The 56590-nt window shown below is 60.1% G+C and carries 43 protein-coding genes, 1 tRNA gene and 23 pseudogenes (1 of these 67 cut by a window edge); 38 read left to right on the top strand and 29 right to left on the bottom strand.

The features are described from left to right. Nucleotides 1-86: 86 nt before the first annotated feature. Nucleotides 87-984: pseudogene (locus ACW4PC_RS02600) on the bottom strand (LysR family transcriptional regulator). A 122-nt stretch (nucleotides 985-1106) separates the two neighbouring features. Between ACW4PC_RS02600 and ACW4PC_RS02595 the strand changes: the two are divergent. The 6 genes and pseudogenes from ACW4PC_RS02595 to ACW4PC_RS02570 all read left to right on the top strand — a co-directional run bounded on the left by ACW4PC_RS02595 (nucleotide 1107) and on the right by ACW4PC_RS02570 (nucleotide 6292). Then, nucleotides 1107-2296: pseudogene (locus ACW4PC_RS02595) on the top strand (MFS transporter). After that, nucleotides 2293-2763, top strand: a complete 471-nt coding sequence (locus tag ACW4PC_RS02590) for a cyclophilin-like fold protein (RefSeq protein ID WP_455872727.1) — start codon at nucleotides 2293-2295, stop codon at nucleotides 2761-2763. Before ACW4PC_RS02595 ends, ACW4PC_RS02590 begins: the two are co-directional and overlap by 4 nt. A gap of 19 nt (nucleotides 2764-2782) precedes the next feature. Next, nucleotides 2783-3803, top strand: a pseudogene (locus ACW4PC_RS02585) (zinc-dependent alcohol dehydrogenase family protein). Between the two features lie 153 nt (nucleotides 3804-3956). Further along, a complete protein-coding gene (locus ACW4PC_RS02580) occupies nucleotides 3957-5018 on the top strand; it encodes an alpha/beta hydrolase (protein WP_455872726.1) in 1062 nt (353 codons plus the stop codon). A 76-nt stretch (nucleotides 5019-5094) separates the two neighbouring features. Continuing rightward, nucleotides 5095-5652 carry a hypothetical protein gene (locus ACW4PC_RS02575; RefSeq protein WP_455872725.1) on the top strand — a complete coding sequence of 186 codons (558 nt, stop codon included), beginning with the start codon at nucleotides 5095-5097 and terminating at the stop codon, nucleotides 5650-5652. 154 nt (nucleotides 5653-5806) lie between these two features. Beyond that, on the top strand, nucleotides 5807-6292 hold the full coding sequence (locus ACW4PC_RS02570) for a hypothetical protein (protein ID WP_455872724.1): 486 nt from the start codon (nucleotides 5807-5809) through the stop codon (nucleotides 6290-6292). A 284-nt stretch (nucleotides 6293-6576) separates the two neighbouring features. Here the strand turns inward: ACW4PC_RS02570 and ACW4PC_RS02565 are convergent. Both ACW4PC_RS02565 and ACW4PC_RS02560 read right to left on the bottom strand, forming a co-directional pair. After that, a pseudogene (locus tag ACW4PC_RS02565) lies at nucleotides 6577-7868 on the bottom strand (O-acetylhomoserine aminocarboxypropyltransferase). Between the two features lie 69 nt (nucleotides 7869-7937). Then, nucleotides 7938-8403, bottom strand: a pseudogene (locus tag ACW4PC_RS02560) (CoA-binding protein). A 60-nt stretch (nucleotides 8404-8463) separates the two neighbouring features. Here ACW4PC_RS02560 and ACW4PC_RS02555 point away from each other — a divergent pair. Both ACW4PC_RS02555 and ACW4PC_RS02550 read left to right on the top strand, forming a co-directional pair. Further along, nucleotides 8464-8826: pseudogene (locus tag ACW4PC_RS02555) on the top strand (hypothetical protein). A gap of 478 nt (nucleotides 8827-9304) precedes the next feature. Further along, nucleotides 9305-10141 (top strand): EamA family transporter, encoded by an 837-nt coding sequence (locus ACW4PC_RS02550; protein ID WP_455872723.1) that lies wholly within the window; start codon nucleotides 9305-9307, stop codon nucleotides 10139-10141. 276 nt (nucleotides 10142-10417) lie between these two features. On the opposite strand, the pseudogene ACW4PC_RS02545 reads toward ACW4PC_RS02550, so the two are convergent. After that, a pseudogene (locus ACW4PC_RS02545) lies at nucleotides 10418-11249 on the bottom strand (enoyl-CoA hydratase). Nucleotides 11250-11322: 73 nt separating this feature from the next. On the opposite strand from ACW4PC_RS02545, the gene ACW4PC_RS02540 reads away from it, so the two are divergent. From ACW4PC_RS02540 to rpsI, 3 genes and pseudogenes are all read left to right on the top strand, one after another. Next, complete coding sequence (locus ACW4PC_RS02540) at nucleotides 11323-11748, top strand: PaaI family thioesterase (RefSeq protein WP_039844541.1); 426 nt, start codon at nucleotides 11323-11325, stop codon at nucleotides 11746-11748. Nucleotides 11749-11977: 229 nt separating this feature from the next. Beyond that, nucleotides 11978-12442: a 50S ribosomal protein L13 gene (rplM, locus tag ACW4PC_RS02535; protein WP_022714788.1), complete on the top strand. Its 465-nt coding sequence runs from the start codon at nucleotides 11978-11980 to the stop codon at nucleotides 12440-12442. A 2-nt stretch (nucleotides 12443-12444) separates the two neighbouring features. After that, nucleotides 12445-12913, top strand: a pseudogene (rpsI, locus tag ACW4PC_RS02530) (30S ribosomal protein S9). A 64-nt stretch (nucleotides 12914-12977) separates the two neighbouring features. On the opposite strand, the pseudogene ACW4PC_RS02525 reads toward rpsI, so the two are convergent. Beyond that, nucleotides 12978-13445 (bottom strand): annotated as a pseudogene (locus ACW4PC_RS02525) (Lrp/AsnC family transcriptional regulator). Between the two features lie 159 nt (nucleotides 13446-13604). Between ACW4PC_RS02525 and ACW4PC_RS02520 the strand changes: the two are divergent. The 7 genes and pseudogenes from ACW4PC_RS02520 to ACW4PC_RS02490 all read left to right on the top strand — a co-directional run bounded on the left by ACW4PC_RS02520 (nucleotide 13605) and on the right by ACW4PC_RS02490 (nucleotide 17343). Further along, the gene (locus ACW4PC_RS02520; protein ID WP_455872722.1) at nucleotides 13605-13778 is read left to right on the top strand and encodes a hypothetical protein; all 174 of its coding nucleotides are present in this window, start codon (nucleotides 13605-13607) and stop codon (nucleotides 13776-13778) included. Continuing rightward, nucleotides 13714-13986, top strand: a pseudogene (locus ACW4PC_RS02515) (phenylalanine 4-monooxygenase); the annotation flags it as partial. The gene ACW4PC_RS02520 and the pseudogene ACW4PC_RS02515, both read left to right, overlap by 65 nt. 124 nt (nucleotides 13987-14110) lie before the next feature. Next, nucleotides 14111-14482, top strand: a complete 372-nt coding sequence (locus tag ACW4PC_RS02510; RefSeq protein ID WP_455872721.1) for a hypothetical protein — start codon at nucleotides 14111-14113, stop codon at nucleotides 14480-14482. A gap of 106 nt (nucleotides 14483-14588) precedes the next feature. After that, nucleotides 14589-15154: pseudogene (locus ACW4PC_RS02505) on the top strand (arginase family protein). Next, nucleotides 15054-15467 (top strand): arginase family protein, encoded by a 414-nt coding sequence (locus tag ACW4PC_RS02500; protein WP_455872940.1) that lies wholly within the window; start codon nucleotides 15054-15056, stop codon nucleotides 15465-15467. Before ACW4PC_RS02505 ends, ACW4PC_RS02500 begins: the two are co-directional and overlap by 101 nt. A gap of 81 nt (nucleotides 15468-15548) precedes the next feature. Beyond that, a pseudogene (gene argC, locus ACW4PC_RS02495) lies at nucleotides 15549-16506 on the top strand (N-acetyl-gamma-glutamyl-phosphate reductase); the annotation flags it as partial. Beyond that, nucleotides 16498-17343: pseudogene (locus tag ACW4PC_RS02490) on the top strand (sulfite exporter TauE/SafE family protein). The pseudogenes argC and ACW4PC_RS02490, both read left to right, overlap by 9 nt. 174 nt (nucleotides 17344-17517) lie before the next feature. Here the strand turns inward: ACW4PC_RS02490 and ACW4PC_RS02485 are convergent. Beyond that, a pseudogene (locus ACW4PC_RS02485) lies at nucleotides 17518-18480 on the bottom strand (COX15/CtaA family protein); the annotation flags it as partial. 111 nt (nucleotides 18481-18591) lie between these two features. Between ACW4PC_RS02485 and ACW4PC_RS02480 the strand changes: the two are divergent. After that, a pseudogene (locus ACW4PC_RS02480) lies at nucleotides 18592-18802 on the top strand (DUF2842 domain-containing protein). Between the two features lie 123 nt (nucleotides 18803-18925). Beyond that, nucleotides 18926-20150 (top strand): annotated as a pseudogene (locus tag ACW4PC_RS02475) (GNAT family N-acetyltransferase). Here ACW4PC_RS02475 and ACW4PC_RS02470 read toward each other — a convergent pair. Next, a pseudogene (locus ACW4PC_RS02470) lies at nucleotides 20151-22292 on the bottom strand (GumC family protein). Between the two features lie 193 nt (nucleotides 22293-22485). Here ACW4PC_RS02470 and ACW4PC_RS02465 point away from each other — a divergent pair. The 6 genes and pseudogenes from ACW4PC_RS02465 to ACW4PC_RS02440 all read left to right on the top strand — a co-directional run bounded on the left by ACW4PC_RS02465 (nucleotide 22486) and on the right by ACW4PC_RS02440 (nucleotide 27645). Next, nucleotides 22486-23061: a polysaccharide biosynthesis/export family protein gene (locus tag ACW4PC_RS02465; protein WP_022714777.1), complete on the top strand. Its 576-nt coding sequence runs from the start codon at nucleotides 22486-22488 to the stop codon at nucleotides 23059-23061. A gap of 6 nt (nucleotides 23062-23067) precedes the next feature. Then, the gene (locus tag ACW4PC_RS02460; protein ID WP_455872720.1) at nucleotides 23068-24249 is read left to right on the top strand and encodes a glycosyltransferase family 4 protein; all 1182 of its coding nucleotides are present in this window, start codon (nucleotides 23068-23070) and stop codon (nucleotides 24247-24249) included. A gap of 46 nt (nucleotides 24250-24295) precedes the next feature. Further along, a complete protein-coding gene (locus ACW4PC_RS02455; RefSeq protein WP_455872719.1) occupies nucleotides 24296-25846 on the top strand; it encodes an undecaprenyl-phosphate glucose phosphotransferase in 1551 nt (516 codons plus the stop codon). Continuing rightward, nucleotides 25843-27131 (top strand): annotated as a pseudogene (locus ACW4PC_RS02450) (O-antigen ligase family protein). Before ACW4PC_RS02455 ends, ACW4PC_RS02450 begins: the two are co-directional and overlap by 4 nt. Next, on the top strand, nucleotides 27128-27421 hold the full coding sequence (locus tag ACW4PC_RS02445) for a helix-turn-helix domain-containing protein (RefSeq protein WP_455872718.1): 294 nt from the start codon (nucleotides 27128-27130) through the stop codon (nucleotides 27419-27421). The pseudogene ACW4PC_RS02450 and the gene ACW4PC_RS02445 overlap by 4 nt, the downstream one beginning before the upstream one ends. Before the next feature lie 74 nt (nucleotides 27422-27495). Then, nucleotides 27496-27645 (top strand): hypothetical protein, encoded by a 150-nt coding sequence (locus tag ACW4PC_RS02440; RefSeq protein ID WP_455872717.1) that lies wholly within the window; start codon nucleotides 27496-27498, stop codon nucleotides 27643-27645. Nucleotides 27646-27648: 3 nt separating this feature from the next. On the opposite strand, the gene ACW4PC_RS02435 is transcribed toward ACW4PC_RS02440, so the two are convergent. Continuing rightward, the gene (locus ACW4PC_RS02435) at nucleotides 27649-27861 is read right to left on the bottom strand and encodes a hypothetical protein (protein WP_455872716.1); all 213 of its coding nucleotides are present in this window, start codon (nucleotides 27859-27861) and stop codon (nucleotides 27649-27651) included. A gap of 318 nt (nucleotides 27862-28179) precedes the next feature. On the opposite strand from ACW4PC_RS02435, the gene ACW4PC_RS02430 reads away from it, so the two are divergent. Next, nucleotides 28180-28443, top strand: a complete 264-nt coding sequence (locus ACW4PC_RS02430; protein ID WP_074067353.1) for a hypothetical protein — start codon at nucleotides 28180-28182, stop codon at nucleotides 28441-28443. 918 nt (nucleotides 28444-29361) lie between these two features. Here the strand turns inward: ACW4PC_RS02430 and ACW4PC_RS02425 are convergent. Continuing rightward, nucleotides 29362-29435 (bottom strand) — tRNA-Pro (locus ACW4PC_RS02425). 243 nt (nucleotides 29436-29678) lie between these two features. Continuing rightward, nucleotides 29679-30296, bottom strand: a pseudogene (locus ACW4PC_RS02420) (HAD family hydrolase); the annotation flags it as partial. A gap of 253 nt (nucleotides 30297-30549) precedes the next feature. On the opposite strand from ACW4PC_RS02420, the gene ACW4PC_RS02415 reads away from it, so the two are divergent. After that, nucleotides 30550-30864: a DUF1236 domain-containing protein gene (locus ACW4PC_RS02415; protein WP_455872715.1), complete on the top strand. Its 315-nt coding sequence runs from the start codon at nucleotides 30550-30552 to the stop codon at nucleotides 30862-30864. 358 nt (nucleotides 30865-31222) lie between these two features. Here the strand turns inward: ACW4PC_RS02415 and ACW4PC_RS02410 are convergent, their stop codons facing one another. The 6 genes and pseudogenes from ACW4PC_RS02410 to ACW4PC_RS02385 all read right to left on the bottom strand — a co-directional run bounded on the left by ACW4PC_RS02410 (nucleotide 31223) and on the right by ACW4PC_RS02385 (nucleotide 35687). Next, nucleotides 31223-31759, bottom strand: coding sequence for a MerR family transcriptional regulator (locus ACW4PC_RS02410; RefSeq protein ID WP_455872714.1), 537 nt, complete (start codon nucleotides 31757-31759; stop codon nucleotides 31223-31225). 181 nt (nucleotides 31760-31940) lie between these two features. Then, the gene (locus ACW4PC_RS02405; protein ID WP_022714764.1) at nucleotides 31941-32279 is read right to left on the bottom strand and encodes an integration host factor subunit alpha; all 339 of its coding nucleotides are present in this window, start codon (nucleotides 32277-32279) and stop codon (nucleotides 31941-31943) included. Nucleotides 32280-32390: 111 nt separating this feature from the next. Beyond that, the gene (locus ACW4PC_RS02400) at nucleotides 32391-33362 is read right to left on the bottom strand and encodes a beta-ketoacyl-ACP synthase III (RefSeq protein ID WP_074067343.1); all 972 of its coding nucleotides are present in this window, start codon (nucleotides 33360-33362) and stop codon (nucleotides 32391-32393) included. 19 nt (nucleotides 33363-33381) lie between these two features. Next, complete coding sequence (gene plsX, locus ACW4PC_RS02395) at nucleotides 33382-34428, bottom strand: phosphate acyltransferase PlsX (RefSeq protein ID WP_455872713.1); 1047 nt, start codon at nucleotides 34426-34428, stop codon at nucleotides 33382-33384. A 105-nt stretch (nucleotides 34429-34533) separates the two neighbouring features. Further along, nucleotides 34534-35087, bottom strand: a pseudogene (locus tag ACW4PC_RS02390) (YceD family protein). A gap of 10 nt (nucleotides 35088-35097) precedes the next feature. Next, nucleotides 35098-35687: pseudogene (locus ACW4PC_RS02385) on the bottom strand (ubiquinol-cytochrome C chaperone family protein). Nucleotides 35688-35876: 189 nt separating this feature from the next. On the opposite strand from ACW4PC_RS02385, the gene ACW4PC_RS02380 reads away from it, so the two are divergent. Continuing rightward, nucleotides 35877-36401 carry an outer membrane protein assembly factor BamE gene (locus tag ACW4PC_RS02380; RefSeq protein WP_455872712.1) on the top strand — a complete coding sequence of 175 codons (525 nt, stop codon included), beginning with the start codon at nucleotides 35877-35879 and terminating at the stop codon, nucleotides 36399-36401. Between the two features lie 55 nt (nucleotides 36402-36456). On the opposite strand, the gene ACW4PC_RS02375 is transcribed toward ACW4PC_RS02380, so the two are convergent. The 3 genes from ACW4PC_RS02375 to ribH all read right to left on the bottom strand — a co-directional run bounded on the left by ACW4PC_RS02375 (nucleotide 36457) and on the right by ribH (nucleotide 39730). Next, the gene (locus ACW4PC_RS02375) at nucleotides 36457-38592 is read right to left on the bottom strand and encodes a sodium-translocating pyrophosphatase (RefSeq protein WP_455872711.1); all 2136 of its coding nucleotides are present in this window, start codon (nucleotides 38590-38592) and stop codon (nucleotides 36457-36459) included. A gap of 197 nt (nucleotides 38593-38789) precedes the next feature. Beyond that, nucleotides 38790-39272 carry a transcription antitermination factor NusB gene (nusB, locus tag ACW4PC_RS02370; protein WP_455872710.1) on the bottom strand — a complete coding sequence of 161 codons (483 nt, stop codon included), beginning with the start codon at nucleotides 39270-39272 and terminating at the stop codon, nucleotides 38790-38792. Beyond that, the gene (ribH, locus tag ACW4PC_RS02365) at nucleotides 39269-39730 is read right to left on the bottom strand and encodes a 6,7-dimethyl-8-ribityllumazine synthase (protein ID WP_455872709.1); all 462 of its coding nucleotides are present in this window, start codon (nucleotides 39728-39730) and stop codon (nucleotides 39269-39271) included. The genes nusB and ribH overlap by 4 nt, the downstream gene beginning before the upstream one ends. 321 nt (nucleotides 39731-40051) lie before the next feature. On the opposite strand from ribH, the gene ACW4PC_RS02360 reads away from it, so the two are divergent. The 3 genes from ACW4PC_RS02360 to ACW4PC_RS02350 all read left to right on the top strand — a co-directional run bounded on the left by ACW4PC_RS02360 (nucleotide 40052) and on the right by ACW4PC_RS02350 (nucleotide 41582). Further along, a complete protein-coding gene (locus tag ACW4PC_RS02360) occupies nucleotides 40052-40411 on the top strand; it encodes a hypothetical protein (RefSeq protein ID WP_455872708.1) in 360 nt (119 codons plus the stop codon). A gap of 113 nt (nucleotides 40412-40524) precedes the next feature. Next, complete coding sequence (locus ACW4PC_RS02355; protein ID WP_455872707.1) at nucleotides 40525-41019, top strand: cupin domain-containing protein; 495 nt, start codon at nucleotides 40525-40527, stop codon at nucleotides 41017-41019. A gap of 29 nt (nucleotides 41020-41048) precedes the next feature. Beyond that, complete coding sequence (locus tag ACW4PC_RS02350) at nucleotides 41049-41582, top strand: GNAT family N-acetyltransferase (protein ID WP_455872939.1); 534 nt, start codon at nucleotides 41049-41051, stop codon at nucleotides 41580-41582. Here ACW4PC_RS02350 and ACW4PC_RS02345 read toward each other — a convergent pair. From ACW4PC_RS02345 to ACW4PC_RS02315, 7 genes are all read right to left on the bottom strand, one after another. Next, nucleotides 41545-42165 carry a riboflavin synthase gene (locus ACW4PC_RS02345; RefSeq protein ID WP_455872706.1) on the bottom strand — a complete coding sequence of 207 codons (621 nt, stop codon included), beginning with the start codon at nucleotides 42163-42165 and terminating at the stop codon, nucleotides 41545-41547. The genes ACW4PC_RS02350 and ACW4PC_RS02345 overlap by 38 nt on opposite strands. Next, entirely contained in the window at nucleotides 42165-43421 is a 1257-nt protein-coding gene (ribD, locus tag ACW4PC_RS02340) for a bifunctional diaminohydroxyphosphoribosylaminopyrimidine deaminase/5-amino-6-(5-phosphoribosylamino)uracil reductase RibD (RefSeq protein ID WP_455872705.1), read from the bottom strand. The genes ACW4PC_RS02345 and ribD overlap by 1 nt, the downstream gene beginning before the upstream one ends. A 3-nt stretch (nucleotides 43422-43424) precedes the next feature. Next, nucleotides 43425-43901 carry a transcriptional regulator NrdR gene (gene nrdR / locus ACW4PC_RS02335; protein ID WP_022714748.1) on the bottom strand — a complete coding sequence of 159 codons (477 nt, stop codon included), beginning with the start codon at nucleotides 43899-43901 and terminating at the stop codon, nucleotides 43425-43427. Between the two features lie 9 nt (nucleotides 43902-43910). Further along, complete coding sequence (gene glyA / locus ACW4PC_RS02330) at nucleotides 43911-45209, bottom strand: serine hydroxymethyltransferase (protein ID WP_074067314.1); 1299 nt, start codon at nucleotides 45207-45209, stop codon at nucleotides 43911-43913. A gap of 326 nt (nucleotides 45210-45535) precedes the next feature. Next, nucleotides 45536-46837 (bottom strand): L,D-transpeptidase family protein, encoded by a 1302-nt coding sequence (locus tag ACW4PC_RS02325; protein WP_455872704.1) that lies wholly within the window; start codon nucleotides 46835-46837, stop codon nucleotides 45536-45538. A gap of 463 nt (nucleotides 46838-47300) precedes the next feature. Continuing rightward, nucleotides 47301-47816, bottom strand: a complete 516-nt coding sequence (ldtR, locus tag ACW4PC_RS02320; RefSeq protein ID WP_022714744.1) for a transcriptional regulator LdtR — start codon at nucleotides 47814-47816, stop codon at nucleotides 47301-47303. A gap of 131 nt (nucleotides 47817-47947) precedes the next feature. Further along, nucleotides 47948-48385, bottom strand: coding sequence for a DUF6163 family protein (locus tag ACW4PC_RS02315; protein WP_283071359.1), 438 nt, complete (start codon nucleotides 48383-48385; stop codon nucleotides 47948-47950). 132 nt (nucleotides 48386-48517) lie between these two features. Here ACW4PC_RS02315 and hemB point away from each other — a divergent pair, with 132 nt between their 5' ends. The 5 genes and pseudogenes from hemB to ACW4PC_RS02290 all read left to right on the top strand — a co-directional run. Continuing rightward, a complete protein-coding gene (gene hemB, locus ACW4PC_RS02310) occupies nucleotides 48518-49531 on the top strand; it encodes a porphobilinogen synthase (RefSeq protein WP_455872703.1) in 1014 nt (337 codons plus the stop codon). 71 nt (nucleotides 49532-49602) lie between these two features. Next, nucleotides 49603-50061, top strand: a complete 459-nt coding sequence (locus ACW4PC_RS02305; protein ID WP_455872702.1) for an RDD family protein — start codon at nucleotides 49603-49605, stop codon at nucleotides 50059-50061. Nucleotides 50062-50229: 168 nt separating this feature from the next. Then, the gene (locus tag ACW4PC_RS02300; RefSeq protein WP_455872701.1) at nucleotides 50230-51006 is read left to right on the top strand and encodes an arginyltransferase; all 777 of its coding nucleotides are present in this window, start codon (nucleotides 50230-50232) and stop codon (nucleotides 51004-51006) included. Next, nucleotides 51007-51889: pseudogene (locus ACW4PC_RS02295) on the top strand (DMT family transporter). It abuts the gene before it with no gap. Next, a pseudogene (locus tag ACW4PC_RS02290) lies at nucleotides 51850-51951 on the top strand (hypothetical protein); the annotation flags it as partial. The pseudogenes ACW4PC_RS02295 and ACW4PC_RS02290, both read left to right, overlap by 40 nt. Before the next feature lie 169 nt (nucleotides 51952-52120). Here the strand turns inward: ACW4PC_RS02290 and ACW4PC_RS02285 are convergent. Together ACW4PC_RS02285 and parC are read right to left on the bottom strand one after the other, a co-directional pair. Continuing rightward, complete coding sequence (locus ACW4PC_RS02285; protein WP_092583127.1) at nucleotides 52121-52576, bottom strand: SRPBCC family protein; 456 nt, start codon at nucleotides 52574-52576, stop codon at nucleotides 52121-52123. Nucleotides 52577-52730: 154 nt separating this feature from the next. Continuing rightward, entirely contained in the window at nucleotides 52731-54986 is a 2256-nt protein-coding gene (gene parC, locus ACW4PC_RS02280) for a DNA topoisomerase IV subunit A (RefSeq protein WP_455872700.1), read from the bottom strand. A 222-nt stretch (nucleotides 54987-55208) separates the two neighbouring features. Here parC and ACW4PC_RS02275 point away from each other — a divergent pair, with 222 nt between their 5' ends. Beyond that, nucleotides 55209-56396: a hypothetical protein gene (locus ACW4PC_RS02275; protein WP_455872699.1), complete on the top strand. Its 1188-nt coding sequence runs from the start codon at nucleotides 55209-55211 to the stop codon at nucleotides 56394-56396. A 61-nt stretch (nucleotides 56397-56457) separates the two neighbouring features. Here ACW4PC_RS02275 and aspS read toward each other — a convergent pair whose 3' ends face one another. Beyond that, nucleotides 56458-56590, bottom strand: partial view of an aspartate--tRNA ligase gene (gene aspS, locus ACW4PC_RS02270; RefSeq protein ID WP_028739574.1) — the 3' end only. The gene runs 1658 nt beyond the window's last position; 133 of the gene's 1791 nt are visible here — the last part of the coding sequence; its start codon lies beyond the right edge, outside the window — the gene reads right to left on this strand; it ends in the stop codon at nucleotides 56458-56460.

Genomic DNA, 56590 nt, shown 5'->3' with positions numbered 1-56590 from the left:
GAAGCGGCGCTTACAGCTTTGGGCCCAAGCGCAGCCAGTGGTGATTGTTGGCAATGCGCCGATAGCAGCCATGTCGCACTATCAATTCACTCCGCCCGGAACCGCAGCGCGTTCATTATCAGCGAGAAGGCCGCTGAGTTCTGACGTCGGCTGGGATAGTAGAGGTAGTAGCCCGTGAACATCGGGCACCAGTCGTCGAGAACCTGGACTAGCTGTCCTTCGGCGATCTGGCGTTCCACGAGGTTTTCCGGGACATAGGCGATACCGTAGCCCGCCGCAGCTGCCTCGGCTTGGGCCATTGAACTGTTCAGCGTGATCTGCCCATCGACGCGAACGCGAAGTTCGCGGCCGTCCTTCCCGAACTCCCATGCATCAGAGACCGCCAGACCGGGATTGCCTTGTATTGATGCAGACATGGCTCACGAGGTCCTGGGGAACTTCAGGAACCGGATGGTTCGCGAAATACGAGGGTGCTGCGACCGCAACGAGACGCCAATCCGGACCGATACGCACGGCGATCATATCCTTGTCGAGGCTCTCGCCCAATCGAACGCCCGCATCGAAACGCTCTTCGACAATGTCCCTGAACCCGTTGTCAATGTTGAGCTCAAGCTTGATATCCGGATAGTCCAGAAGAAGCGGCCGCAGTTTCGGCCACACGACACTCTCCAAGGCGTGGTCCGAAAGAGTGATCCTGACCGCGCCGGCCGGTTTGTCGCGAGCCGACATCAGGTCTTCGAGTTCCCCTTCAAGTTCCCGAAGACGTGGGACGAACGCGTTGAGCAAACGCTCCCCGGCATCGGTCGGCGACACCTTTCGCGTTGTCCGGGTCAGCAATCCAAGTCCCAGCCGACCCTCTAGCTGTTTGATCGTATGGCTCAACGTGGACTGAGACGTCCCGAGCTTTGCCGCAGCCTTGGTGAAACTTCGTTCCTCCGCCACTGCGATGAACGACAGCATGTCGTTGAGGTCCTGACGCTCCAAAACGCCGCTCCCGTTCATATTGCACATCGATAAGTCCTTTCGAATTATGGCATCTAATCATTGGAATGACCACCGCGTATGTTTCAATCGTCAGGAACCAATGATGAGGATGACTCGAACCGATGGCATTGACTTGCGACCAACAGCCCGTCCGCATAACAGGAGCCTGGGGTGCAGTTTTTTCGATGGCGCTGGCCGCGTTTGTCCTCATCGCCTCCGAATTCATGCCCGTGAGCCTGCTCCCACTGGTGGCCCACGATCTCGCGATCACCGAGGGGCAAACGGGACAAGCGATCTCGATCTCCGGCCTGTTCGCCGTGCTGACCAGCCTTGTCGTCGTGCACTTCACCCGTCGGATCGACCGCCGTCTCGTCGCGAGCGGCTTCACATCCTTGCTCGTGGTGTCGGGCGTGATCGTTGCTTTCGCACCCAATTATCCCGTGCTCATGCTCGGACGGGTCCTTCTCGGCATCGCCATCGGTGGCTTCTGGTCGATGTCGACGTCGATCGTCATGCGCTTGGTATCGGAAAGCGAGGTCCCGAAGGCACTCGCCTGGATCAATGGCGGCAACGCGCTGGCGGCCACAATCTCTGCACCTCTGGGCAGCCTGCTCGGAGCCTACATCGGCTGGCGCAGCGCATTCTTCCTGGTCGTTCCCATCGCCCTGCTCGCCTTGCTCTGGCAGTGGATAAGCCTCCCGCCAATGCCACCGCGGGGTAAGAAATCAGGCGGCAACGTGCTGCGGCTTCTCGCCCGCCGCCAGGTCTTGCTCGGTATGGCTTCGACAATGTTCCTGTTCATGGGCCAGTTCGCGCTGTTCACCTATCTGCGACCCTATCTCGAAACCGCGGGCGGCTTCACGATCGAGGCTATCTCGCTTGCTGCTTCTGCTGATGGGCTTCGCGGGCGTGCTCGGGACGGTGGCAATTGGGAGAGCTTTGCGGACGCGCCTGTTCAGCCTCCTCATCGGCATCCCAGCCGTCATGGCGCTGCTTGCGATCGGCCTGGTCGCGTTCACCTCGACATCTACTGGTGGCGGTTTTGCTGGCTGCCTGGGGGTTCTTCGGCACCGCCGCCCCTGTCGGCTGGGGCACCTGGGTCAGCAGGCACATCTCTGATGACGCCGAAGCCGGCGGCGGCCTGAGCGTGGCCGTCATCCAGCTCGGCATCGCGGCGGGAGCAGCGGGTGGCGGATATCTGTTCGATACGATCGGCTGGTGGGGTCCGTTCGCCTTGGCAACGATCATTCTCGCGGCTTCGTCCACTCTCGCCCTCGCCGCCTCGCTCAACGCACGGAGGATCGCTGTATGACATCGCTTCAACTGCATCGCCGCACGGTGTTGGTCGGCAGCCTCGCTACCATCATGTTCCCGCCGATGGCATTCGGCCAGCAGGGCCGCGACCCCGCCAATCAGGAGCCCACGAATATGAAAGTCCGCTTCCTTTTCGACAGGCACACCGTCAATGCGACACTCTACGACAATCCCTCGGCACGGGACTTCGCGTCGATGCTGCCGCTCGACCTCAAGATCGAGGACTATTCCACCAACGAGAAGATCGCCTATCTGCCGCGAAAGCTGACGGAAGAAGGCAGCGGTCCATTCGGGAACGAGCAGCCAGGCGACGTCTGCTATTACGCCCCCTGGGGCGACGTGATCCTCTTCTACGCATCCTATCGCTATTCCAGCGGTTTGATCCGCCTGGGGCGCGTCGATGGCGGGATTGAGCCAATGCTGACCCGCGGCGAGTTTCCCCTGCGCATCGAGCGCGCCGAATAACCAAGGGAGGACACGGAACATGCGTGCAACCGTTCTCTATAGCCCCGGCGACATCAGGTGCGTCGCGAAAATCGAAGAACCCAAGATCATCGAGCCGACGGATGCGATTATCGAGCTTCTCGGCATCCTGCATTTGCGGTTCGGACCTTTGGCCATATCGCGGCCTTCAGCCCGTCAACCAACCCGCTCATATGGGTCACGAATATTGTGGTGTCGTTGTTGAGGTCGGGTCAGCTGTTACGACCGTCAAGCCCGGTGAGTTCGTCGTCGGCTCGTTCGTGCTTTCCTGCGGCAAGTGCCCCAATTGCCTTGGAGGTTGGCCGTCGTCCTGCGTCAATCGTCAGTTCATGTCCGGAGGGCAAGCGCCAGTGGCGCGTATCCCCAACGCCGATGGCACGCTGGTGGCGACCGCGGAGCTGCCGCCCGAAGAACTGATACCGAGCCTACTCGCCGCCTCTGACGTGCTCGGCACCGGATGGTATGCGGCCGATGCGGCACGTGTCCAGCCCGGCTGCACGGCCGTTGTCGTCGGCGACGGTGCGGTTGGTCTCATGGGCGTTCTGGCGGCCAAGCAGATGGATGCCGAAAGGATCATCGCAATGAGCCGGCACAAGCCGCGTCAGGAACTGGCCTTGGAATATGGCGCGACGCATATCGTCACCGAGCGCGGCGATGAAGGCGCGGCCAAGATTCGTGAACTGACGAACGGCATCGGTGCGGACTCGGTCCTGGAATGCGTTGGCACGCAGGAATCGATGATGCAGGCTATCAATGCAGCGCGACCGGGCGGCTCGATCGGCTTCGTCGGAGTTCCGCATGGCGTGTCACTTGACGGGCCGATGCTGTTCTTCGCCCAAAAGAACCTGCTCGGCGGTCCCGCTCCCGTCCGCCGCTACCTGCCACAGTTCTTCGATCTGATCCTGAGCCGCAAGATCAATCCCGGCAAGGTGTTCGACCTCGAAGTTCCGTTGGAAGACGTCGCCGAAGGCTACAAGGCCATGGACGAGCGGCGCGCGATCAAGACCCTGTTACGCTTTTAGCGGCTTTCTGTAGCCGGCCGGGCACAAGCTCGTTCGGCTGCCCATACCCAAGACCTGGATCACTGATGTGGATGCCCAGCTTCCGCAGTCGTGCCTTCGTGGCCGTCTTCAACTCAACACATACAGCCAACGACCATCCTAAGGAGAAACTCAATGACCGAACACGATGAAGTTCGCCGTACTTTTTTGAAGCTGACCGGAGTTGGCGTCGCCGCATTGGGCGTCGCGACCGCCGTTGGAGCACCCGCCATTGCTCAGGACAGTGCAGAGTGGGACAAGACCTTCCCAAGAAGCGAAGCCGTCGACCACGAGAAGGTCACGTTCAAGAACCGCTACGGCATTACCCTGTCTGGCAACATCTACCTCCCGAAGAACCGTGGTGACCGTCGCCTTCCTGCGATCGCCGTAGGTGGCCCCTTTGGCGCGGTCAAGGAGCAGTCCTCCGGTCTCTACGCGCAGACAATGGCCGAGCGCGGCTTCATTACGCTCGCCTTCGATCCCTCCTACACAGGCGAAAGTGGTGGTGAACCGCGCAATGTCGCCTCGCCGGACATCAACACGGAAGATTTCAGCGCGGCGGTGGACTATATCGGTCTGCGCCCCGAAGTCGATCGTGAGCGCATCGGTGTCATCGGCATCTGCGGCTGGGGCGGTATGGCTCTGAACGCCGTCGCCGCTGACAAGCGCGTCAAGGCCGTGGTTGCCAGCACGATGTACGACATGACCCGCGTGATGTCGAAGGGCTACAACGACACCGTTACGTTGGAGCAGCGCACACAGGCACTTGAGCAGATGAGCCGTCAGCGCTGGGCTGACGCGGAAAATGGCACCCCTGCCTATCAGCCAGCTTACAACGTGCTGAAGGGGGGCGAAGCGCAGTTTCTTGTCGACTACCACGACTATTACAGCACCCCGCGCGGCTACCACAAGCGAGCGGTGAACTCCGGTAACGCATGGACGCAGACAACCCCACTCTCTTTTATGAACATGCCGATCTTGTCCTACATCGCGGAGATTTCTCCGCGCCCGATTCTATTCGTCCACGGTGAAAAGGCTCACTCTCTCTATTTCGCCAAGACGGCCTTCGAAGCGGCGGCCGAACCGAAGGAACTGATGGTCATCCCCGGCGCGAGCCACACGGACCTCTACGACAAGACGGATGTAATTCCCTTCGACAAGCTTGCCCAGTTCTTCAACCAGCACCTCACGGCGTAATGCCACCGGGTCGGCCGACGTTCGGACGGACGGCCGCCTCTCCAACTCAGCGGTCCAAGCCGTGAAGGGTAAAAAAATGACGAGTATAGTTCAGTTCAAGTCGAAGGGTCTTCGGGCACTCCAGCGGCTAACCAATGTCGGCCTGTCGGTCGCGGTCATCCTGGGAGCCGTGCTGATGCCTTTGTCTCCTGCATCGGCCCATCACGGGTGGCCTGGCTTCGATACCGATCGATTGGTCTACATCGCGGGAACGGTTTCATCGGACGGCGTCTGGGGCAACCCGCACTCGCAGTTCGATGTGACCCTGGACAGCAATCTCCCGGCCGACACGCCCGAGCTGGCCATACCCGAGCAGTTGAGCGGTCCCGAGGATAGTGTCCGGGTCAATGCCGCTCTCTCGTACAAGGGGACCCACAAGGAGCTTGAGGTAATCATCGCGCCACCAGCATGGTCCGGCAGGTGGGGTCTTGGCCGTGCTTTGAAGGTCGGCGAGCGTTTCCAGGCAGTCGGCTACATCAACCGAACGGATGACGGTCTGTTTCGTCCCGTTGTGTTCTGGTACGGCGACGATGCCGTGCCTGTGAACCAGGTACTCGGCAACGAACTTCCGGTACGGGCACCGCTGCCGGAATAGCCTGCCGCAGCCCAGGAATCCTCCTACTTGGAAAAATTCGCTTGGGAATTCCGAAAGGTCGGCGATGTCGACCTTTCGGAAACAGTCTCGAAGATTGGCCTGGGAACACGCTTCTCCGAGCCATGCATCTTCCATGTTTGCACGGAGTACTTGATTGCTCAACTCATTGCTGATGCTGTTGCAGGGCTCGGCGCTGGGCGACATGGTGCGAAACGCCCAGTACCTCTATCCCGTACTCGAAGCCATCCACATTCTTGGCATCGCCCTTCTTGTCGGCCCCGCCTTCGCCTTCGACCTCCGCCTCTTGGGTGTCGCAAACCGCATTGTGTCCGTCACCACTGCCGCGCGCCATCTGCTGCCCGTTTCGCATGTGGGCCTCGCCATCGCCTTCGCGACCGGCATCGCCCTTCTCAGCGCGCAGGCGACCGTGGTCGCCAATACTGTTGCTGCGCCGTGGAAGTTCGGTCTGCTGATCCTCGCTGGCTTGAACGTCCCGATATTCCACTACGGTGTCTACCGTCGAGTCGACGAGTGGGCGGACGCCGCGGTGACACCGATCGCTGCTCGCGCAGCAGCAATCGTGTCAATGGCAGCGTGGATCGGTGTGATACTTGCGGGGCGACTTCTCGCCTATACCTGAACGAAGGCCGCTTTGGGCCGAAGCGGACATTGGTAGCATTTACTGCACAGTTCGAAAATTCAGGCGCGATCGGTCAGCGAGCGGCTCGGAAAACTCTGTCGCTAGGCAACTGAGACGTAGCTGGATCATCCGCCGTCAACCGTCCAGATAGAGCTACGAAATCCCCCCCCAATAACTCACATGCAGGGGATTTCTGTTTGTTTTCCTCAGGTTACGACCACAATCTAAGACCGAAGGCTATCAGAGGTATGCGCAGAAAAATCAGACGTTTGTGATGAACAACATCAGATCTTCGAAAGCGACTGTTCAAGGTCGGCGATGATGTCCTCGACGTCCTCGATGCCGATCGAGAGGCGGACGACATCCGGACCGGCGCCGGCGGCGGTCTTGCTGTTCGTCGGTCAGCTGGCGGTGGGTGGTCGAGGCCGGGTGGATGACCAGAGAGCGCGTGTCGCCGATATTGGCGAGGTGGGAGAAGAGCTCCAGGCCCTCTACCAGGGCCTTGCCCGCCTCGTAGCCGCCCTTGACGCCGAAGGTGAAGACCGAGCCTGCACCCTTCGGCGAATAGCGCTGCTGCAGGGTGTGGTTCGGATCGTCTTCGAGGCCCGAATAATTCACCCAGGCGACCTTGCTCGTGCGCTCTTCAGCCACTCTGGCGACCGCTATGCGCATTGTCGCTGTGGCGCTGCATCCTGAGCGGCAGCGTCTCGATGCCGGTGAGGATCAGGAAGGCGTTAAAGGGCGAGATGGCCGGGCCGAGGTCGCGCAGGCCGAGCACGCGGGCGGCGATCGCGAAGGCGAAATTACCGAAGGTCGAATGCAGCACCATGCCGTTATATTCCGGGCGCGGGGTCGGACAGCATCGGATAGTTGCCGGACTTTGACCAGTCGAAGGTGCCGCCATCGACGATGATGCCGCCCATGGAATTGCCATGGCCGCCAAGGAACTTCGTCAGTGAATGCACGACGATGTCGGCGCCATGCTCGATCGGCCGGATGAGGTAAGGCGTCGCCATCGTGTTGTCGACGATCAGCGGCAAGCCATGCCTGTGGCCCACTTCGGCAATCGCCGCGATGTCGACGAACGTGCCGCCGGGATTGGCGAGGCTTTCGATGAAGATCGCTCGCGTCTTCTCATCGATCTGCCTTTCAAAGCTTGCCGGATCGAGGGAATCGGCCCAGCGCACCTGCCAGCCGAAATTCCCGAAGGCATTGCCGAACTGATTGACCGAGCCGCCGTAGAGCTGCCTGGCCGCGACGAAATTCTCGCCCGGACCGCATGATCGTATGAAAGACGATCACCTGCGCCGCGTGACCCGAAGCCACGGCAAGCGCTGCCGTGCCGCCTTCAAGGGCTGCCACGCGCTCCTCCAGCACCGCCTGCGTGGGGTTCATGATGCGCGTATAGATATTGCCGAAGGCCTGCAGGCCAAAGCAGCGAGGCCGCGTGATCGGAATCGTCAAAGACGAAGGCTGTCGTCTGATAGATCGGCGTTATGCGCGCGCCCGTCGCCGGATCCGGCTGCGCACCGGCATGGATTGCCAGCGTGTTGAAACCCGGATCGCTCGTCGCCATGTCGTCCTCCCGTCGCTATCGATGGCGGGAGCATCGACTACGATCCGCAAATGTTAATCGCTTTGCGTTTCAACCACCGGGCGTCTGGAGAAAAATCCGTGCACTCACGCAGCAAGGCGCGGGCATTTCGATTGCCGGGCAGCGGTCCATCACAACTTTTATGCCAGCTTCCTCCGCCTTCGCTGCGGCAGCATCATCGCGCACGCCGAGCTGCGACCAAATCACCTTCGGCCGCAAGGGAAGAGCCAGAGCCTCATCAACGACGCCATGGAGATATTCCGAGGCGCGGAACACATCGACCATGTCGACCGGCACCGGGATATCGGCAAGCCGGGCATAGACGAGCTGGCCCTGGATCTGCTTGCCCGCCTGCCCGGGGTTGACGGGAATGACATTGTAGCCGCGCGACAGGAGATAGCCCATCACGCCGTTGCTCGGCCGGGCCGGATTGGGCGACGCCCCGGTCGAGCGCGATCGTCTTCACGGAGCTCAAAATTCCGGCAATGTAATCGTCCGGATAACGGTCGTGATTCATCAGCTTTCCTCCAGTCGACATTATTTGCAGAGAGTTGAAACTGACAGTTCCTTCGGGCGTATATATAGGCATCCGGGTTCCCAAGGAGGAACAACCCATGAAAAACTCGCTCTCGCCGCAGCAATTTTCCTTGCGGCCACGCCATCGCTGGCGATACTCGCGCTACAATCCGATGTCCATGACCTGCCAAAGTGCGCGCGCCGCAATCCACAATCAAGGCGCCGTCGATCTTTCCGCTGGACCTCGCCGCGCGGCCTTCCGCTTTACGATCGCTACGTCCGCAATAGTCGGTACTGCGACGCTAACGAATATGCGGAGTGGAAGAACATACCGACCAGAGACGACCGGTCCTGCCCGGTCCTCAACTGCCAGAGTATCGACAATCTTGACGGGATGTTCTTCATACCAAACCACTCCCTGTAGCAGGCGTTCGGGGACGCGAAAACGATTTCGCAAGAGCCGGAAACACGCAGCTTCCGGCCTTTGTATATCAGAAGCGGTCCGAATTGCTACTTGGGTTTGCATCAAAATGGATATAGCAAAATTATAGAACAATCTCTATATTACAGAAGTATAAATCGAGAATGGACTAAGCGGAGAAACATTATCATCTATTAAACTTCTTTTGTATTCGTTTTGTTCCTTTTTCGTTCTTGCGTATCTATTAGAAACACCTCATAGTTGAGTGTGCGCAGCCAAAAATAAACGTGTTTCGAGCGCGCGCACTACGCCCCGATGGTGCTGCCCGTTAGCGCCGGAACCGAGCATGACGATTCCCATTTTCAAGCAGGAGACCAGCCACCGGTTGCAAAATCCGCTCGCAAGATTGATTTTCGCGTGAACACGGCCCATACCCATTCTCCCCAGATAGCCTTCCCTTTGTCCCATTCCGGTCCGCATCGTGCCCCTCGACGTCATTCTGCTCGTTCTCTTCGGTGCATTCCTGCATGCGACATGGAACGCGATCATCAAGGCGGGGACCAACAAGTCACTGGACGCGGCGCTTGTTTCGGCCGGCGGGGCAGTGGCGGCGCTGCCGTTCCTGCCCTTTCTGCCGCTGCCGCAGCCAACGGCCTGGCCCTTCATCGGCGCGTCGGCCGTCCTGCAATTTGCGTATTTTCAATTGGTCGCGGCCGCTTACCGCGCAGGCGATATCGGCCTCGTCTATCCGCTGATGCGCGGCTGTGCGCCGCTCATCATCACCGCCACAAGCGGCTTCGTGTTGAACGAAAGCCTTTCGGGCGGCGCGCTCATCGGCACGATGACGATCTGCGCCGGCATTCTGACCCTTGCCTTGGAGGCGCGGCGCGGCAGCAAACATGCCATCATGCTCGCGCTCGTCAACGCCTGCGTCATCGCTACCTATACCTATGTCGACGGCATCGGCGCACGCGTCTCCGGCAATGCGGTGTCCTATACGCTGTGGATGGCGCTGCTGCCGCCGGTGCTGCTCTTTGCATGGGCGATCTCGCGCCGCGGCCTTCTCGCAGTCGCGGTTCATGTCCGCTACAATTGGTGGCGCGGTCTGATTGGCGGCACCGGTTCGATCGCCTCCTATGGCTTCGCCCTCTGGGCCATGACCAAGGCGCCCGTCGCCACCGTCGCCGCGCTGCGGGAAACGTCGATCCTCTTTGCGCTCATCATTTCGGTGCTGGTCCTGAAGGAGAAAGCCAGCCCATGGCGTTATCTCGCAGGCGTGATCATCGCGAGCGGCGGACTGATCCTGAAGCTCGGGTAAGAACTACGCGGCAGATTGCGCTGGAATAACCACCTTTGATATTCGCTCGCCCTTCTCACGTTCTGCAACAGCCAGATCGCATTCGTTTCCCGTCTTCGAAGCGAAAGCACCGACGCCATGGGCCATTGATTGTCATTGCCCACTGACCTTTCCGATCGCCGCTCAACCTATGCAGTCCAACAGAATTTAGCGGGCGTAAATCGTCCAGCGATTTCGCATAGTGAGCACGGCTCGGCTTTTGGCCTTGTCTACTCGTCCCGTAGAATGTCGAGCGCGCTACTCGCCGGTCCAACTCGGCACCCGTTTTGCAAGAAACGCGCCGATGCCCTCTTCCGCGTCTGCAGTCAGCATGTTGTCGACCATCACCTGGGCTGCATGGCTGTATGCCTCTTCTGTCGGCATTTCGAGCTGGTGGTAGAAGGCCTCCTTGCCGATCTTCAGCGTCAAGGGTGATTTCGAAGCGATGACGGAAGCGTATTTGCTCACGACCTGCGTCAGATACTGCTTGGGTACGATCCGGTTGACGAGGCCGAAGTCCTTGGCGGTCGAAGCATCGATCGTTTCGCCGGTCAGCAGCATTTCCATCGCCTGCTTCCGGTGCGCGGCGCGCGTAACGGCGACCATTGGCGTCGAGCAGAACAGCCCGATATTGACGCCGGGTGTGCAGAAGGTCGCGGTGTCGGTACAGATCGCAAGGTCGCAGGAGACGACGAGCTGGCAGCCGGCTGCGGTCGCAAGCCCGTCGATCTGCGCGATCACCGGTTTCGGCAGGCGGGTGATCTCCAGCATGAGATCGGCTGCAAGCGCAAATGTCTCCTCGAAGAAGGCCACCCCGCCATCGGCATCGGCACGATGCTCCGTCGATCTCCTTGAGATCGTGCCCCGCAGAGAACACATCGCCGGTCGAGGCGATGACCACTACGCGGACTTCGCCGTCTTCAGCGGCTTTCTGAAGCTCGCCCATCAACAGTTCCATCACCGCGATCGAAAGCACGTTCGCCGGCGGGTTATTGAGCGTGAGCCGCAGCACGCCATCGGCAAGCGAGCGGATAACGAGGACGCTCCCATCCTCGTTTGCGCCCTTCCGGAAGGATACGACTTCGGCCATGGTCTAACTCCCTACATTGCGATTTCGTGCTAACAGTTCTGTCACAAGCTATCGGCAATTTCGAGGAGAAGCGATGCAGCCGGTCATGACGATCGAGGAGGTCCACCAGTTTCTGGAGACCGATTTCCCGCAGATCCACACGGACGGGCGCGTCTTTACCGTGACGGACATTACGCCCGGCAGTGTCTCCACGCGGTTCGATCCATCAAAAAGGCATCTGCGCCCTGGCGGCACCGTGTCCGGTCCTGCCCTCTTCACGCTGGCGGACGTCACCGCCTATGCAGCGGTGCTTGCCCATATCGGCCCGGTTGCACTTGCCGTCACGACCAGCCTCAACATCAATTTCCTGCGCCTGCCGAAGCCGCAGCCGACAACCTGCACCTGCCGGATCCTCAAGCTCGGAAAGCGGCTCGCCGTTATCGACGCCGCCATCTTTCAGGAAAATCCGGCCGAATTGGTGGCCCATGCGACGGCAACTTATTCAATTCCACCGCGATAAAATTACGGTATCATATTACCACATAACCAACGTATTGATTTTGTTTAGTATTTTTTACAGTTGCACAGACAGGTGATATTGACCGTTAAGGCCTTTCCCTCTATACACCGCGCCAGAAACGCAGCCTTTCCGGGCTGCTTTCTTTTTGGCGCGCTTCCGGGTGCGTCAAACCAAGCAACAAGAAACGCCCTTGGCCCTCGGGCTCAGGGATCCAAAAGAGAGAATTACTATGGCAACCTTCTCCCAGAAGCCTGCAGAGGTGGAGAAGAAGTGGGTGATCATCGACGCCGAAGGGCTTGTCGTTGGCCGCCTCGCTTCCCTCATCGCCATGCGTCTGCGCGGCAAGCACAAGGCAACCTTCACGCCTCACGTTGACGACGGCGACAACGTTATCGTCATCAATGCCGACAAGGTCGTTTTCACCGGCAAGAAGTATTCCGACAAGGTCTACTACTGGCACACCGGTTATGCCGGCGGCATCAAGGAGCGCACCGCTCGCCAGATCATCGAAGGCCGCTTCCCTGAGCGCGTCCTCGAGAAGGCCGTTGAGCGCATGGTCCCGCGTGGTCCGCTCGGCCGTCGCCAGATGAAGAACCTCCGCGTCTACTCCGGTTCCAACCATCCCCATGAAGCACAGCAGCCGACCGTCCTCGACGTCGCCAAGCTGAACAAGAAGAACGTAAGGAGCGCCTGATAATGGCTGACCTCTCTTCCCTGAAGGACCTCGGCACGTCGTCGGAAGCAGCTGCTCCGGTTCACGTCCGCAAGGTCGAACTCGCTTGGCCGCTCCTATGCGACCGGCAAGCGTAAGGATGCCGTAGCCCGTGTTTGGCTCAAGGCCGGCTCTGGCAAGATCACCGTCAACGGCAAGGACTTCACGGCATACTTCGCCCGTCCGGTCCTGCAGATGATCCTGCGCCAGCCGATCGTCGCTGCAGCCCGCGACGGCCAGTTCGACATCGTTGCAACGGTTGCAGGCGGCGGTCTTTCCGGCCAGGCCGGTGCCGTTCGTCATGGTCTCTCGAAGGCCCTCACCTACTTCGAGCCGGGCCTTCGCGGCGTGCTCAAGAAGGGCGGCTTCCTGACCCGCGACAGCCGCGTCGTCGAGCGTAAGAAGTACGGCAAGGCCAAGGCCCGCCGTTCGTTCCAGTTCTCGAAGCGCTAATCGCTCCAGAATACGGATTTTGCAAAGGCCGGGTCTTTCCCGGCCTTTTCTTTTGCAACCGGCCTCAGATCGGCAGCTCTGTCGTAGAACTTCAGTTCGCGCAGCACGAAGCTCGAAACCACAGTGCGCACATGTGGATTGCGCATCAGGTAGCGTGTCATGAAGGCCTCGTAGGCTTTCGACGTCGCGCGCCCTGATCTTCAGCATGTAGTCGAACGTCACCCGATAGCGCATAGCATTCCATGATCTCAGGCCGGTCGCAGCACTGCGGCGGCAAAGGCTTCGATCGCCTCTTCGTGGTGGTCCTCCAAGCGTTACATGGGCGATGATGCAGAGCTTGAGATCGAGCTTTGCCGGATCGAGGAGCGCCACACGCTTGCGAATGACGCCTTCCGTCTCGAGTTCCTGCATCTTGCGCCAGGCCGGTGCTTTGCGACATGCCGGCCTTTTCCGCCAGCTCGGCGAGCGACAGACTGCTGCCGGCCTGCACAAGCTGCAGGAGCTTGCGAGCCGCCTTCAAATTTTCTTTCATTCTTTCCCCTCATCTCACGGAATATTCTGCCACGATTATCCAACCATAGTCCGGCAATGCAAGAAATGTTTACCCGCATTCCCAGGGATCATAATGGTGACATGACAGCCGGAGGTCGGAATCGCCCGGCTCATTGGATCAGAGGACGGGAGGCCGCTCATGACCAAGGAAAGCACCTACACGGCCAACCTACCCGGACGCGAACGGCATCGTATCACTACACCGCTGAAGAAGACGCGAATCTGGGGCGAGCTCTATCGAGCGCCAGATGACGCTGCTCGCCGACAAGGCCTGCCGGGAATATCTGGACGGCGTCAAAGACCCTCGGGCTGAAGCCAGAAAAGGTTCCGCAGCTTCGTCGACGTCAATCGGCGTCTTGAACGAGACCACCGGCTTCGGCGTCGAAGGCGTCCCTGCCCTCATTCCGCCGTCGCGCTTCTATGAACTTGCTGTCGCAGGGCAAATTTCCGCTGGCGACCTTCATCCGCGCCGCCGCGAGCATATCGATTATATCGAGGAGCCGGACCTCTTCCACGAGGTCTTCGGCCATTGCCCGCTGCTGACCAACCAGAGCTACGCCAATTTCGTCCGCCGCTTCGGCGAGAACGGCCGTCCGCCTCGGCAAGGGCTATTCCTGGCACCTGTTCCGGATCTTCTGGTTCACTGTGGAATTCGGCCTCATCAACACGCCGCAGGGACGCCGCTGCTTCGGCGCCGGCATCGTCTCCTCGCCCAGCGAGGCGCGGGCGGCAATGGAAGGCAAGGCATGCGAATTCCGGCCGTTCGACCTGATGACAGCGCTGAGAACGCCCTACCGGATCGATATCGTCCAGCCGATCTACTACGTCATCGACAGCTTTGCGCAATTGGAAGTCGATCATCGAGGAAGATATCGGTGCCGCGATCAACGAGGCCAAGGCTCTCGGCGACTTCCCGCCGGCATTCGAAGCCAAGGCGTCCTGACCGACACGGAATTCGTTTCGCTTCGGGGCTTGCCTTCGTCGGCCGTGATTGTCCAACGTCCCGCCAACATGTGATGGACGGGACGACCATGGCCAGAGAAGTCGATCGATCACGCTATTATGGCGACCAGCCTCACATCGCTCGGCCACTGACCCGACCTTTGCCGGCGCGCTCTCCTTCATGCGGCGTCGGTTCACCAAGAGCTCTGACAGGCGCCGACGCCGTCGTCTGGGGCATTCCCTTCGATGCGGCAACCTCCAACCGGCCCGGCGAACACGCTTCGGGCCGCAGGCGATCCGCCGCGCCTCGGCGATCTTCGACAACGATCCGCAATATCCCTTCAATCGCGATCTCTTCGCCGAAATGGCGGTGATCGACTACGGCGACTGCCTGCTCGACTACGGCAATCACCAGGAGACGCCGGCGGCGATCGAGCGGAGGCCGCAAACGATCCTGAAAGCGGCGCCTTCCTGCTCACGCTTGGCGGCGATCACTATCGTCACACTGGCCGCTCCTCAAGGCGCATGCCGCCAGTGCACGGTCCGCTGGCGCTGGTGCAGTTCGACGCGCATCAGGATACCTGGCTCGACGATAACCGGCGGCATCGATCACGGCTCCTTCGTCGCACGCGCGGCTCGCGACGGCATCGATCGACCCGGACCGCTCCATCCAGATCGGCATCCGCACCCACGCGCCGGAGGATTTCGGCATTCGCATCCTCTACGGCCATCAGGTCGAGGAAATGAGTGCCGGCTGAGATCGCCTACGGCAATCGTCTCGCACACCGAGGACGCTGCGGCCTATCTCACCTTCGATATCGACTGCCTCGATCCGGCCTATGCGCCAGGCACCGGCACGCCAGTAGCGGGCGGGCCGTCGAGCGCCAAGATCCTTTCGGTCTCTGCAGCGCCTGCAGCACGCTCGATATCCGCGGCGCAGACGTGGTCGAGGTCGCGCCGGCCTTATGATCACGCCGATATCACCGCCATTGCAGGCGGCGACGGTCGCGATGTATATGCTCGGGCTCCGCGCCGAGAGGCGACGCAGCGGCGACGCTAGCGCCTGTTATCAAACTGATTCAACTTCATGGCACACTGATTCCGGAAGCAATCCGAACTCATTGGAAGCGCAGGATTAATCATGGCACCGAAAATCTTCATCGATGGCGAACACGGCACAACGGGTCTGCAGATCCGCACGCCGCATGGCCGGCCGCTCGCGATGTCGAGCTTCTGTCCATTCCGGAAGCCGAGCGCCGCAATGCCGCGATGCGCGAGGACCTGCTGAACAGCGCCGATGTCGCCATCCTCTGCCTGCCCGACGACGCCTCGAAGGCAGGCCGTCGCAGATGCTCGACGGCGAACAACAATGTGCGCGATCATCGACACCTCGACCGCCTATCCGCGTCGATCGCCGGACTGGGCCTATGGCTTTGCCGAAATGGACAAGGAGCAGGCCGGCAAGATCACGCGACGCCCGTTTCGTCGCAAATCCCGGCTGCTACCCGACCGGCGCCATCGGCCTCATCCGGCCGCTGCGCGCAGGCAGGCATCCTGCCGGACGGCTATCCGGTCACGGTCAATGCCGTCTCCGGCTATACCGGCGGCGGCAAGCAGATGATCGCGCAGATGGAAGACCCGAGCCGCGACGGATCACATCGACTGCGCCGCATTTCCTCTACGGCCTGCCGCTGACAGCACAAGCATGTGCCGGAGATGCAGACCCATGGCCTGCTCGACCGCGCGCCGATCTTCTCGCCCGTCGGTCGGCACGCTTCGCCGCAGGGCATGATCGTTCAGGTGCCGCTGTATCATCGATCGATCTGAACGCGCGACGCAACGCTCGAAAGCATCCACGCGGCGCTCGACTGCCCACTATGCCGGCCAGTCGATCGTGGAGGTCGTGCCCGCTGGAAGAAAGTGCGAAAATTGCCCCGCGTCGATGCTGTCGAACTTGCCGGCAAGGACACGATGAAGCTCTTCGTGTTCGGCACGCCGGGCGCCAGGTCAGGTCGACCTTCGTCGGCTGCTGCTTCGACAATCTTGGCAAGGGCGCCTACGGGTGGCGGCGGTCCAAGAACATCGACCTGATGCTCGCCTGCGTAAACCTTCCGGAGCCGCGAGGACATGTCCGGATCGACACGCTTTCGGCCGGCGTTGCTGAATGGTTTTCCGCTGCGCTGCCAGATCACGGCATCTATGCGCTAATCTTCTTTGCCTTCATTGCCGGAGCTCTGCGCGCGGCTTTTCGGGCTTCGGGCCTGGCGCTGATCTTCGTTCCGCTTGGCGGTGCGATTGTCGGCCCGAAGCTGCCGTTTCTCCCGTTTTGCTTCTCATCGACGGGCTTGCGACACTCGGGATGATCCCGCCTGCCTGGCGCAGCGCCAACCGGCGTGAAGTCTTCGCGATGGCGATCGGCGCGGCTCTCGGCGTTCCCGCGGGCACAGTTGCGCTGGCGCTGACGGATACATTGACGCTCCGACTTGCAGATCATTGCCGCCGTGGCTGTGTCGCTGCTGGCGCTCCTCGTGTCCGGCTGGCGCTATCACGGCGAGCCGCGCGCGCCGCTCAGCGCCGGGGTCGGCCTTATCGCCGGTCTTTTCAGCGGCGCGGCAACAGCTCTGGCGGCCCGCCGGTCGTTGCCGATTGGCTCGGCGGCAAGAGCGAGTTCACCCGCGTCCGGGGCAAACGTCGACCCGCTACTTCTCGATCTCCACCTGCTTCAGCGCAATCAGCTATTATGCCGGAGGGCTTTTCGTGCAGGCCGTCTTTGCTCTCGACGCTCGTCATCCTGCCAGGCTATGCGCTCGGCCTCTATGGCGGCTCGAAGCTGTTCGGCTTGGCGAAGGAGAGCACGTTCCGCCTGATCTGCTATCCGCTCGATCGCCGCGGCCGCCATCATCGGCATGCCAGCGCTCGACGGGATTTTGCGGTAGACGTCCTTGCACGCAGCCCCTCCTGCTCAGTCCCTTTCCGCACGCATCGTGTCGTGGCGCAAACGACACCGTAGAAGCCGCGCCAGTTGGCGACGGCGAAGCCCAGAGACGATCCAGGGCGCCTGCCTGATGTAAAAGACCCCAATGAAGCGGGACCTGCAGAAGGAGCGTGGCGATGCCGATTGCGGCCTGCAACGTGACGAGCGCGAAGAGAACGACAGCGCGGCGGGCGTGGGTGGTTTGGGGAGCTGCGCGCAGCGCGACCACCATATCGACGAACGCGAGCGCGAAGAGCACGTAGGCGCCGGTGCGATGGATGAATTGAACGGTCTTCGGGACTACGAAGAAATTGATCCAGGCCGGCTTTTGGATGAGAAGATCGGAGGGGATGATCGCGCCGTCCATCAGCGGCCAGGTATTGTACGCGAAGCCGGCGTACGATACCGGCCGCCAGCGCGCCGAGATAGATCTGGAAGAGCGCGAAAATGGCAATTATCGCCGCCCATGCCGCGAGCTTTCGGTAGGCGCGGTGTCGTTCGAATGCGGGGAAAGGCCGCGCATGATCCACATGCAGGCGGCGAAAATCAGGCATGCCATGACGAGGTGCGCCGCGAGGCGATACTGGCTGACGTCCGTCCGCACCGAAAGACCGGACGAGACCATCCACCAGCCGATAAAACCCTGCAGGCCCCCGAGCGCCAGGATGCCGGCGAGCGGCCAGCGCAGCCGCCGTTCGACCATGCCCGTGCAGCCAGAAAAAGACAAGCGGCAGAGCCGAAGATGACGCCGATCCCGCGGGCAATCAGCCGGTGCGCCCATTCCGCACCAGAAGATGGTCTTGAAATCCTCCACGGTCATGTCGCTGTTTAGCTGCTGGAATTCGGGAATGCGTTGGTAGAGTTTGAATTCTTCCTCCCATTCAGCGGCAGTGAGCGGCGGTATGACGCCGTGGATCGGCTTCCATTCCGTGATCGAAAGGCCGGAATTGGTAAGACGCGTCGCGCCGCCGACGAGCACGAGACAGACGAGCGCCAGGAGCACGATACCCAGCCAGATGCGCAGTGCGCGGCGGTTCCGGTCCAACCTGCGGACCTCGCTCAAGATCGTCTGTTGCGTGGTCAAGTTCGCGACGGCCATGATTGTTCCTTCTTTCCGGCAGTTGATTTGCCCCAACGGCTCATGCAAAACAAGCCCCGAACCTTGCGGCATGCCGTCGCGTGGGTCCACATAACTTTGGAAAGAGAATTCATGCCCGTCCGCGTGCGCAAATTCATCGGCACGATCCTCATCGTCGTTCTCGTGCTTCTTTATGCGCTTTTGGCGAACACGATTGCCGTCGCGACACTTGGGGAATCGGTCGTGGTGGGTCCACCTCCTCTATTTCTCGGTGACGGGCCTTGTCTGGGTCCTGCCGGCGATGCTGATCATCAAATGGATGGCCGGTCCGCGGCAGAAGTGAACGCCGTTAACGCCGGAATAACCGTGATGCGCGGAAAAGACGGTCTGCCCTCTTGCATTTAAGCCAAATGAAGGCGCTCGCCCTTTATGCTTCCGGCCAAGCCATCTTGACCGGAGAAGACCCGTGCAGACGCAAAAGCTCGATGCCCATCAACGACCGCTCGACGAAGCGGCGAAAGCCGCGGCAGGCATTGCGAACACTCGCTCGCTGAGCGCGGAACTCGATGTCACGGTCTTCGACACGATGGCGCCGCTGGAAAGGGATTGGCGTGCCTTGGAGCTCGACGATCTAACGTCTCTCCATCAGGGCTATGACTGGTGCCATAGCTGGGTCGGCGCCTATCGGCGGCCGCTCGCCATTTTGCGGGGCGTCTGCGGGCCAGAAACGGCCTTTATCCTGCCGGTCGAAATCGAGCGCTCCCATGGCGTGCGGATCGCGAAATTCATCGGCGCCAATCACAGCAACATCAATACCGGACTTTTCACGGAGCATTTTCTCCGCCGCGCCGTTGACCTCGACGCGCACTCTTTCGCCGAGAGCCTTCGTCACGCCCTTCGCGGCAAGGCCGATCTGCTGCTCTTGCAGAACATCCCGCTGGAATGGCGCGGTCAGAAGAGCCCGCTCGGTCTGTTGCCATTGGTGCAGAACCAGAACCACGCCTATCAGCTGCCGCTGCTTGAAAATTTCGAGGCGACGCTCAGGCAATTGAACTCCAAGAGCCGGCGGAAGAAGTTCCGGGTGCAGTCGAAACGGCTCGAAGCCATCGGCGGCTTCGACTATGTCGCTGGCGGGACGGCCGGCGACCAGCACGCCTTTCTTGACCGGTTCTTCGCTCAGAAGGCCGAGCGCTTCAAGGCACTCGGGCTGCCCGACGTGTTTGCCGACGCCGAAACGCGGACATTTCTCCATGGCCTGATCGATATCCGCGAGGGCGACGACTTCGGGCTTGAGATGCATGCGATCCGCCTCAAGGGCGAAAACGAAGAGCATATCGCTGCGCTATCCGGTATATCGCGCAAGGGCGATCACGTGATCTGCCAGTTCAGTTCGATCGACGAAAGCATTGCGGCGGATGCAAGCCCGGGCGAATTCCTCTTTTGGCAGATGATTTCCAAATTGCACGGGAAGGGCGTCACCCTCTTCGATTTCGGGCTCGGCGATCAGGTCTACAAACGTTCTTGGGCACCGATCGAAACGGAATCATCACGATGTAGTGCTGCCGGTGTCCTTCGTCGGAAGGATCGCCGGGCTTGCGCACCGGGCCATCACGCGGAGCAAGGCCCACATCAAGGCTCGGCCTGGCCTCTATAAATTCGCGCAGCGCGCTCGTTCAAAGATCGGCGTCTGATCACGCCGCGCGGCGCGGGAGGTCCTCTGCAATTGTCTCGTCGCCGGACATCAGCACGACGCGCTGATAGCCCGCCTTTTCGAATTCCGTCATCGCGAAGACGAACTCCTCTTCGATCACGTCCGGCATCGAAAGGATGATCTCGACATCCTTGCTGCGCGTCAGGCGGGAGACGCCGGCAACATCGGCTGCGCCGCACTCGACAATCACGAGATCATAGGCTGAGGACAATGCGTCGAGCAGCAGCGAAAGCCGGTCTGCGCCGCGCATCGCCTGACGGATGTCGCTGATGCCCTGCGGGATAGAATCGAGCATCTCAGCAACGGTCGCCATGCGATCGTTTCGCCGAAAGCGGCAGCGCCGCAGAGCAGATCGGTGACGCCCGGCGCATTCGGGTCGTCGCCCATCAACTCGGTCGGATAGCCGGAGCCGGTCATGTCGACCAGAACCACGCGCTGACCGACGTCGGCAAGTGCGCGGGCCAGCGAAACAGTCGCCGCGGAGCCATCGTCGCCAGTCGGCGATATCGCGACAGCGAGCGTTGCCCGGCTGCTCGTGAGATAATGGGCGACAGAGCTGATCGAGAATTCGCTTTCTTCTTCCAAAGGTGCAGGCGCCTCCTGCGCCGGCTCTTCTTCCACCGGTGCCGAAAGCATGCTGGGCTTGACCTCGCGCCTGGCTTTCGGCGCGGCGGCGGCCTGCGCTTTTTCTTCTGTCGGCGCAGCAGGCTCGACGCTGCCGTCGACCGGACGCAGTGCCCGGCCGCTGAAGAGTTCGGCGAGCATGATGACGATCGCACTCATGACCAACGTCGCGACGGCAGCGACGACAACGATCGGCACGACCTTCGGGAAGTACGGATCGACAGGCTCGATGGCGCGCGAGACGATGCGCGCATCCGCCGGGCTCGAATTGCTGTCGGCGCGGGAAGCGGCTTCCCGGTAGCGAGCGAGGTAGGTTTCGAGCAGCTGGCGCTGGGCGTTCGCCTCGCGCTGCAGGGCATTGAGGCCGACCTCGTCTTCGCCCGCCTGGGCGCTGTTTGCCCGCAACGTGCCGGACTGGCGCTCGAGTTCGGCAGCACGAAGGCCGGCGACCTTCGCCTCGCTCTCTACGCTGGCCAGGATCTTTTGCGTTTCCTGGCGGATCTGCGTCTTGATGTCTGCAAGCTGCGCCCGCAAGCTCTTCAACTTCGGATGGTTATTGAGCAGCGACGTGCTGAGATCGGAAATCTGCGACTGGAGGCCCGAACTCAGTGGCCTTCAGCCGCTGCATGGACTGCGAGGACATGATGTCCGGCAACGTATCCGAGGCCTCACCGGAGGCGAGGGCGTTGCGGACGGACTGGGCGCGCGCCTCGGCATTCGCCTTTTCGCCGCGTACGCGGGTCAGCTCAACAGAGATATCGTTCAGCTGCTGCTGCGGAAAGTTGCTGCCTCCGTTCGTCGGCAGGAGACCGTGCTTGGCGCGGTATTCGGCAACCTTCTGCTCGGCGTCGTTTACCTTCTTGCGAAGGTTCTCGATTTCCGGCTCGAGCCAACGGGTGGCCTCCGAGTTCGTATCGAGTTTGGCGCCGCTCTGCGTCGCGAGATAGACATTCGCCATGGCATTCGGAATGCGCGCGGCAATCTTCGGATCCTTCGACGTGAAGGTGATGCCGATGACGCGCGAACCGGGAACCTGGTAGACCTGAAGGCGCTCGATGAACGCATCGATCACGCGCTCTTCAGGCGGATTTTCAAGCGGGTTCTTCTTGATATGCAGTGCCACAAGGATGTCGCTCAGCGCAGAGCCGTTGACGGCATCGTCGAATTCAGGCAGCTCATAGAGCTTCTCGCTGTTGATGACCTGCTTGATGATATCGGCGGACTGCAGAAGCTGAACCTGGCTCGCAATGTTCAACTCGTCGAGCAGCGGTCCGGCATTGCCATCGTTCGATTGGGTGTTGGCGAAGGCCGGCGCACGCTGCTCGATCAGCAGACGCGTTTCGGCACTGTATTTCGGCGAGATCATCTTGGCGCCGGCAAAGGCGACCCCTGCCCCGATCAGCGTGACGGCGACAACCTTCAGCCGGCGGGCCCAGACGGCTCGAACGAGCTGGCCAAGGTCGATGTCCACATCCTGATTACCCGTTACGCCGGACATACTCGTACTCCGAGAACAAACATGGCGCGAAGCGTAAACGACTATAGTAACCCGACGGTTAATGTTGCCCCGCATAAGCAAAGCGAGGCGTGACCGGGCAAAAAGCAAAAACTGCGGCGCATTTTTACCAGTCATTAACCCTAACGGATCGATAACGGCAGCACCTAGTTCGTTTCCTGTGAGCATAACGCGGATGCTTTTCGTCCAGCCCAAGACGCTTCTGGCTCTGAGCCTTGTCGCCATGACGGCGGCATTGAGCGGTTGCAACACCTATAAGCCCGCGCCGAGAGCTTTCAATCAGGCAACGATCCAGCCCTATACGCTCGACAGCGGCGACCGCCTGCGCATCACCGTTTTCGATCAGCCGAGCATGACCAATACCTATATGGTCGATCAGGCAGGCTACATCGCCTTCCCGCTCGTCGGACAGGTGCCGGCGCGCGGACGCACGCTGCAGCAGCTTTCCGGCCAGATCGCCCAGAAGTTGCAGCAGGGCTATCTGCGCGATCCCGATGTGACGATCGATGTCGACCGCTACCGTTCCATCTTCATCATGGGTGAAGTCGGTCAGCCCGGCCAATATTCCTATGTGCCAGGCATGACAGTGCAGAACGCGATCGCCGTTGCCGGCGGCTTCACCTCGCGCGCCAATCAGGGCACGGTCGACGTCACCCGCAAGATCAACGGCCAGGTGCTGACCGGACGCGTCAACATTTCGTCCTCAATCATCGCCGGCGACACGATCTATGTCCGCGAACGGCTGTTCTGATCGCTGATGGCAGAGCAGCGCCCCCTCCGCATACTCCATTGTTTCAGATCGCCCGTCGGCGGGATATTTCGCCATGTCCGCGATCTGGTGGAAGAACACAGCACGGCCGGGCATGAGATCGGCATCCTCTGCGACAGCTCCACCGGCGGCGAGCACGAGGACCGGCTTTTCGACGATATCCGTCCCTTTCTCTCGCTCGGGCTGACGCGCATACCGATCCGGCGTTCCGTGGCGCTTTCCGATATCGGCGTGATATGGGAAACATACAAGAAAATTAAAAGTTTGCGGCCGGATGTGCTGCACGGACACGGCGCCAAGGGCGGCGTGCTCGCGCGCCTTGTCGGCTCAGCCTTGCGGGTGAACAGGTATCGCGTAGCCCGCCTCTATACCGCCCACGGCGGAAGCCTGCACTATTCCCGCTCGTCGCTCACCGGACAGTTCGTCCTGCGGATGGAGCGGTTGCAGGAATATTTCACTGATGCCCTCGTCTTCATCTGCGAATACGAACGCGACACCTATGCGCAGAAAGTGGGCCGGCCGAGACCCATGACGCGGCTGATCTACAACGGGATCGGAGAGCGGGATTTCCAGATCATTCCCACACGATCCGATGCCGTACATTTCATCTATGTCGGCATGCTCCGGGACCTTAAGGGTCCCGATCTGTTTGTGGATGCATTTGCCAAGACCGAGCGGCTGATTGGTCGCCCTCTTTCCGCGCTGATGATCGGCGACGGGCCGGACCGGGAGAAATACCGTGACATGATGGTCGAGCGCGGCCTGGGCAAGCGTATCGGCATGCTGCCGCCGATGCGTGTGCAGGAAGCCTTCGCGATGGCGCAGAACCTGGTGGTGCCATCCCGCGCCGAAGCCATGCCCTACATCATCCTCGAAGGGCTCGGCGCCGGAAAGACGGTCATCGCCAGCCGCGTCGGCGGCATTCCGGAAGTGCTCGGCAGGAGCAGCCCTGCCCTCGTCGCGCCCGACAACGCGGATGACCTGGCCCGCGTCATGGCCGACGCGCTGACGACACCCGGCTGGCATAATGCCGTGATGCCTTCGATCAACTCGGTGAAGTCCATTTTTTCCTCTTCCGTAATGGCAAGAGATGTCCTGAAACTGTACCACGCGCTCGCGGAGGGGACTTCAGCCTCCGAAACCTATGAGGCATCCGTAAATCTTTCTTAGGGCCTTTCTGCTAATGCCGTTTGAAACAACGAGCGGCTGAAGCCTTATGAACAAAGCAGAAAAGAGCGATCAGTTCGACGTGGAAGCCCTGCGCAAGCGGGTTTCCGCTGCCAACGCAGACGGTGGCGGGAAGGAAACCCCCGGAGAGATCAACGCCTATGCCCGGCAGATTGCCGAACAGTTCCGCGAGGGAACGCGTTCCCCGTCGATGGTCATCGGCCAGCTGCGCCTCTTCGAATTCGTCTCGCAATTCGCAATCGGGCTGCTTGCCTTCCTGATCTGGCCTGGAGACGGCAGCGAAAGCCTTGGCGCGCGAGCGGGCATAGCAGCAGCAGCCGCGGCGTTGGGCGTCATGGCGCTGCAGCTTTCGGATACCTATTCCATTCCGGCGCTGCGGGCCCGCATTCGCCTGCTGCCCCGCATCTTCGGCGCGTGGGCGGCTGCCTTTGCCGTGACGGAAGTGATCTTTTCGCTCTTCCGCGATCTCGCATGGGCAGAGATAAACCTGCATGTCGCCTGGTTCTCGCTTGCCTCAGTCTTCCTGCTCGGCTCACGCTTCCTGGTCGCCTACGGCATCCGCAACTGGGCGCGCAACGGCGTCATGGAGCGCCGCGCCGTGATCGTCGGCGGCGGCGAACCTGCCAAGGATCTGATCCGCGTTCTCGAGCAGCAGGCAGACAACGACATCCGCATATGCGGCATCTTCGACGACCGGGGCGAGAAGCGCTCGCCGGTCATGGTCGCCGGCTATCCGAAGCTCGGCACCGTTGCCGAACTGGTCGAATTCGTACGGCTGACCCGGATCGACATGCTGATTATCGCGCTGCCGCTCAGCGCCGAGGCGCGCATCCTTCAGCTTCTCAAAAAGCTTTGGATCCTGCCGGTCGATATCCGCCTTGCGGCACATGCCAACCGCCTGCGGTTCCGGCCGCGTGCCTATTCGCATATCGGCTCCGTGCCGATGCTCGACATTTTCAAGAAGCCGATCCGCGATTGGGACTCGGTCGCCAAACGCGGCTTCGACATCTTCTTCGCATCGCTTGCGCTTGCTTTGCTCTGGCCCGTGATGATCCTGACGGCCATTGCAATCAAGCTGACGTCCAAGGGTCCAGTCTTCTTCATGCAGAAGCGGCACGGCTTCAACAATGAGGTCATCAACGTCTTCAAGTTCCGTTCGATGTACACCAACATGAGCGATCACAACGCCAAGGTCGTAGTGACCAAGGGCGATCCGCGCGTGACGCCGGTCGGCCGCTTCATCCGCAAGTCCTCGATCGATGAATTGCCGCAACTGTTCAACGTGCTGAAAGGCGATCTCTCGCTCGTCGGCCCCCGGCCGCATGCAGTCCTGGCGCAGACCAAAGATCGCGCCTGGGGCGACATCGTGGAAGGCTATTTCGCCCGTCACCGCGTGAAGCCCGGCGTGACCGGCTGGGCGCAGATCAACGGCTGGCGCGGCGAGATCGACAATGACGAAAAGATCAAGTTCCGCACCGCCTACGACCTATACTATATCGAGAACTGGTCGCTCTGGTTCGATCTCAAGATATTGTTCCTGACGCCGGTGCGGTTGCTCAACACGGAAAACGCCTATTGAGCGCGATCGAGGCGGCATATTCCCACGTCGCCCAACCGCAGCGCGCCGCACTGCGCTTCATCGGCTCGGCGATGGTCGCCTTCGGCGTCTTCCTCGCTGGCTTCGTCATCAATGAGCCTGCGCCTTACGAACTGTGGATGGCGGGGCTCGTCGGCATCTGGTTCATCCTCGGCCTTCGAATCTCGCGCTTCACCGCGATGCTTCTGACCCTGCTCCTGACCTTCAATGTCGGCGGCATGCTTTCACTGACGCAAATGAAGGACATGACCGGCGGGCCGATGTATGTTGCGGTCTCGACCTTCCTTGCCCTGACCTCGGTCTTCTATGCGGCCATCATCGAAGACAGCGCCAAGCGGCTGCCACTGATCTTCAATGCCTGGGTCTTTGCAGCCGTCATCACCTCGTTGCTCGGTATACTTGGATATTTCCATGCCTTTCCCGGCGCCGAGGTCTTCACGCTCTACGACCGCGCGAAGGGCGCATTCCAGGATCCGAACGTCTTCGGACCGTTCCTCGTCCGTACCGTCCCTCTATCTTATCCACGGCATATTGACGCGTGACCTGAAGACCTCGCCGTTGCGCGCCGCCGCGCTACTGATCGTTGTGCTCGGCGTATTCCTGTCCTTCTCGCGCGCCGCCTGGGGCCTCTTCCTGCTCGGTGTGGTGCTGCTCATCTTCCTGATGCTCCTGAAGGAGCGAAGCGGCGTTTTCCGGCTGCGCATCCTTATCCTCTCGCTTCTGGCGACCGTTTTGATGGTCGCAGCCCTTCTGATCGCGCTTCAATTCCCGCAGGTCAGCGATTTGTTCAGCACCCGCGCACAGCTGGTCCAGGAATATGACGGCGAATATCTCGGCCGTTTCGACCGCCACCGCATCGGCTTTCAGATGATGATGGAAAGGCCGCTCGGTCTCGGCCCGATGGTGTTCGGCACCATCTTTCCGGAAGACGAGCACAATATCTGGCTGAAGACGCTGACGACCTATGGATGGCTCGGCTTCGTCTCCTACGTGTCGCTGCTCGTGTGGACGCTTTACCTCGGTCTCAAGAACCTCGCTCAGGAATCGGCCCTGGCAGCCTTATCTGATGATCGCCTGGATCTGCATCATCGGCCACGCGGTCATCGGCAACGTGATCGACATCGACCATTGGCGGCATGTCTATCTTCTCTTCGGCATCGTCTGGGGGTGCGCAGCACTCGAACATCGCTACCGGCAGAGTTTCCCGGGCATAGTGCGGCCTAAGTACTTGAGAACGGCGGCATTCGCGCTAAACTTCCAAGCATGATCACAGGAATGCAGATACGCGGCGCGCGCGCCATGACCGGGATGAGCATCGATGAGCTTGCCGCTGCGTCCGGCCTGACGCCGGAAGCTATAGAGGCACTCGAAGACGGCGACGGAATGGGCGAGCCCGGCGCATTCCTTGCCGCCAAGCACGCGCTGGAAGCAGCCGGCGTGATCTTTATCGCAAGCGGCAATCAGGACGAAGGCGGCCCGGGCGTGCGTCTGCGGGCGCGCACGTCAAGCGACGACGGCATCCGCCCCGAAAACCTCAACGCTGCCAACGACGACTGAGTGTGGCCCGCACAAGGAACCAAAGGGATCTTCACGCGTTTTTCCTTCGATATCAAAACGTTGGGGAAAACATCTTGAACCGCAACAATGGTCTATATTTCGTCATCGGCGCCTTGGTCGTCGTCATTGTCGGCCTTGGCGTCTATATTTTCAATGAGGAACGCAAGCCCGATGGCATCGAACTTCGCATCGGCCAGAACGGCATTTCCGTCGAGGAAAAGTGAGGGCTAGAGATAGGCCTTCGCAAGGGCGGCGAGTTTCGTGCTGTCCTTGGCACCCTGGCGATAGAGCTGGATGATCAGCGCGCCGAGGTGCTCGGCTTCGGGCGTGTTGCGGCTTAGTCCCCTCGCCTTGCAGACGATATCCAACACTCCGGAAATCACATCTAGGTCTTCCGAAAAGAGCGGCAGATCACGGGGATGAAAAGGTGTATCGAGCATCGAGCCGCACTTCCCATGAGGGCAAAAGCACAACTAGCATCATTCGCCAGCCGCCCATCCATGGCCGACGATATAGATAATATGCGCGCCGATTTCCGGCTTGGCAACTGGAACAAATGTCTCGGGGTCGCAAGCTGGTTTCCGGCGCGCCTGCGCTTGTGCCGGCCCCCCGACTGGCGTTCTGCCTGCTTTTTTTGCATGCCAGTCGAGCTTACGCTTTCCCGCATAAAACAGAGCACCATTTACTTGGTGCGCCAGAGGCGCGCGACACGGAAACGTTGCGCCGTTACGCGGCAGAACATTTGAAGGCCAACAGTAATGGGAATTCGACCGACGATTTTGATAGCTGCACTGGTGTTATCCGGCTGCACCAGCGGCTCCGAAGGAATTGAGCCGATACGCGGAAGCATCACATATGGAGGCCAGCCACCGGTGCGGCTTAGCAAATCGCCCCCCGGCTCTGTTCTGCCCCATCAATTTATCGACCCGACCGGCCGATGGGTGGAGGAAACCTACATCATTCAACCGGACAGAAGCCTCAAGCTCGTAAGACGGCGTGATGTGGTCGACAGCGCCGATTGAGTGGACACAAGCAAAGGAAGGGCCGGTGCAACACCGGCCCTTCCTTGGAAGCACATCGGTTACTTGTTACCGCATAGTTCTGCCATGTCGGTCTGGTCGTCGCCGCGACCAGGAGAGGTCCGCGCCTTGTCGTACGCAGGGCAATTGCCTTCCATGGAGCCTCCCCGTGTCATGGTCGTGCTGCCGGTTACATTGGGATCAACCGCAGCAGGCGCATTGCTATTGTTGCCGAAAGGATAGTCTTCCCCTTCCTGCACCGATGGCGGCGAATTCGTTGAGCTGGCCGGAGCGCCTTGGCTCTGGGCATAGGAAGCCGATGTTGCCGTGCCGAGGGCCAGAATGGATGCTGCTGAAAAGTTTCATAGGCATAACGTCCTCCAGTGTTGCGTGGGTGACGGCAGGCTAACCCTAAGGGGACGGGCTTGTTCCGGGAAAGACCGGCGCTGCATGATAACAGCTCATCACGCTTTTGCGCGCGGCCGGTTTCTTCCGGCTCCGCCGTGACGAGCTCTCGGTCAAGTTTTTCCTGAGATTTTAATGTGATAAACGGTCGGGGCGACTGGACAAGGTGTACGCTCCGCCAAGGGAATTTTGCAATCGGGTCTACTGGAGCGCGATCAAAGATCTGCGCCTTTCAACCGTGCAACGCCCGCGACGATGGGCGTTCGCTGCCGGCTGGCCTTTACAGGGGGCGAAGACATTTTCGAGGCGGACTTGGACGCGTGGTTCCACAAGCACTGGATTTGCCTGGCGTCCGCGACGTTCCAAAACCAGGTGACGCCACCGATGGAACACTGTAACCTTGTTCAGAGCCCAAAATAACTGTTCCAGATAGAAATAGCGGCCAGTCGGACGTTGCCCCACCAGCCGCCTTTTCGGATGCCCAAAGATAACTCGTTGAATTAACGAGTAAAAATCTCGGAATGGCCGGATTTGAACCGACGACCCCTTGACCCCCAGTCAAGTGCGCTACCAGACTGCGCTACATTCCGTCACATGCCTCATTCGGTGGGCCTCAACAATTTCGCTGATCCTTATATCGAACCAGCGCCCCTTGATCCAGTCAAGTGCGCTACTTGGTTGCGCTACGCCTCGACCTGCCGAAACAGCTTGTTTCGTTTAGTTTTTCGTGTCGCCCAATGCAAGCGGAAAAAGCCGTACTCCGCGCAAAAAGCCGATGTGCCACTTAGGTTCCGAACGATTCCGATTCCGATGCCTCCGATTGTCTTCACGGTCCATGCCTCGTAGTCCGCAATCGAGAAATGCGGTGTTTCGAATGGCGTGGCATGTGTCGCGGTAATGACGGTGACATCGGCTCCTGCACCTTCTCCCGCAAGTATGCCCGCAACCGCGTCTTCGAAGACCAAGCAGCGTTTCGGATCGACACCCAGGCGGCTGGCGCCGAGCAGGTAGCATTCCGGGCTGGGCTTGCCTGCCTGGACTTCCTCGCCGGTGACGATGACCTTCGGCATCGGGATACCGGCGGCGGCCATGCGTCGCTTGGCGAGTTCAAATGGGGCGGAGGTGACGATCGCCCATCTGTCGGCGGGAATGCCGTTTAGAAAGCGGATTGCGCCGGGGATCTGCACGATGCCGTCGACGTCTTCCATTTCCTCGATCAGGAGTTTTTTCGCTTCAAGCACCGGATCCACACCGGGAAGCGCCATTTGACGGATGGTGTCGCTGGCACGGACGCCGTGTATCGTCTTCAGAAACACTTCCGGCTCGAGGCCGTGATCCTTTGCCCAATCGCCCCAGATGCGCTCGACGACCGCTATGGAGTTAAGCAGCGTGCCGTCCATGTCGAAAAGGAATGCATCGTAGGCTTTGCCGGGTACATTGGGAGAGGACACAGGGGAATTCCTTGTGAAATGGGGCTTTATAAGCAGAAAGGCGGACGGAGATCAGGATTGTCTCTCCCGTTTTTCTGGCGGTTCTCAGCGCACGAGTCCTTTCGTGCGATCCTCTCTAAACAGATGCCGGCGGCTTTGCCAAGGTCGGTGCCACGTCAGCGCCGAAGCAGCAGGCGGCTGTGACCTTTTCCGGAACAACGGACCGGTGGGGGCGTTTTTCTTCAAGGCTGGGTAGGAAAAGGAGATTTGTCCTATGCGCAAGACCATGCTGGCTACGGCCGCCGTAACGCTGACGGTCTGCTCTGCCGCCTTCGCGCAGAGTACGGTAATCGTTGACCCTGCACCCACCGGCTCCATCGTGTTGCCGGGCGAAGTTCGCACCTATGTGATGGAGCAGCAGGTACCTTCTGTCGTCTATGAGGGGGATGTCGTCGTCGGAACGATGCTTCCGGAGACCGTCGAAATTCACGAGGTCCCGGATATGGACGGTTATGCTTATACCGTTGTCAACAATCGCAGAGTGATCGTCGAACCTCAGACACACCGCGTCATTCAAATCCTCGAGTGACCAGATCAGGCGCGAAGCTCACAGCTTCGCGCCCATGTCCCTCCCAGAGCAGCAGACAGAACAGGCTTTCCATCCTCAGGAAGCCTTCTCAATGTTTTGATCCAGAGCCGGCGATGAATAGCCTTCCCCGGCGCATGCCGCGTGCAGCTGTTCCGCCAGCCGCATGGCGATCACGACCGCTGGTAGCGCCGGATTCGCTGCCCTCCCGTCGGAAAGACGCTGCTTCCGGCGACATTTTCCATCGGAGACGGCAATCGGGCGTCGACGATACCGCCTGGGAATTGGCCGACGTCAGGCCGATCTGGTGATCACCGTCCACTGCCTGGTCAAGGACCGCATTCCCAGGGCGCAAGGATTTTTAACGCACCTGATCGAGAAGGCGCTTGCATTCCAGAAGATCGTAGAGCGCCTCCTGCAGAAGCGCCCTGTCCTCCTTGCTGACGCTCGACTTGCCGATCGAGACTTCTGCCTGATCGTCGTCGCCGGCAACGAAATTGAAGAAGCGGCGGGTAATCGGCGGCTTTGCGCGGCCGACCAGCTGATCCTCCTCCGCAATGCCGACGCGCGGTTCACCCGGAGCACTGTCCCTGCCACCCGCGGCAAGCGCCTCGACGCTGGCGAGATCGCCTTGCGCGACAGCGACGACGAACTTGTTGCCGTTCGTCTTCAGGAGCTTCTGAACGCCCTTGATCGTATAGCCATGGTCGTAAAGGAGATGGCGGATGCCCTTCAGCAGATCCACGTCTTCCGGCCGGTAATAGCGGCGCCCACCGCCCCTCTTCATTGGCTTTATCTGCGGAAAGCGCGTTTCCCAGAAACGCAGAACGTGTTGCGGCAGATCGAGGTCGTCAGCGACTTCGCTGATTGTTCGGAAGGCATCGGGGCTCTTGTCCAAGGTCGTACTCCCTACGCGATCACCGGTGGCGGTTCAAACCGCGACTCATCATATTTCAACGGTTTGCGGCGTTGAATTCAAGTCATGTCTTCGCATAGCCCACAAGCTGGAAGCGCGCTTGGAGAAAAATGATCAGGAGGCAGCAATCAGGGACAGATATTCAACTTATCCCATTGCACCCTTACATGGCCGGATTTGCGGGTTTCTGCTTGACCTTGCGCAGGGTGTGCGCCTTGAGAATACGGGTCTTCAGGACGTTCGAAGCCTTGAAGGTCATTACCCGGCGGGGCGAGATCGGCACTTCTTCACCCGTCTTGGGGTTGCGGCCGATGCGCTCGTTCTTATCGCGGACCTGGAAGGTGGCGAAGGAGGAAAGCTTGACGGTTTCGCCACGGACGATGGCGTTGCAGATTTCGTCGAGCACGGTCTCGACGAGTTCGGCGGATTCGGTCCTGGAGAGACCGACCTTCCGGAAAACCGATTCCGCCAGGTCTGCTCGCGTCACTGTCTTTCCGGTCATGGTCTCCCCACCAATTCTACAAAATATTTTTTAAAAGCGAGCAAAGACTATTTGTCTTGCGCCTTACGGTCAAGCTCTTGTTCGTCGCCAGTTTTTTGCAATTCTTCGCCGTCACCAGCGCAGCAGCAAAGCACCCCAGGTGAAGCCGCCGCCCATCGCCTCCAGCATCACCAGATCGCCTTTCTTGATGCGTCCATCGCCTGCTGCAGTGGCAAGTGCGAGCGGGATCGAGGCGGCTGAGGTGTTGCCGTGCAGGTCGACAGTGATGACGACTTTCTCGGGGGCAATATGCAGCTTCTTGGCGGAGCCGTCGATAATGCGGCGGTTCGCCTGGTGCGGCACAAGCCAGTCGAGATCTTCGGCGGTCGTACCCGTCGAATCGAAGGCGGCCTGGATCACGTCGGTGATCATGCCGACGGCATATTTGAAGACCTCGCGGCCTTCCATGCGCAACTTGCCGACAGTGCCAGTGGTGGACGGGCCGCCATCGACGAAGAGTTTCTCCTTGTGTGAGCCATCGGAGCGAAGATGCGCCGTCAGGATGCCGCGATCGGCCGTCGTACCCTCACCTTCGGCAGCCTCGATCACGATCGCGCCGGCGCCGTCGCCGAAAAGCACGCAGGTGGTGCGGTCGTTCCAGTCGAGGATGCGCGAGAAGGTTTCCGCACCGATCACGAGTGCACGCCTGGCGAGGCCGCCACGGATATAGGCGTCGGCCGTCGTCACGGCATAGACGAAGCCGGTGCAGACCGCCTGAACGTCAAAGGCGAAGCCGTGGTGCATGCCGAGACGGTTCTGGATATTGACCGCCGTCGCCGGGAAAGTGTTGTCCGGCGTCGAGGTGGCGCAGATGATGAGATCGATATCGGCAGGCGTCAGCCCTGCCTTGTCGAGCGCCGCACGCGCAGCCCGCTCGCCGAGCGAAGACGTCGTCTCGTCATCGCTTGCGATATGTCGCTGGCGGATGCCGGTGCGTTGGACGATCCACTCGTCAGACGTATCGACGACATCTTCCATCTCGCGATTGGTCATTACGCGTTTCGGAAGTGCGGCTCCGAACCCGCGAACCACTGAACGGATCATTCTGGTTAAACCTCGTTGCTCATGCGGCTTCCGGCCCCATCGGGGGTAACCGCTTGGCATGATATTTCTTGAGATCGTTTTCTATTTTCTGATTGAGGCCATTCTTGGCCATATCATAGCCGACCTCGATGGCAGCAGCGATGCCGTCTGCATTGGCGCCGCCATGGCTCTTGATGACGATGCCGTTGAGACCAAGGAATACGCCGCCATTGACCTTGCTCGGGTCCATCTTTTCGCGAAGCATGTCGAAGGCGCTCTTGGCAAAGAGATAGCCGATCCTGGCAAGCAGCGTGCGCGACATCGCGGCACGCAGGTATGCGGCGATCTGTTTTGCCGTACCTTCTGCGGCCTTCAAGGCGATATTGCCCGAAAAGCCTTCGGTCACGACGACATCGACGGTGCCTTTCCCGATGTCGTCGCCTTCGACGAAACCGGAATATTCGAGCGAATCGATATTGGCCTCGCGAAGCAGCCGGCCTGCTTCCTTGACTTCTTCCTGGCCTTTCACCTCTTCGACGCCGACGTTCAGCAGGCCGATCGTCGGCCGTTCGAGTTCGAAGAGGGCGCGCGCCATGGCGCCGCCCATCAGGGCGAAGTCCATCAGCTGCTGAGAATCAGCGCCGATCGTCGCGCCGACATCGAGAACGATGCTCTCGCCCCGCAGCGTCGGCCAAATGGCCGCAATCGCCGGGCGCTCGATATTGGCCATCGTGCGCAGACAGAACTTTGCCATGGCCATCAGAGCGCCGGTGTTTCCCGCGGAAACGGCGACATCAGCGTCGCCCGTCTTCACGGCCTCGATCGAGCGCCACATGGTGGAAATATATCGGCCGCGGCGTAGCGCCTGGCTGGGCTTCTCGTCCATGCGAACGGCAAGTTCGCAATCGTGGAAGACGGACTTTTCCCTCACCTTCGCAAACTTGGCGAGAACCGGATCGCACTGCTCTTTCAGTCCAAAAAAGACGAAGGAGATATCGGGATGCCTTTCCAATGCTTTCGCGGCACCGGGGATGACAACCTGGGGACCAAAGTCGCCACCCATGAGGTCGAGAGATATTCTGATCACGCGTCCCTGATCCTTTTCTTTCGCCTGAGGGGAGCGAAAATTTCGGCCAAAATACCGGTTTTCCTATCGCTTACAACTGAATTGTGTCAAATACCCCACGGGTGTTCAGTCCTTCTGCCAATCCTTGAGTACCGCAAAGGCAGAAGGCTTCTTATCGTTTTCCCCGTATCTTCGATATGGCCGGAGAACTCGACACCCTTCTTGCGGGGATAGGGATCGATCGCCAGCGCGGCGAATTCCATCACCACTTCTCCCGCGTCGATCGTGTCGCCGACGAAGGTTTCAGGCAGGTCCGGCCCGTCAGGATCGAGGACCATTTCGCCGGCATCATTGGCCGGGTGCCGGGCGAGTTTCGAATTCTCGGGCACGTAGATCTGCTCGAACTGCTCGTCGATATCGGCAGGTACCGGGTCGAGCGTCACCACGCAGGCCTGAACGATCTTTGCCTGCACCCTGCCCTTCACGCGGACGCCATCCTTCTTCCAGCGGTTGATTTGCAGGTCCGCACGCAGATCGTCGACGGACAGTACATCCCAGCGTTCGGCAAGCGCTTTCCGCTCCTTCTCGTCCGCTTTGAGGTGCACTTCGACAGGGTTTGCGGAGATATGGCCGACCTTGACGAGGTAAGAAAATGGAATGTCGTCGTTGCGATGTTTCATGGCGTCCTCCTTACGCTGCCCGTGGCAGCGTCGCCGAGCCGGTGGCGATCCGCTCCTCGGACTGGGCCGACAGATCGGCTTCGGCGCCAAACATCCAGTTGGCAAGCGCCGTCATGTCGTAAGGGTCGGCGGCTTGCGGATGGATATTGCGGTTAAGGGCTGCGGCAAGGGCCCCGCGGTCGCCGCTATCGATTGCCGCCGAATAGGATTCGAGACGTCCGTAGAACATGCCGGCAAGCTTCTTCATGCGTTTCGGCACCCCGTTGTCGCTGATGCCGAGTTCACGGATCGAATGGTCGATATCCTCAAAGAAGGCATCGACGATCTCCTGGGCAATCTCCTGTCCGCTGGTTTGGCAGGAGCGTGTGCGGCGGAAGAAGAGGATCATTACCAGCGACAGCATCTCGAAACGGCCCATCACGGTGTCCGGAACATGCATGGTCTCGTAGAATTCCGGCATACGGGCTGCGGCAGTCAGTACCGAATACTGCCGTTCGACGATCGCCTGATTGTTGTTTTTCTTGCGAAAGAGCCCGAAGATCATTGTTTCTTCCGGAAAAGCCTCGTTCTTCACGCGGAGTTGCGTGGGTCGTGTTGCATGATTTCGAAAGCTGGTTTACCGAAGCAGGCGCGAATTGCAATGCCGAAGGTGGCCACTTTCGGGACAGTGCCCTTGTCGGCTCGATCTCGGGGAATTGGGAGTATTCGACCCCGGAAAGGCCACAAAGGTTTTGCATCAGCGGTGATTGCAGGGCCGGAAAGCTGCCTATCAAGACCTCAAGGGAGTAGATGTCGTTGAAGAAACGGTATTTCAAGTCTGACATAAAATTCTTCAGCAGCGCAGCCATCGCCATTATGATTGCCTCAGCAGGCCTCACAGGTTGCCAAACGGGAACAGTGCTTAACGGCGGCTATATTGTCGACGAGCAATCCCTCAATCTCGTTCCGGAAGGCTCGAGCCGCGAACAGGTGCTTCTGTCGCTCGGCACGCCTTCGACGACGGCAACGTTCGACACCGAGGTCTTCTATTACATCTCGCAGAAGCGCACGCGCTCCGTCGCCTTCCAGAAACTGAAGGTCGTCGACCAGAGCGTGCTTGCGATCTACTTCGATAAGGACGGCGTCGTCACGCGCCGCGCGAATTACACGCTCCAGGACGGCAGGGTCTTCGATACGATTTCGCGCGTGACCCCGACCGGCGGCCGCGAACTGAGTTTCCTGCAGCAGATTCTGGCAGGCGGCGCGGGCGGTGCAGCAAAGAGCCTGTTCGGAACGCCTTCAGGCAATCCGCAGAATCCTGCAAGTATCCGATAAATATCCGACCCAACAAAGAAACCCGCCGGATCGCTCCGGCGGGTTTCTTCTTCGATCAGGCCAAGACCGCCAAGAGCAGCAAGGCGACGATATTGGTGATCTTGATCGCCGGATTGACGGCTGGACCTGCGGTGTCCTTGTAAGGATCGCCGACCGTATCGCCGGTGACGGAGGCCTTGTGTGCGTCCGAGCCCTTCATGTGGCGGACGCCGTCCTTGTCGACGAAGCCGTCCTCGAATGACTTCTTCGCGTTGTCCCATGCACCGCCGCCCGACGTCATCGAGATGGCGACGAACAGGCCGTTGATAATGACGCCGAGGAGCGATGCGCCGAGTGCGGCGAAGGCCGAGGCCTTGGAGCCGGAGACCAGCAGAACACCGAAATAAACGACGATCGGAGCCAGGACCGGCAATAGCGAGGGGATGATCATCTCGCGGATTGCGGCCTTGGTCAGAAGGTCGACGGCCTTGCCGTAGTCCGGCTTTTCCGTGCCCTGCATGATGCCCGGTTTTTCCTTGAACTGACGGCGCACTTCCTCGACGATTGCGCCGGCGGCGCGGCCGACGGCCGTCATGGCGATACCGCCGAAGAGGTAGGGAATGAGCCCACCGAAGATCAATCCGGCCACCACATAGGGGTTGGAGAGATCGAATGAAATCTCCCCTATGCCTGCGAAGTAGGGAAACTTGTCGCCATTTGCCGCAAAATATTTGAGGTCATAGGAATAGGCCGCAAAAAGCACCAGCGCGCCGAGTCCGGCAGAGCCGATCGCGTAGCCTTTTGTCACGGCTTTCGTCGTATTGCCGACGGCGTCGAGCGCGTCCGTCGACTTGCGGACTTCCGGCGGCAGATGCGACATTTCGGCAATGCCGCCGGCGTTGTCGGTTACAGGACCGAAGGCATCGAGCGCAACGATCATACCGGCAAGGCCGAGCATGGCCGTGACGGCGATGCCGGTGCCGAAGAGGCCGGCGAGCTGGTAGGTGCCGATAATACCGGCGACGATGACGATCGCAGGCAGCGCCGTCGATTCCAGCGAGACCGCAAGGCCCTGGATGACGTTGGTGCCGTGGCCGGTCACGGATGCCTGGGCGATCGAATTGACCGGGCGTTTGTTGGTGCCGGTATAATATTCGGTGATGACGACAATGAGCGCCGTTACCAAGAGGCCGACGAGGCCGCAGAAGAAGAGATTGGTACCGGTAACATCTACACCGCCGGCCTGTCCGAGCGACCCCCAGCCCACGGTCAACGATGTTGCAGCGCCTAGGCCGACGATCGACAGGAGGCCGGTGACGATAAGGCCCTTATAGAGTGCGCCCATGATCGAGCCGTTGGTTCCAAGCTTGACGAAAAAGGTACCGACGATCGAGGTGAGGATGCAGGCGCCGCAGATTGCCAGCGGGTAAACCATCGCCGACTGCAGGATCGGTGCCCCGGCAAAGAAGATTGAGGCGAGAACCATGGTTGCGACGACGGAAACGGCATAGGTCTCGAAAAGGTCGGCGGCCATGCCGGCGCAGTCGCCGACATTGTCGCCGACATTGTCTGCGATCGTCGCCGGGTTGCGCGGATCGTCTTCCGGAATGCCTGCCTCGACCTTGCCGACGAGATCCCCGCCGACATCGGCACCCTTGGTGAAGATGCCGCCGCCCAGACGAGCAAAGATCGAGATCAGCGAGGCACCGAAGCCGAGCGCGACAAGCGCATCGATGACTTCGCGCGAACCGCTTTCATGGCCGAGCAGGCTGGTCAGGATGAAATAATAGATGGATACGCCGAGCAGTGCCAAACCGGCGACGAGCATGCCGGTGATGGCACCGGATTTGAAGGCGATATCGAGGCCGGCCGAGAGGCTGTGCGATGCGGCCTGCGCCGTGCGGACGTTGGCGCGAACGGAGACGTGCATGCCGATAAAGCCGGCGGCACCGGAAAGCACGGCGCCGATCAGAAAGCCGATGGCGGCCATGCCGGAGAGAAGCAGCCAGGCTGCGATGAAAACAACGATGCCGACGACCGCAATCGTCTTGTACTGGCGCATGAGATAGGCCTGCGCGCCTTCACGGATATAACCCGCGATTTCCTGCATGCGGCTGTTTCCCTGATCGGCCGCCAGTACCGAGCGGGTTGCCCAGATGGCATAAACCACCGAGAGCAGACCGCATGCAATTACGCATAAAAGAATTATCATTTCGCTCTTTCCTCCAAAAGTGCCGGAGCACTCCTCCCTCCGGCCACGAAGCAGCCGAATCGTCTTCTCTCCACAGAAACGCTCTAGCTTTGCGTGCGGAGATTGCGGGGTGGAAAACACGACGTCAAGACCGCAAGGGACGAAAACCCTTGCAGCGCAGCGTAAAGCGCGAAATGGTCCGATAGCGGACGGAAGGCTTACTTCTTCATCTCGCCGCGCACCTGTTTGGCGATGCGGTCGAGCACGGCATTGACGAGCTTCGGCTCGTCATCCTCGAAGAAAGCCTGGGCGATCTCGACATATTCCGTAACGATCACGGCCACCGGCACGTCTTTGCGGTCGAGAAGTTCGAAAACGCCGGCGCGCAGGATCGCGCGCACGGTGCTGTCGAGGCGCGACAACGCCCAGTCGTCCTGCAGGGCAGAGGCGATCAAAGGATCCAGACGAAGCTGCTCGCGCACCACGCCGGAAACGATGGAACGGAACCACGCGGCGTCGGCCTTGAGATAGGTCTCGCCGTCGATTTCTTGACCGAGGCGGTGAGCCTCATATTCGGCGACGATTTCCAGAACACCCGTGCCGCCGATATCCATCTGGTAGAGCGCCTGAACAGCAGCCAGACGCGCAGCGCCGCGCTGGTTTGCCGTCTTTACCTGACGCTCCGGATTTTCACTAGTCATTCGTATGCACCCAGTTTCTTCTTCAGCTCGATCATCGTGAGAGCTGCGCGAGCGGCAAAGCCGCCCTTGTCTTTGTCCGAGCGGCGGGCGCGTGCCCAAGCCTGCTCATCGTTTTCGACCGTCAGGATGCCGTTGCCGATGGCAAGGGATTCGCTGACAGCGAGATCCATCAATGCGCGGCAGGATTCGTTCGACACTATGTCGAAGTGGTAGGTCTCGCCGCGGATGACCATGCCGAGAGCGACATAGCCGTCATATTGCGTGCCGCCATTGTCGGCGCCGTCAAGCGCCATGGCAATCGCCGGCGGAATCTCCAGGGCTCCTGCAACGGTGACGACATCGTAGCTCGCGCCGGCTTCCTTGAGCGCAAAGGTTGCCCCTTCCAGAAGAGCGTCGGCCATGTCGTCGTAGAAGCGCGCTTCTACGATCAAAATATGGGGAGCGTTATCTCGCGCCATGCATCACCTTCGGTTTCTGAGGACTTTGCCATTTGGCAGGCCGCGGTCAAAACACGCCTTTCGATGAATGGCAAGCAAATTCGGATCATGGCCGGAAATCTCTGCAAGAGGATAGCAGAAATATACGCCGGCCGTTTGCCATGCACGCTCGCAAGCACCTTGAAAACGGCAAATCGAAGGCAATCGTTATGAACAATTTGTAATGTTATTTCAGGTGTTTAGCTATTGATTCCACGCTGTGGCCGACCCAACTCAACAAGCGTAACGCCGACGATCCCCTGCACGACAGCCGACCGTCATAGCAGATGAAAGGATACCATCATGAACCGCGTTGCCACTATCGCCATCGTTTCCGCCTTCTCCTCCCTCGCGCTTGCCGGCGTCAGCCGTGCGGAAAGCTTTGGCATGAACAGCCCATCGGGCATCGAACAGACGCTCCGCAATTTCCGGGGTAACGACTTCAACGTAAAGCATTTCTACAACTGGCACGACGCAAGCCCCGAAGCATATGGTCCGCGCTCCGCTCCGCCACGCTCGGCCCAGGAAGTGCGCCAGATTCAGGCATCGATCGACGCCAACAAGATGCTGATGCGCAAGCTCGGCAATGACGGCGTCAATGTCCGCAACGTCGTCAATGCCGAACAGGCGGCCGATGGCAGCATTACCTTCTATACCGACTGATCGGCGCAGGGCGGCGCAGATCGCTGCGCCGCCCTGCCCGACAATTCTACTGACGCCTATTGAAAACCATCCCGAATTGATGGTCTGTTCGTCCCTGCAAAAGGGGAGAAAACATGCCACGGGACATCAAACCGGTTCTCAATATTGCCGACCTGACGCTGGAGCGGTGGCAACAGGGCGCGCTCTACGAGGGCGCCGACACATCCTTCGGCCGCCTGCTTGGACTTTCCAATCTCGGGATCAGCTACAACGAGGTGCCGCCCGGCAAATCGAGCTGTCCGTTCCACAATCACCATGTCGAGGATGAGCTGTTCTTCGTAATCGAAGGGACAGGCGAATACCGTTTTGGAAGCGAACGTTACCCCATCAGGAAAGGCGACACGCTCGGCGCGCCTGCCGGCGGGAAGGAAACGGCACATCAGATCCTCAATACCGGCAGCACGACGCTGATCTATCTCGGCATCTCCACGATGGCGGTGACGGAGATCGTCGAATACCCGGATTCCCAAAAATTCCTCGCCAAGACAAATCATGACGTCGGGCGCTTCCGCTTCATCGGGCGCGCGGAGAACGATCTCGACTACTGGGATGGCGAAGCAGGCGCGTGAGACAGGTGTTCACAGAAACGATATCCATGATGATCAATGTTCCGACCATCGAAACGAAACGGTTGATTTTGCGCCCGCACCGGCTCGACGATTTCGATGCCTACATACACTTATGGGCAGATGCGGACGTCGTTCGCTATATCAGCGGCGTGCCATCGACACGCGAGCAGACATGGTCCCGCCTCATAAGGGCGAGTGGCATGTGGCATCATATGGGTTTCGGCTTTTTGATCATCGAGGAAAAGCAAAGCGGGCGGCTGATCGGCGAAGCAGGCTTCCACGAAGCCCGACGTGAGATGTCTCCACCCATCGAGGAAACACTGGAAACCGGATGGGTGTTGCTGCCTTCCGCACACGGAAGGGGCTATGCGACAGAAGCGCTCACGGCGCTGATCGCATGGGCTAACTGTCATTTCCCCGGCAAGGAGATGACCTGCATCGTCAGCCCGGAAAACGCAGCTTCGCTACGCGTCGCGGAAAAGCTCGGCTTCCGCGAGGTGGCACGTACCGATTATCACGGCGAAATCATTCTGCTTTCGCGGCAGGGAATTCAGCCAGCCTAGCTGCATAGCGCGCCATCGTATCGACCTCGAAATTGACGAAATCGCCGGCCTCTCGCTCGCCCCATGTCGTGACTTCCGAAGTATGGCGAATGAGAAGCACATCGAAATCCGTGCCTTCGACGGCGTTGACCGTCAGCGACGTACCATCGAGCGCGATCGAGCCTTTGGGCGCCACGAACTTCGCAAGATGCTCCGGGGCGCGCAGACGGAAGCGGGTCGCATCGCCTTCCGTTGTCACCGACAGGATTTCTGCCTTGCCGTCGACATGCCCTGAGACGATGTGGCCGCCGAGTTCGTCGCCGATCTTCAGAGAACGCTCGAGGTTGACGCGGGTGCCTTCCTTCCAGCTTGCAAGCGTCGTGAGCCTCAGAGCCTCTTCCCAGGCCTCCACCTCGAACCAACGCCCGTTGCTGCCTTCGTCCGGCAGGCCGGTCACCGTCAGGCAGATGCCCGAATGGGAAATCGACGCGCCCATATCGATGGTCTTAGGGTCGTAATTGCTCACGACGCGTAGCTTTACACCCTCGTTCATGGGAGAAACGGATTCGATCATGCCGATATCGGTGACAATTCCGGTGAACATCAAAATTCTCTTTCGTATTCGTCCAGCCGGTCGTCGCCGAACATGAATGTGGCTCTATGGGCAAAACCGGATGGCATATCGGTCTTCGTCAAAGGCGATTCAATACCGCCCTCGCCGATGACGAGCTGGCCCTGGTAAAGCTGGATTCGATCGACGAGACCGGCGTCGAGGAAAAGCCGCGCCGTCTTCGCACCGCCTTCGACGAGGAGCGAGGAAATGCCGCGCGAGGCGAGCGCCGGGAGCAGCACTTCGGGATGGTAAGGATGGCAGCAGAGGATTTCAACGCCTGCAGCCCGCAAGGCTTCGGCGCGAGCCTCACCCCCCTTTGCCCTGCCGGGCATCTCCTCCACCAGGGGAGGGATCGGCAGGTTGCCGAAGCTCGCTTCTACTGGCACCTCATCAGGGGTGGCGTCGGTCCCGGCGGAAGAATGCGGGCGAGCGTTCCCCCCAACTATCTCGCCCCTCGTAGGAGAGATGTCCGGCAGGATAAAGGGGGGTGCCTCGCCTGCAACGGCAATGGTCGGCACCTCTCGTGCTGAACGCACAAGTTTACTGTCGAGCGGCAAATCGAGCCGCGGATCAAGCACGATACGCACCGGCGACAGCGATTGCAGGCCCGGCACGCGCACCGTCAGTTCCGGGTCGTCGGCGATCGCCGTGCCGATGCCGACGAGAATGGCGTCGGTTTCAGCGCGGAGCGCCTGGACCTGTGCGCGGGCGAGAGGACTGGTGATGGCGATCTGTCCCTCGCCTTTGCGGCCGATCATGCCGTCGGCGGAAACGGCAAGCTTCAGAGTCACATAGGGCCGGTTCTTCGTCTGCCGGGTGAGATAGCCGGCGAGCGAGCGCCTGCCCTCCTCTTCCAGCACGCCGGTATCAACCTCGATGCCGGCTTCGCGCAGAAGCGCGATGCCGCGGCCGGAGACACGAGGATCGGGATCGGTCACGCTGATGACGACGCGCGCGACACCAGAGGCAATCAGCGCGTCGGCGCAGGGCGGCGTCTTGCCGTGATGAGAGCAGGGTTCGAGCGTCACATAGGCGGTGGCGCCGCGAGCCAGTTCGCCTGCCTCGGTGAGCGCCTGCGGCTCGGCATGCGGGCGCCCGCCGATCGCCGTCGTGCTGTGGCCGACGATTTCGCCGTCCCTGACGATGACGCAGCCGACGGAAGGATTTGTGGACGTCTGGCCGAGATGCAGAAGGCCAAGACGGATTGCCTCGGCCATGAAACGATTGTCATGCGGCCAGGCGCTCAAGGCTCACGTCTCCAAAGTGTCGCGGCTGATCTTGGCGTTGATTTCGGAGATGACCTTTTCGAAATCCTCGGCATGCGAGAAATCCCGATAGACCGACGCGTACCGAACAAAGCCAACGTCATCGAGACTCTTGAGAGCTTCCAGCACCTGAAGGCCGATGGCCTCGGAGCTGATTTCGACTTCGCCGGAGCTTTCGAGGCGGCGGACGATGCCGGAAACAGCCCTTTCGATGCGGTCACGGTCGACCGGGCGCTTGCGCAGCGCGATCTCGAAGGACCGCACCAGCTTGTCGCGGTCGAAAGGCACCTTGCGGCCGGTCTTCTTGACGACCATCAGCTCGCGCAGTTGCACGCGCTCGAAGGTCGTGAAGCGGCCGCCGCAATCGGGACAAATCCGTCTGCGGCGGATGGACGTATTGTCCTCCGCCGGACGTGAATCCTTGACCTGGGTGTCTTCCGATCCGCAGAATGGGCAGCGCATGCGCTATCCTTAGCCGATGTAGTCGTACATTGGGAAGCGGCCGGTAAGGTCGACCACCTTGCCACGAACGGCTGCTTCGACTGCAGCGTTGCCTTCATCGGAATTGGCGACCTTGAGGCCGTCGAGAACCTCAACGATGAGGTTGCCGATTTCCTTGAATTCCGCTTCCTTGAAGCCGCGCGTCGTGCCTGCCGGAGCGCCGAGACGGACGCCGGAGGTGACGAAGGGCTTTTCCGGATCGAACGGAATGCCGTTCTTGTTGCAGGTGATGTAGGCGCGCCCGAGCGCTGCTTCGGCGCGCTTTCCTGTCGCGTTCTTCTTGCGAAGATCGACGAGCATCAGGTGGTTGTCGGTACCGCCGGAGACGACATCGAGTCCGCCTGCCATCAGCGTCTCGGCAAGCGCCTTAGCGTTCTTGACGATCTGCGCGGCGTAGTCCTTGAATTCCGGCTGCAGCGCTTCGCCGAACGCGACGGCCTTGGCGGCGATGATGTGCATCAGCGGACCACCCTGGAGGCCCGGGAAAACAGCCGAGTTGAACTTCTTCGCCAGATCCTCGTCGTTCGTCAGGATGACGCCGCCGCGCGGGCCGCGAAGCGACTTGTGGGTCGTCGTCGTTGCGACGTGGCAGTGCGGGAACGGCGACGGATGCTGGCCGCCGGCAACGAGGCCGGCGATATGAGCCATGTCGACCATGAGATAGGCGCCGACGGAATCGGCAATCTCGCGGAAACGCTTCCAGTCCCAGACACGGGAGTAAGCGGTGCCGCCGGCGATGATCAGCTTCGGCTTGTGCTCTTCGGCCTTGCGGGCGACTTCGTCCATGTCGAGCAGGTTGTCGCCTTCGCGAACGCCGTAGGACACGACGTTGAACCACTTGCCGGACATATTGACCGGCGAACCGTGCGTCAGGTGACCGCCCGAGTTCAGGTCGAGGCCCATAAAGGTGTCGCCCGGCTGCAGCAGCGCCAGGAAGACCGCCTGGTTCATCTGCGAGCCGGAATTCGGCTGGACGTTGGCGAAGTTGACGCCGAAGAGCTTCTTGGCGCGTTCGATCGCCAGTTCTTCAGCAATATCGACGAACTGGCAGCCGCCGTAGTAGCGCTTGCCCGGATAACCTTCCGCATATTTGTTCGTCATGATGGAGCCCTGGGCTTCCAGCACCGCGCGGGAAACGATGTTCTCCGATGCGATCAATTCGATCTCATGCCGCTGGCGGCCGAGCTCCTTTTCAATCGCGCCGAAGATATCCGGATCGGTGTCGGCAAGCGAGCGATTGAAGAAGGTCTGCGTGGAAGCATTTGTCATGGGCGGGCTCCTCAACTGGAATGCGCGAAGGTATTAGCGTTCCGCCCTGCCGAGAGCAATACGAAGAACGACATTTGCTGGGCAATCTACGCGCAGGAGTGTCGTGGACTTGGCATGTTGTCGTGGGATGCCCCTCACCCTGATCCTCTCTGCGCCGGCTTGGAGGGGACGTGCCTCACAAAACTTGGAGATTAACCGAAGCGTTGCGACATATCCCCTTCGCCTCGTTTACCGGGAGAGGGTCCCGGCAAACGGATGAATGGCAACCGCTGGAAATGAAAAAACCGCGCCTTCTGGCGCGGTTTCCCAATTCATATGCATGACGCTTACTGAACCGGCTGCTCCATTCCAGCGGTCGTATCGAGAGCAAGCTCGGCGTTGCCGTCCATCTGGTAGATGTCGTCGCGGAACTGCACGAGGCCGTCCGGCATGCCCCAGGCGGAAATGTAGACGAAATAGACCGGGATTTCCTCGGCGAGCGTAATCGGCGTGTTGACCCGGCTGGCGATCACCTGCTCCATCTGCTGGCGCGACCACGGCGGGGTGTCGCGCAGCAGCCAAGTCGTCAGGTCGCGGACGTTCTGGACGCGAACGCAGCCGGACGACTTAAAGCGCATCAGCTTGTTGAACAGGCCCTGCTGCGGCGTGTCGTGCATGTACTCGCCGTTCTTGTTGTGGAAATTGATCTTCGCCGAGGCCATGGCGTTGATCTTGCCTGGATCCTGACGGAACATCAGGTTCGGCGCCTCGCCATTCCAGTCGATGGTTTCCGGGGCGACTTCGTTGCCTTTGCCGTCGATCAGGCGAATGGCGTTCTTCTCGAGATAAGTCGGATCCTTGCGCATCAGCGGCATGATGTCCTTCTCGACGATCGAGCGCGGCGCAGTCCAATAGGGATTGAGGATGACCTCGTAGATCTTCGAGTTGACGATATGCGTCGGGCGGCTGATACGTCCGACGACGGCCGCATGACGTGTCGCCACGCTGCCGTCCTCGACCGCCTCGACATAGGCGGCCGGAATATTGACCATGACATGGCGGCGGCCGAGATCTTCCGGGAAGGTCTGCAGGCGGATGAGGTTGGTGTTCAGCTGCTGCAGGCGCACATCAACCGGAATGTTCATCGCCTTCAGCGTGAATTCGCCAATGACGCCGTCTGCCGGAAGGCCATGACGAGCCTGGAAGCGCTTGACCGCACCATCGACATAGGAATCGAAGGCGGACGACATGCCTGCTTCGCGCGGCAGGTCGCCGGTAATGGCAAGGCGCTGGCGCAGGGCCTGAACGGAAGGATCCGTCACGCCGAGCTGGAGACGCAGGCCAGCCGGATTGACCTCAGGCCAACCGCCTGCGGAGGCGATCTGCTGATACTCCATGATCGCCTGCTGGATGCTCGGAACCGACTGCGGGCTGAGGATCGGGGTATTGGAGACGGCGGCACTCGCCGTACGCGAGGCAGCCTTGGCATCGAACTGGTCATCCCAGGCGCCGCGGCGCGGTGCGTTGATCAGCGCATCGAGCGCGGACTGCGCAAATGCCGGGGCGGCGATTGCACTGGCGCCGACGGTTGCCGCAGACGCAAGAAAGGCGCGGCGCGAAAGAGCTTCAATTCGGTTTTTCTTCGACATAATCCCAACCACTCAATGCCGCAGCTTGAAAGGAAAACCGCGGGCTTTGCGATTCACTGCGCCACGGCGCAGATCACTACCATTCCGTTTTCCGGCGCATCACAGGTTTTCCGCGCCTGGCCGTCACAAGATTGCGAGCCAGAAGCGCGGACGACTTTGAACTACCATATGAGAAGCGCCGCTTGCCGTGCATGTCCGCTGTCATACCAATATGGCCAATTCGTGTCGCCGACGTCCAAGATGCCTACCGATGGTCGGGAGCGGCACGGACGAAACCATATCGATCCGCCGTAAACGGTGCTGGTTAATAACGGCTAAAAAACGGCCTGAATACAGGTGCTGAGTACGGGCCGCTATGCTTGGGTGCGATGCGTTGCAAAGATGACACGCTTGCCCGGAACGGCAAAACCGGACGCGCAGGGACGCGTCCGGTTTTCTTCGACCTTGGAGGAGGTCTCTTCCCTTAGAGCCGGTAAAGGATCTGGTCGTTCCAGAAACGGTCGAGGCGCTGCAGGAGCTTGTTCATCTGGGTGAACTCGTCCGTGCCGATGCCGCCGACCTTGTCGATCGAGGCGATGTGGCGCTCGTAGAGCTTGGCGACTGTTTCGGCAACCTCAGTACCGGTTTCCGTCAGGCTGATGCGAACGGAGCGGCGGTCGATGCGCGAACGCTGGTGGTTGATGAAGCCGAGATCGACCAGCTTCTTGACGTTGTAGGACACGTTCGAGCCAAGATAGTAGCCACGCGAGCGCAGCTCGCCGGCGGTCAGCTCGGAATTACCGATGTTGAAAAGGAGCAGAGCCTGGATGGCGTTGACGTCGCTGCGGCCCTGACGGTCGAACTCGTCCTTGATGACATCCAGAAGGCGGCGGTGAAGACGTTCAACAAGGTGAAGGGATTCCATGTAAAGATCACGGATGTCCTGGTCCTGCTGATCACGGAAGTTCGATACCGCCTGCGGCTTGATTTTCGTATTCATGATGACTGCCTCACTGTTTTGTTTGGCGGTGTTGGTTTTCTTCCCGCCTTGAGACAGACCCTATCGAATACAAATAAAATTCTACTTAAACTGCAGGCTTAACAGCACCTTACCGGAAACCCCGCGTTGTATCAGGGTAAATCAACGCTTACTTTGCGGCGCTGGCGGCGTTTCTCCAGCCAGAGCGCCAGGCGGAAAACCAGATAGACCAAGGCAACCGCGCCATGCATCACAAGGATGAGCCGGTTGGAGCCGAAGGTCTGCGGCAGCAGGCCATACATCAGGATTTGTCCGCCTGCGGCGAGCACCCAAACGACCGGGCCCCAGGATACCGTCAGCCAGAGGCCGAGCGAAGCGACGGGGAAGAGGACGGCAAGGCTGGTGGCCGCAACTTTCCACGGCAAGCTCAGAAGATCGAAGCGCCCTGCCCCCACCAGTGAATAGCCAACAAGCATCGCCCAATATTGCAGGCCGAACCAGAAGCAGGAGATCGCGATCAGCCTCAGGAAGAGGATGAACAGGATGTCTATCAGCGTCCGCTTCGGCATCGTCGGAGAATCATTTTCCATGGCGCAGACTTTAGGGTTCCCGTTGCGGCTCCACCAGCGGCTGATCCGCCGCGGCCAATCGCGCGGTTTGGTTTTCCGGTCCGTCATGATAATGAGCGGACCAAGAAATGGAATGGCCAGGGACGAAAGACAATGCAGGACAAGACGCATCTCGTCGACGAGATCACCGGACACCGCCGCATGCGCCGCAACCGCAAGGCGGACTGGACGCGCCGGCTGGTGCAGGAAAACCGGCTGACGGTGGACGACCTGATATGGCCGGTCTTCGTGATCCCCGGTTCCGGCATCGTGGAACCGATCCCTGCCATGCCCGGCGTCAACCGCATGAGCATCGACAAGCTGGCGGATGCAGCCAGGGAAGCGGCTGACCTCGGCGTCCCGGCAATCGCCACCTTCCCGAACATCGAGATGGCACTACGTGACGAAACGGGCTCGAACAGCCTGGAGGCCAACAATCTCATCAATCAGGCGACGATCGCCATCAAGAAAGCCGTTGCGAACATCGGTGTGATCACCGACGTGGCTCTCGACCCTTTCACCAGTCACGGCCATGACGGCATCCTGCACGGTGGCGAAATCGTCAACGACGAGACCGTCGATCAGGTCGCGCGCGCCGCCGTCATGCAGGCTGATGCCGGTTCCGATATCATTGCCCCGTCGGAAATGATGGACGGCCGCATCGGCGCGATCCGCCGGGCACTCGATGCTGCAGGGCACCAGAATGTCGGGATCATGAGCTATGCCACCAAGTTCGCGTCGGCATACTACGGGCCTTATCGCGAGGCGATCTCAACCGGCGGCCTGCTGAAGGGTGACAAGAAGACCTACTATATCGATCCTTCCAATGGCACCGAGGCGATCCGCGATGCGGCACTCGATGTCGAAGAGGGTGCGGACATGCTGATGGTCAAGCCCGGCCTGCCCTATCTCGACATCTGCTGGCGGATGAAAGAGGCCTTCGGACTTCCGACCTTCGCCTATCAGGTTTCCGGGGAATATACGCAGATCAAGGCTGCAGCGATGAATGGCTGGATCGACGGCGAACGGGCGATGCTTGAAACGCTGCTAGCCTTCAAGCGCGCCGGCTGCGACGGGATCCTGACCTATTTCGCGATCGAGGTCGCCAGACTGCTGGCAAAGCGCTGATCTTCACGCATTATTGTATCTTCGGCGGCCGACACCATATCAGTGGCATCGATTTCCAAAGGAGACCGCAGATGAGCCTTAATCCGAACCCGCTTTATGCCGCACCGGAAGACTGGCGCGCCTATAGCGGCACGCTGAGCCGGCGAGTCTTCGCGTTCATTCTCGACTACATCATTGTGCTGCTGCTCTGCATTCCCGCGGCAGTCGTGCTGTTTTTTCTGTCGATTCTGACGCTCGGCCTCGGCTTCTTTCTCTATCCGGCGCTCTTCGTGCTGGTTGCCGGCCTTTATTTCGGCTTTACGGTCGGCGGGCCGAACCAGGCTTCGCCCGGCATGCGGGCGATGGGGATCGCAATCGTGCGCGTCGATGGCCGCCCGATGGATTTCCTTTTGGCGATCGCTCATCTGGCGCTTTTCTGGATCCTTAATTCGCTATTGACGCCGCTGATTCTGCTTGCTGGTCTTTTTACCGAGCGCAGCCGGCTGATTTACGACCTGCTTGTCGGCACGGTTACCGTTCGCACCGACTGAGGCGGCAAATAAAATCCGCCGCCGGTCTTTGCCGGCCGGCCCGCGGCGCCATATCAAAAAAGAACAGAAAATTGATAGCGCGGATAGGACAGCCGCGCTGTTGACGTTTTCTATTCTTAGTTCATGCTGTCTTGAAATAGTCAGTGCGAAAGGACATTTCCCCGGCAGATGAATACGCAGGCCTCGCCATCACCGCAGTTTTATCTGACGGCTCCGGCTGCATGTCCGTATTTGCCGCATGAGATGGAGCGTAAGGTCTTCACGCATCTCGTCGGTCCGCGCGCTGCAGAAATGAACGACATCCTGACACAAGGCGGCTTCCGCCGTTCGCAGAACATCGCCTACCGCCCCGCCTGCGAAGCCTGCCGTGCCTGCGTCTCGGTGCGTATCCTCGCGCAGGAGTTCCAGCCGACGAATTCGATGAAACGGGTGCTCGCCCACAACGTCGACGTCATTGCGACCGAATTTCCGGCGCAGCCTTCCAGCGAGCAGTATTCACTCTTTCGCCGCTATCTCGACGACCGGCATCAGCAAGGCGGCATGTCCGACATGACCGTGCTCGACTATGCGATCATGGTGGAAGATACGCATGTGAACACCAAGATCATCGAATACCGCAAACGCGAGGAAGGTTCGGGCCTGGAGACCCGTCCGCGCGGCGAGCTCCTGGCTGCGGCGCTGACCGACACGATGAGCGACGGCCTTTCCATGGTCTATTCCTATTTCAATCCCGAATATGACAAGCGCTCGCTCGGCACCTTCATGATCCTCGATCATGTGAAGCGCACGAAGGCGCTCGGCCTTCCGCATGTCTATCTCGGCTACTGGGTTCAGGGATCGCGCAAAATGGATTACAAGACGCGCTTCCAGCCGCAAGAGCACCTGACGCCGCGCGGCTGGGAACGCTTCGATCCCTCCACGATTCCCGAAGGCGCGCACGACTAGATGTCCCTTCCTGCCCTTTCCGGTCACCGGAAGGGCCTTGCGCTGACGGCAATCGGTGGCCTGGCCCTTTCCATGGACATTCCGCTCGTGCGACTCGCCGAAGGAAAAGATGTGGCCGATCCTCGGCCTTCGCAGCATTACGACGGTTCTGGTGACGCTGCTTATCGTCGCAGCGATCCGCGTGCTGAAAGGGAAATGGCCGATCCTGATCCCGGGACGGCACGGCATCGTTGCGGGACTGCTTTACGGCCTGTCCACGCTGACCTTCCTGCTTTCAGTTTTCAACACGGCGACGGCCAACGTCGTCTTCATCGTTGCCTTCAATCCGATGTTCGGCGCGCTGCTTTCGTGGATATTTCTGAAAGAGCGGCCGCCGGTTTCGACCTTGCTGGCGATGGCCGCCATGATCGTCGGCGTCGGGCTGATCGTGCATGACGGAAGTTCGAGCGGCCACATCTTCGGCGACGCGATGGCGCTGCTGAGCGCGCTCATCCTCGGCGCGGCAATCACGGTCGGCCGGGCCTCTCGGCGCGACATGGGCTTCGTGCCGCTCCTTGCCGCGATGTTCCCGGCGATCCTCGGCTTCGGCATGGCGCTGCCTGGGGGCGTTTCGATCGATCATCCCGGCTGGATCATCTTCAACGGCGCCATCGTGATGCCCGTCGCCTTCTGGTGTCTGGCAACCGGCCCGCGCTATCTCTCGGCCCCCGAAGTCGGCATGTTCTACCTGCTGGAGACGGTACTTGCCCCGATCTGGGTCTGGTTCATCTTCGCTGAAATTCCGACCGCGATGACACTTATGGGCGGCGCCATCCTCTTCATAGCGATCATGACGCATTCGCTCTGGATGGCACGCGGAAGCGGTGTTCGACAGCGACGATAGCGTTTGGCGAGGACGATATCATTGTCCTTGCCGCTGCATATCTTCGTTGGATTGTCCGAAACCATCCTTTGATCGACGGCAACAAGCAGACCGGCTGCCTCGCTGCGTTCGCCTTCCTATATGTAAACGGCCGTCTCATTGATGCCGAGAACGCACAGATTGTTGGCTTCCGCGCCTCCGTCGCCGCCGGCGAAATAGACGAAGCGGGCGTGACGCGCTTTCGGCGTATCCTTAGCTCGCTAGCCGGTCCGTCTGTTCCAGCACCCGTTCCAGCCCGTCCATCACATGCGTCCAACCCTGACGGGTCTTTTCTTCGAAGGCCCCCCATTCGGCGCACATTTCGTGGGACAGCGTCAAACGGCTGCCGTCACCCAGCGGCTCGATGTCGATCTCGACGCGGTCGGGATTGTGGTCGTGCTCCTCCGCCGAGAAGCTGAAGGCCATGTGTCTCGGCCTGCGAAGTTCGAGAAATATGCCGCAGTGGCATGCGTCGCCGGTTGGGCGCCTGTCGATGATCAGAAAGCGGCCGCCGACATGGGGAGCGATTTCGGCGCGGATAACATGGCCATCCTTCGCCGCGAAAAGGAAGCGCCTGGCGATTTGCGGGTTGAGCCATGCGTCGTAGACGACGGAAGGCGGCGCATTATAGGTGTGGTCGACATGCAGCTTGATGGTATTGGCAGACATTGATGCTCCTCCGTTTGGGGGCTGCGCTGCGAGCGCAATGCCCAACGGCCATTCCGTCCGTCCTCGGAATGAACCTGTTCCCAATTTTGATAACAGGAATGAGATAGAGGATGCGACCCGCTCGCCAAGAGCGGATCGCCAATTTGTTATTGCCTCAGCCGGCAAATTTGCCGCTGCGGGGGAAGCCCTTTGGAACCGTGCGGCCCGCAGAAGCGCGGTCGCCCAACCATTCGGCCAGTTCTTCCTTGTTTTTTGTGAAAGTACGCCCTGCGCTGTCTTCCCAGACGAGACCGTCGGCGATCGCGAAGCAACGGACGTCGGAAATGCCGCCATCCTTGTATCGCTGCAGACGCACGCCCTTGCCGCGGCCCATCTCCGGAACCTGGGCCAGCGGGAAGACCAGCATCTTGCGGTTCTCGCCGACGACAGCGACCTGATCACCGCTGACGGGCACGATGAGCTTGGTTTCGTCCGGCATCGCAACATTCATGATCTGCTTGCCCTTGCGGGTGTTGGCAGCCATTTCGGATTCCGCCACAACGAAGCCGTTGCCGGCCGTCGAGACGATCAGCTGCTTGCGCGACGGATCGTGGACGAAGGCCGTCAGCACAGCCTGATCGTTATCCATGTCGACTATGATGCGCAACGGCTCGCCATGGCCGCGCCCGCCGGGCAGCTTGTCGCCGCCGAGCGTGAAGACCTTGCCGCCGGTGGTGACGACAAGGATCTTGTCCGTCGTCTGTGCCGGGAAGGCTATCTTCAGCGCATCGCCTTCCTTGAAGGTCAGGCTCGCGGTGTCCGCGATGTGGCCCTTCAGCGCACGGATCCAGCCTTTTTCGGAAACGACGACGGTGATCGGTTCCTTCTCGATCATCGCGTGCTGGATGGCTTGTTCGTCGGCTTCGGGCGCCTCGGCGAACTGGGTGCGGCGGCGGCCGATTTCGGTTGCCTTGGCGAACTTCTTCTTCACCTCGCCAATTTCCCAGGCGACCGTCTGCCACTGCTTTTCCTCGGAGGCGAGCAGCGCCTCGATGCCGGTCTTCTCCTTCGTGAGATCGTCAAACTCGGTTCGGATTTCGAACTCTTCGAGCTTGCGCAAAGAGCGCAGCCGCATGTTGAGGATCGCCTCGACCTGGTTGTCGGTCAGTCCCCAGCGGGCCACCATCACCGGCTTCGGTTCGTCCTCCTCGCGGATGATGCGGATCACCTCGTCGATGTTCAGGTAGGCAATGAGCAAGCCGCCGAGGATTTCGAGGCGTCTGTCGATTGCGGCAAGGCGGAAGCGTGAACGGCGCTGCAAGACCTCGCGGCGGTGATTCAGCCACTCCTTCAGCACCTCGTTCAGCGCCATGACGCGCGGAATGCGCCCCATGGACAAAACGTTCATGTTCAGCGGGAAGCGGCTCTCCAGCTCCGTCAACTTGAACATCGATTCCATCAGGATCGTCGGATCGACGGTACGGCTCTTCGGCACCAGCACGACTCGGACGTCTTCGGCAGACTCGTCGCGTATGTCTTCCAGCAGCGGCAGCTTGCGGGCGATCAGCAGCTCGGCGATCTTTTCGATCAATCGCGACTTCTGCACCTGGAAGGGGATTTCGGTGACGATGATCTGATAGCCGCCGCGACCGAGATCTTCGATCTGCCACTTGGCGCGTACCCGGAAGCCGCCGCGGCCGGTGCGGTAGCTTTCGATGATGCTTTCGCGACCGTCGATGATGATGCCGCCCGTCGGAAAATCCGGCCCCGGAATGAACTCGACGAGCTTTTCGACGGTCGCATCCGGATGCTTGATCAAGTGCAGTGCCGCATCGCAAAGCTCATGGGCGTTATGCGAAGGAATGGAAGTCGCCATGCCGACGGCGATGCCGGAGGAGCCGTTCGCGAGCAGGTTCGGGAAAGACCCCGGAAGAACGGTCGGTTCCTCGTCTTCCTCGTTATAGGTCAGGCGGAAATCGACGGCATCCTGCTCGATGCCTTCGAGAAGAAGCGCCGTGACCTCCGTCATGCGCGCTTCGGTATAACGGTAGGCGGCGGCGTTATCACCGTCGATATTGCCGAAGTTTCCCTGCCCGTCGACGAGCGGATAACGCTGGGAGAAATCCTGCGCGAGACGCACCAGCGCGTCGTAGACGGACTGGTCTCCATGCGGGTGGAACTTACCGATGACGTCGCCGACGATGCGGGCGCATTTCTTAAAGGCTGTGTTCGGGCGTATGCCCATCTCGCTCATGGCATGAATGATGCGCCGATGAACCGGCTTCAGACCGTCGCGGACGTCTGGAAGCGCGCGGTGCATGATGGTCGAAAGTGCATAGGCCAAGTAACGCTCCTCGAGCGCGGCCTTCAGATCAACCGGGTGAATGCTGTCGTCATCTCCGCCGGAAGGCGGCAAAATCTCTTGTCCCATGAGCCTTGCCTAGCCCAGAAGGCGATTCACGGCAAGGAATGAGGGGGGTGGCCCTGTGGATGACGTCCTGCGACGCCATGAAAAGGTCATCAAGCATCGCCACCAAATTTGGACTTTGTTTGCTTTCCCCTTCAACAGAAATTTAGAAACCTGCAAATATAAACCGCGTTCGATTCGCAGTAATTTCACTGCAATTTGCAACCGCCACCAAAGGACTTACCCATGACCTTTTACCGGACAACCCGGCTGATGCTGTCTGGCGCAGCGTTCCTGTCACTCGCCGGCTCCGCGTTCGCGCTTGATGGGCAGGATCTCCTGAAGAAGCTGAATGCCGCCTATAGCGTCCAAGGCGGAACGATCACTGCCGATGGTGTCGATGTCGACGAGACGACGGTGACGCTGAAGAACGCGAGCTTCAAGCCGACTGGCAGCGAGGCCCTCCACATCGGCGACATCACGATGACCGGCGTCGAGGAAGACGAAGACGGCGGTTACTACATCGAGGAAGCAGCCTTTCCTGACATCAACATCACGCAAGACGGCGCGACCGTCAGCGCCTCCGAAATGACGCTCGGAGGCATATCCATTCCTGCTGATGTCAGCGGTGACGGCCTCGAGTCCATACTGCTTTACGAAACGGCGCATGTCGGCCCGTTCAAGGTCACCAAGAATGGCAAGGAAGTCTTCTCGCTCGGCGAAACCCAGATGAACCTGTCGCTTCGTGAAGACGAATCCGGCTTCGACTTCGACGGCGCATTCAAGAGCATGAAGGCGGACCTTAGCGATGCTGCGGACCCGCAGGCCAAGGAAGCAATCGAGAAGCTAGCCCTGCAGCACGTCAACGGCGACATCACGATGAAGGGCGCCTGGGATCTCGGCCCCGGCACGATCGACATCTCCGAATTTGCCTTCGACGTGACAAATGTCGGCCGCCTAAACCTTGCCTTCAAGATTTCGGGATACACCCTGCCCTTCATGAAGTCGCTGCAGGAAGCGGCGAAGGCCTCCGAAGCGAACCCGAACAAGGAAGAAGCGCAGCAGGCGCTTGGCCTTGCCATGCTCGGCCTGATGCAGCAACTTTCGTTCAACGGCGCCGAAATCCGCTTCGATGACGCATCGATCACGAAGCGTGCGCTGGAGTATGCTGGCTCCAAGCAGAACATCTCGGCACAGCAGATGGCGGATGCGCTGAAGGCTATGGCGCCGATTGCGCTGGCGCAGCTCAACATCCCGGAACTGCAAAATGCGATTTCGGCAGCGGTCAACACCTATCTCGACGACCCGAAAAGCTTCGCCGTCAGCGCCGCACCGGCCAAGCCTGTCCCCTTCCCGACCATCATGGGTGCTGCCATGGGCGCTCCGAACACATTGCCCGGCGTGCTCGGCGTGAAGGTGACGGCGAACCAGTAAGATTTGAATTCCACCAACAAATAAGCCCGGTAACGCACCGGGCTTATTGCATTGGAAGAACTCAGTCCTTGTTGACCGGCGGGATCGGGCGGATCGCCAGTTCGCGCAGCTGCGCAGGCGTTGCCGGCGACGGTGCGCCCATCAGAAGGTCCTGGGCCTGCTGGTTCATCGGGAAGAGCGAGATTTCGCGCAGG

It is taken from the genome of Rhizobium yanglingense (genome assembly GCF_977109285.1).
Note: the sequence above shows the minus strand (reverse complement) of the source record. Positions and strands in the feature narration are given on the sequence as shown.

Excerpts from the sequence above, each read along its gene's own strand:
- ACW4PC_RS02590 (WP_455872727.1), top strand. The coding sequence starts at position 2,293 with ATGACATCGCTTCAACTGCATCGCCGCACGGTGTTGGTCGGCAGCCTC.
- ACW4PC_RS02580 (WP_455872726.1), top strand. The coding sequence starts at position 3,957 with ATGACCGAACACGATGAAGTTCGCCGTACTTTTTTGAAGCTGACCGGA.
- ACW4PC_RS02575 (WP_455872725.1), top strand. The coding sequence starts at position 5,095 with ATGACGAGTATAGTTCAGTTCAAGTCGAAGGGTCTTCGGGCACTCCAG.
- ACW4PC_RS02540 (WP_039844541.1), top strand. The coding sequence starts at position 11,323 with ATGCAGCCGGTCATGACGATCGAGGAGGTCCACCAGTTTCTGGAGACC.
- rplM (WP_022714788.1), top strand. The coding sequence starts at position 11,978 with ATGGCAACCTTCTCCCAGAAGCCTGCAGAGGTGGAGAAGAAGTGGGTG.
- ACW4PC_RS02520 (WP_455872722.1), top strand. The coding sequence starts at position 13,605 with ATGACCAAGGAAAGCACCTACACGGCCAACCTACCCGGACGCGAACGG.
- ACW4PC_RS02465 (WP_022714777.1), top strand. The coding sequence starts at position 22,486 with ATGCTTTTCGTCCAGCCCAAGACGCTTCTGGCTCTGAGCCTTGTCGCC.
- ACW4PC_RS02460 (WP_455872720.1), top strand. The coding sequence starts at position 23,068 with ATGGCAGAGCAGCGCCCCCTCCGCATACTCCATTGTTTCAGATCGCCC.
- ACW4PC_RS02455 (WP_455872719.1), top strand. The coding sequence starts at position 24,296 with ATGAACAAAGCAGAAAAGAGCGATCAGTTCGACGTGGAAGCCCTGCGC.
- ACW4PC_RS02445 (WP_455872718.1), top strand. The coding sequence starts at position 27,128 with ATGATCACAGGAATGCAGATACGCGGCGCGCGCGCCATGACCGGGATG.
- ACW4PC_RS02435 (WP_455872716.1), bottom strand. The coding sequence starts at position 27,861 with ATGCTCGATACACCTTTTCATCCCCGTGATCTGCCGCTCTTTTCGGAA.
- ACW4PC_RS02430 (WP_074067353.1), top strand. The coding sequence starts at position 28,180 with ATGGGAATTCGACCGACGATTTTGATAGCTGCACTGGTGTTATCCGGC.
- ACW4PC_RS02415 (WP_455872715.1), top strand. The coding sequence starts at position 30,550 with ATGCGCAAGACCATGCTGGCTACGGCCGCCGTAACGCTGACGGTCTGC.
- ACW4PC_RS02405 (WP_022714764.1), bottom strand. The coding sequence starts at position 32,279 with ATGACCGGAAAGACAGTGACGCGAGCAGACCTGGCGGAATCGGTTTTC.
- ACW4PC_RS02400 (WP_074067343.1), bottom strand. The coding sequence starts at position 33,362 with ATGATCCGTTCAGTGGTTCGCGGGTTCGGAGCCGCACTTCCGAAACGC.
- ACW4PC_RS02380 (WP_455872712.1), top strand. The coding sequence starts at position 35,877 with ATGTCGTTGAAGAAACGGTATTTCAAGTCTGACATAAAATTCTTCAGC.
- ACW4PC_RS02375 (WP_455872711.1), bottom strand. The coding sequence starts at position 38,592 with ATGATAATTCTTTTATGCGTAATTGCATGCGGTCTGCTCTCGGTGGTT.
- nusB (WP_455872710.1), bottom strand. The coding sequence starts at position 39,272 with ATGACTAGTGAAAATCCGGAGCGTCAGGTAAAGACGGCAAACCAGCGC.
- ribH (WP_455872709.1), bottom strand. The coding sequence starts at position 39,730 with ATGGCGCGAGATAACGCTCCCCATATTTTGATCGTAGAAGCGCGCTTC.
- ACW4PC_RS02360 (WP_455872708.1), top strand. The coding sequence starts at position 40,052 with ATGAACCGCGTTGCCACTATCGCCATCGTTTCCGCCTTCTCCTCCCTC.
- ACW4PC_RS02355 (WP_455872707.1), top strand. The coding sequence starts at position 40,525 with ATGCCACGGGACATCAAACCGGTTCTCAATATTGCCGACCTGACGCTG.
- ACW4PC_RS02350 (WP_455872939.1), top strand. The coding sequence starts at position 41,049 with ATGATCAATGTTCCGACCATCGAAACGAAACGGTTGATTTTGCGCCCG.
- ACW4PC_RS02345 (WP_455872706.1), bottom strand. The coding sequence starts at position 42,165 with ATGTTCACCGGAATTGTCACCGATATCGGCATGATCGAATCCGTTTCT.
- nrdR (WP_022714748.1), bottom strand. The coding sequence starts at position 43,901 with ATGCGCTGCCCATTCTGCGGATCGGAAGACACCCAGGTCAAGGATTCA.
- glyA (WP_074067314.1), bottom strand. The coding sequence starts at position 45,209 with ATGACAAATGCTTCCACGCAGACCTTCTTCAATCGCTCGCTTGCCGAC.
- ACW4PC_RS02325 (WP_455872704.1), bottom strand. The coding sequence starts at position 46,837 with ATGTCGAAGAAAAACCGAATTGAAGCTCTTTCGCGCCGCGCCTTTCTT.
- ldtR (WP_022714744.1), bottom strand. The coding sequence starts at position 47,816 with ATGAATACGAAAATCAAGCCGCAGGCGGTATCGAACTTCCGTGATCAG.
- ACW4PC_RS02315 (WP_283071359.1), bottom strand. The coding sequence starts at position 48,385 with ATGGAAAATGATTCTCCGACGATGCCGAAGCGGACGCTGATAGACATC.
- hemB (WP_455872703.1), top strand. The coding sequence starts at position 48,518 with ATGCAGGACAAGACGCATCTCGTCGACGAGATCACCGGACACCGCCGC.
- ACW4PC_RS02305 (WP_455872702.1), top strand. The coding sequence starts at position 49,603 with ATGAGCCTTAATCCGAACCCGCTTTATGCCGCACCGGAAGACTGGCGC.
- ACW4PC_RS02300 (WP_455872701.1), top strand. The coding sequence starts at position 50,230 with ATGAATACGCAGGCCTCGCCATCACCGCAGTTTTATCTGACGGCTCCG.
- ACW4PC_RS02285 (WP_092583127.1), bottom strand. The coding sequence starts at position 52,576 with ATGTCTGCCAATACCATCAAGCTGCATGTCGACCACACCTATAATGCG.
- parC (WP_455872700.1), bottom strand. The coding sequence starts at position 54,986 with ATGGGACAAGAGATTTTGCCGCCTTCCGGCGGAGATGACGACAGCATT.
- ACW4PC_RS02275 (WP_455872699.1), top strand. The coding sequence starts at position 55,209 with ATGACCTTTTACCGGACAACCCGGCTGATGCTGTCTGGCGCAGCGTTC.